General features: G+C 45.5%; 44 protein-coding genes and 3 pseudogenes. 26 read left to right on the top strand and 21 right to left on the bottom strand.

What is annotated here, in order from left to right; genetic code table 11:
- The 3 genes and pseudogenes from ACRN9H_RS16955 to ACRN9H_RS16945 form a co-directional block, all read left to right on the top strand.
- A pseudogene (locus ACRN9H_RS16955) lies at positions 1–87 on the top strand (IS5/IS1182 family transposase); the annotation flags it as partial.
- A 96-nt stretch (positions 88–183) separates the two neighbouring features.
- The gene (locus ACRN9H_RS16950; protein WP_432315320.1) at positions 184–936 is read left to right on the top strand and encodes a DUF5677 domain-containing protein; all 753 of its coding nucleotides are present in this window, start codon (positions 184–186) and stop codon (positions 934–936) included.
- 823 nt (positions 937–1759) lie between these two features.
- Positions 1760–2086 (top strand): cysteine-rich CWC family protein, encoded by a 327-nt coding sequence (locus tag ACRN9H_RS16945; protein ID WP_432315318.1) that lies wholly within the window; start codon positions 1760–1762, stop codon positions 2084–2086.
- Between the two features lie 16 nt (positions 2087–2102).
- On the opposite strand, the gene ACRN9H_RS16940 is transcribed toward ACRN9H_RS16945, so the two are convergent.
- Both ACRN9H_RS16940 and ACRN9H_RS16935 read right to left on the bottom strand, forming a co-directional pair.
- Positions 2103–3215 carry an energy transducer TonB gene (locus ACRN9H_RS16940; protein ID WP_432315316.1) on the bottom strand — a complete coding sequence of 371 codons (1113 nt, stop codon included), beginning with the start codon at positions 3213–3215 and terminating at the stop codon, positions 2103–2105.
- 206 nt (positions 3216–3421) lie between these two features.
- Positions 3422–4228 carry a hydratase gene (locus ACRN9H_RS16935; RefSeq protein ID WP_432315314.1) on the bottom strand — a complete coding sequence of 269 codons (807 nt, stop codon included), beginning with the start codon at positions 4226–4228 and terminating at the stop codon, positions 3422–3424.
- A 343-nt stretch (positions 4229–4571) separates the two neighbouring features.
- Between ACRN9H_RS16935 and ACRN9H_RS16930 the strand changes: the two genes are divergently transcribed.
- Together ACRN9H_RS16930 and ACRN9H_RS16925 are read left to right on the top strand one after the other, a co-directional pair.
- Positions 4572–5546, top strand: a complete 975-nt coding sequence (locus tag ACRN9H_RS16930) for a DMT family transporter (protein ID WP_432315312.1) — start codon at positions 4572–4574, stop codon at positions 5544–5546.
- Positions 5547–5575: 29 nt separating this feature from the next.
- Positions 5576–6190 carry an HAD family hydrolase gene (locus ACRN9H_RS16925; protein ID WP_432315310.1) on the top strand — a complete coding sequence of 205 codons (615 nt, stop codon included), beginning with the start codon at positions 5576–5578 and terminating at the stop codon, positions 6188–6190.
- Between the two features lie 176 nt (positions 6191–6366).
- On the opposite strand, the gene ACRN9H_RS16920 is transcribed toward ACRN9H_RS16925, so the two are convergent.
- The 4 genes from ACRN9H_RS16920 to uvrA form a co-directional block, all read right to left on the bottom strand.
- Entirely contained in the window at positions 6367–6741 is a 375-nt protein-coding gene (locus tag ACRN9H_RS16920; RefSeq protein ID WP_220774711.1) for a DUF6677 family protein, read from the bottom strand.
- 136 nt (positions 6742–6877) lie between these two features.
- On the bottom strand, positions 6878–8842 hold the full coding sequence (locus ACRN9H_RS16915) for a DEAD/DEAH box helicase (protein ID WP_432315328.1): 1965 nt from the start codon (positions 8840–8842) through the stop codon (positions 6878–6880).
- Between the two features lie 194 nt (positions 8843–9036).
- Positions 9037–10068, bottom strand: coding sequence for a M28 family peptidase (locus tag ACRN9H_RS16910; RefSeq protein ID WP_432315326.1), 1032 nt, complete (start codon positions 10066–10068; stop codon positions 9037–9039).
- Between the two features lie 344 nt (positions 10069–10412).
- Complete coding sequence (gene uvrA / locus ACRN9H_RS16905; RefSeq protein ID WP_432315308.1) at positions 10413–13295, bottom strand: excinuclease ABC subunit UvrA; 2883 nt, start codon at positions 13293–13295, stop codon at positions 10413–10415.
- A gap of 426 nt (positions 13296–13721) precedes the next feature.
- On the opposite strand from uvrA, the gene ACRN9H_RS16900 reads away from it, so the two are divergent.
- Both ACRN9H_RS16900 and ssb read left to right on the top strand, forming a co-directional pair.
- A complete protein-coding gene (locus ACRN9H_RS16900; RefSeq protein ID WP_432315306.1) occupies positions 13722–15089 on the top strand; it encodes an MFS transporter in 1368 nt (455 codons plus the stop codon).
- 108 nt (positions 15090–15197) lie between these two features.
- Positions 15198–15908, top strand: a complete 711-nt coding sequence (ssb, locus tag ACRN9H_RS16895; protein WP_432315305.1) for a single-stranded DNA-binding protein — start codon at positions 15198–15200, stop codon at positions 15906–15908.
- Positions 15909–16079: 171 nt separating this feature from the next.
- Here ssb and ACRN9H_RS16890 read toward each other — a convergent pair whose 3' ends face one another.
- The 6 genes from ACRN9H_RS16890 to aspA all read right to left on the bottom strand — a co-directional run bounded on the left by ACRN9H_RS16890 (position 16080) and on the right by aspA (position 23971).
- On the bottom strand, positions 16080–17135 hold the full coding sequence (locus tag ACRN9H_RS16890; protein WP_432315303.1) for a porin: 1056 nt from the start codon (positions 17133–17135) through the stop codon (positions 16080–16082).
- Positions 17136–17361: 226 nt separating this feature from the next.
- Complete coding sequence (locus tag ACRN9H_RS16885) at positions 17362–18087, bottom strand: fumarate reductase iron-sulfur subunit (RefSeq protein WP_076499102.1); 726 nt, start codon at positions 18085–18087, stop codon at positions 17362–17364.
- Positions 18084–20093 carry a fumarate reductase flavoprotein subunit gene (locus ACRN9H_RS16880; protein ID WP_432315301.1) on the bottom strand — a complete coding sequence of 670 codons (2010 nt, stop codon included), beginning with the start codon at positions 20091–20093 and terminating at the stop codon, positions 18084–18086. The genes ACRN9H_RS16885 and ACRN9H_RS16880 overlap by 4 nt, the downstream gene beginning before the upstream one ends.
- 154 nt (positions 20094–20247) lie before the next feature.
- A complete protein-coding gene (locus tag ACRN9H_RS16875) occupies positions 20248–20973 on the bottom strand; it encodes a fumarate reductase cytochrome b subunit (RefSeq protein WP_432315299.1) in 726 nt (241 codons plus the stop codon).
- 137 nt (positions 20974–21110) lie between these two features.
- Positions 21111–22412, bottom strand: a complete 1302-nt coding sequence (locus ACRN9H_RS16870; RefSeq protein WP_432315297.1) for an anaerobic C4-dicarboxylate transporter — start codon at positions 22410–22412, stop codon at positions 21111–21113.
- 116 nt (positions 22413–22528) lie between these two features.
- Positions 22529–23971 carry an aspartate ammonia-lyase gene (gene aspA, locus ACRN9H_RS16865; protein ID WP_432315296.1) on the bottom strand — a complete coding sequence of 481 codons (1443 nt, stop codon included), beginning with the start codon at positions 23969–23971 and terminating at the stop codon, positions 22529–22531.
- 562 nt (positions 23972–24533) lie between these two features.
- Between aspA and ansB the strand changes: the two genes are divergently transcribed.
- Positions 24534–25592: an L-asparaginase 2 gene (ansB, locus tag ACRN9H_RS16860; RefSeq protein ID WP_432315294.1), complete on the top strand. Its 1059-nt coding sequence runs from the start codon at positions 24534–24536 to the stop codon at positions 25590–25592.
- A gap of 185 nt (positions 25593–25777) precedes the next feature.
- Here ansB and ACRN9H_RS16855 read toward each other — a convergent pair whose 3' ends face one another.
- On the bottom strand, positions 25778–27223 hold the full coding sequence (locus tag ACRN9H_RS16855; protein WP_432315292.1) for a LysM peptidoglycan-binding domain-containing protein: 1446 nt from the start codon (positions 27221–27223) through the stop codon (positions 25778–25780).
- Positions 27224–27409: 186 nt separating this feature from the next.
- Here ACRN9H_RS16855 and ACRN9H_RS16850 point away from each other — a divergent pair, with 186 nt between their 5' ends.
- From ACRN9H_RS16850 to ACRN9H_RS16825, 6 genes and pseudogenes are all read left to right on the top strand, one after another.
- The gene (locus ACRN9H_RS16850; RefSeq protein WP_432315290.1) at positions 27410–28735 is read left to right on the top strand and encodes a protein kinase; all 1326 of its coding nucleotides are present in this window, start codon (positions 27410–27412) and stop codon (positions 28733–28735) included.
- A gap of 115 nt (positions 28736–28850) precedes the next feature.
- Positions 28851–29000, top strand: coding sequence for a hypothetical protein (locus ACRN9H_RS16845; protein ID WP_432315288.1), 150 nt, complete (start codon positions 28851–28853; stop codon positions 28998–29000).
- 24 nt (positions 29001–29024) lie between these two features.
- On the top strand, positions 29025–30296 hold the full coding sequence (locus ACRN9H_RS16840) for an efflux RND transporter periplasmic adaptor subunit (RefSeq protein ID WP_432315286.1): 1272 nt from the start codon (positions 29025–29027) through the stop codon (positions 30294–30296).
- Positions 30296–33366: pseudogene (locus ACRN9H_RS16835) on the top strand (efflux RND transporter permease subunit). The gene ACRN9H_RS16840 and the pseudogene ACRN9H_RS16835 overlap by 1 nt, the downstream one beginning before the upstream one ends.
- A gap of 338 nt (positions 33367–33704) precedes the next feature.
- Positions 33705–34706: an NAD(P)H-quinone oxidoreductase gene (locus ACRN9H_RS16830; protein ID WP_432315284.1), complete on the top strand. Its 1002-nt coding sequence runs from the start codon at positions 33705–33707 to the stop codon at positions 34704–34706.
- Between the two features lie 327 nt (positions 34707–35033).
- Positions 35034–35438 carry a hypothetical protein gene (locus ACRN9H_RS16825; RefSeq protein WP_432315282.1) on the top strand — a complete coding sequence of 135 codons (405 nt, stop codon included), beginning with the start codon at positions 35034–35036 and terminating at the stop codon, positions 35436–35438.
- 269 nt (positions 35439–35707) lie between these two features.
- Here the strand turns inward: ACRN9H_RS16825 and galK are convergent, their stop codons facing one another.
- The 4 genes from galK to cutA all read right to left on the bottom strand — a co-directional run bounded on the left by galK (position 35708) and on the right by cutA (position 41193).
- Positions 35708–36853, bottom strand: a complete 1146-nt coding sequence (galK, locus tag ACRN9H_RS16820; RefSeq protein WP_432315280.1) for a galactokinase — start codon at positions 36851–36853, stop codon at positions 35708–35710.
- Between the two features lie 298 nt (positions 36854–37151).
- The gene (locus ACRN9H_RS16815; protein ID WP_432315278.1) at positions 37152–38816 is read right to left on the bottom strand and encodes a cation:proton antiporter; all 1665 of its coding nucleotides are present in this window, start codon (positions 38814–38816) and stop codon (positions 37152–37154) included.
- Between the two features lie 197 nt (positions 38817–39013).
- A complete protein-coding gene (locus ACRN9H_RS16810) occupies positions 39014–40873 on the bottom strand; it encodes a protein-disulfide reductase DsbD (protein WP_432315277.1) in 1860 nt (619 codons plus the stop codon).
- Entirely contained in the window at positions 40870–41193 is a 324-nt protein-coding gene (cutA, locus tag ACRN9H_RS16805) for a divalent-cation tolerance protein CutA (RefSeq protein ID WP_113940010.1), read from the bottom strand. The genes ACRN9H_RS16810 and cutA overlap by 4 nt, the downstream gene beginning before the upstream one ends.
- A 225-nt stretch (positions 41194–41418) precedes the next feature.
- Here cutA and ACRN9H_RS16800 point away from each other — a divergent pair, with 225 nt between their 5' ends.
- Together ACRN9H_RS16800 and ACRN9H_RS16795 are read left to right on the top strand one after the other, a co-directional pair.
- Positions 41419–42018 carry an FxsA family protein gene (locus ACRN9H_RS16800; RefSeq protein ID WP_432315275.1) on the top strand — a complete coding sequence of 200 codons (600 nt, stop codon included), beginning with the start codon at positions 41419–41421 and terminating at the stop codon, positions 42016–42018.
- Between the two features lie 491 nt (positions 42019–42509).
- Positions 42510–43499, top strand: coding sequence for a LysR family transcriptional regulator (locus ACRN9H_RS16795; RefSeq protein ID WP_432315324.1), 990 nt, complete (start codon positions 42510–42512; stop codon positions 43497–43499).
- 1 nt (position 43500) lies between these two features.
- Here the strand turns inward: ACRN9H_RS16795 and ACRN9H_RS16790 are convergent, their stop codons facing one another.
- Positions 43501–44868, bottom strand: a complete 1368-nt coding sequence (locus ACRN9H_RS16790) for an MATE family efflux transporter (protein WP_432315273.1) — start codon at positions 44866–44868, stop codon at positions 43501–43503.
- A gap of 225 nt (positions 44869–45093) precedes the next feature.
- On the opposite strand from ACRN9H_RS16790, the gene ACRN9H_RS16785 reads away from it, so the two are divergent.
- From ACRN9H_RS16785 to ACRN9H_RS16755, 7 genes are all read left to right on the top strand, one after another.
- Entirely contained in the window at positions 45094–45384 is a 291-nt protein-coding gene (locus ACRN9H_RS16785) for a co-chaperone GroES (protein ID WP_006086113.1), read from the top strand.
- 57 nt (positions 45385–45441) lie between these two features.
- Positions 45442–47079, top strand: a complete 1638-nt coding sequence (groL, locus tag ACRN9H_RS16780; RefSeq protein WP_432315272.1) for a chaperonin GroEL — start codon at positions 45442–45444, stop codon at positions 47077–47079.
- An 884-nt stretch (positions 47080–47963) separates the two neighbouring features.
- On the top strand, positions 47964–49049 hold the full coding sequence (locus ACRN9H_RS16775) for an AAA family ATPase (RefSeq protein ID WP_311990339.1): 1086 nt from the start codon (positions 47964–47966) through the stop codon (positions 49047–49049).
- Positions 49010–49711, top strand: coding sequence for a DUF4276 family protein (locus ACRN9H_RS16770; protein WP_432315270.1), 702 nt, complete (start codon positions 49010–49012; stop codon positions 49709–49711). Before ACRN9H_RS16775 ends, ACRN9H_RS16770 begins: the two co-directional genes overlap by 40 nt.
- 389 nt (positions 49712–50100) lie before the next feature.
- The gene (hipB, locus tag ACRN9H_RS16765) at positions 50101–50337 is read left to right on the top strand and encodes a type II toxin-antitoxin system antitoxin HipB (RefSeq protein WP_105253052.1); all 237 of its coding nucleotides are present in this window, start codon (positions 50101–50103) and stop codon (positions 50335–50337) included.
- Positions 50338–50340: 3 nt separating this feature from the next.
- Positions 50341–51642, top strand: coding sequence for a HipA domain-containing protein (locus ACRN9H_RS16760; RefSeq protein ID WP_432315269.1), 1302 nt, complete (start codon positions 50341–50343; stop codon positions 51640–51642).
- 517 nt (positions 51643–52159) lie between these two features.
- Entirely contained in the window at positions 52160–52546 is a 387-nt protein-coding gene (locus ACRN9H_RS16755) for a carboxymuconolactone decarboxylase family protein (protein ID WP_219253638.1), read from the top strand.
- A gap of 127 nt (positions 52547–52673) precedes the next feature.
- On the opposite strand, the gene ACRN9H_RS16750 is transcribed toward ACRN9H_RS16755, so the two are convergent.
- Entirely contained in the window at positions 52674–52925 is a 252-nt protein-coding gene (locus ACRN9H_RS16750; protein ID WP_286992106.1) for a DUF2999 family protein, read from the bottom strand.
- Between the two features lie 295 nt (positions 52926–53220).
- Here ACRN9H_RS16750 and ACRN9H_RS16745 point away from each other — a divergent pair, with 295 nt between their 5' ends.
- From ACRN9H_RS16745 to ACRN9H_RS16735, 3 genes are all read left to right on the top strand, one after another.
- Positions 53221–54735 carry an ATP-binding cassette domain-containing protein gene (locus tag ACRN9H_RS16745; RefSeq protein WP_432315322.1) on the top strand — a complete coding sequence of 505 codons (1515 nt, stop codon included), beginning with the start codon at positions 53221–53223 and terminating at the stop codon, positions 54733–54735.
- 486 nt (positions 54736–55221) lie between these two features.
- Entirely contained in the window at positions 55222–55518 is a 297-nt protein-coding gene (locus ACRN9H_RS16740) for a DUF134 domain-containing protein (protein WP_012088215.1), read from the top strand.
- Entirely contained in the window at positions 55515–56030 is a 516-nt protein-coding gene (locus ACRN9H_RS16735; protein WP_432315268.1) for a NifB/NifX family molybdenum-iron cluster-binding protein, read from the top strand. The genes ACRN9H_RS16740 and ACRN9H_RS16735 overlap by 4 nt, the downstream gene beginning before the upstream one ends.
- Positions 56031–56049: 19 nt before the next feature.
- On the opposite strand, the gene ACRN9H_RS16730 is transcribed toward ACRN9H_RS16735, so the two are convergent.
- Complete coding sequence (locus ACRN9H_RS16730; protein ID WP_432315267.1) at positions 56050–56394, bottom strand: thioredoxin family protein; 345 nt, start codon at positions 56392–56394, stop codon at positions 56050–56052.
- Between the two features lie 51 nt (positions 56395–56445).
- A pseudogene (locus tag ACRN9H_RS16725) lies at positions 56446–56895 on the bottom strand (excalibur calcium-binding domain-containing protein); the annotation flags it as partial.
- Between the last annotated feature and the right edge of the window lie 109 nt (positions 56896–57004).

Raw genomic sequence — 57004 nt, 5'->3', positions numbered from 1 at the left:
TCAACAAGATATGACAAGCTAGCAAGAAATTACGCCAGTATGGTGTCACTGGCGTTTATGTTAATGTGGCTGCCGATGTATTGCTGAGCAACATTTGTACAGCAAAGATCAACAGACCCTAGTCATTATATTGGTGAGCACTTTGATCACTGCAAGCCCATTCTTGATAAAGACTTTCCAAATATGCATCCCATGATTAGGTTTGTAAGTACCCAATTGTATTTATCTTGTCACTTTAGCTCAGAGAGTTCGCTTATTTTGTTACAGCATGGTCAAGAGTGGGATGCTGAAATTATTAATCGTTCAATAATTGAAGGTGTTACTAAGTACATTTATATGTTGAATGGCTCTGAAGAGGAAGTACTAAAGAAAGTTAATGAATATTGGGCGATCCTTCCTAGTTACTCTGCTATCAAACGAAGTGACCGTGCGAGTTCTTTGTTGGCAGAAGTCGAGCCACAAGAAATGCATAATTGGTTATCAATTCAAGAACTAACACTTGAACCAGAACAAGTGGACAGTATTCGAGGTGATACAAATAAACAGCAACGGAAACAGCTAGAACAAAAGTGGTCGTTTAGCCACATTATACAAGAGTTTAGTGAGTCTAATGATAAGAGGCTTAACCCTTTGATCCATCTAGGTTATAACTACGGGATGAGTAGTCATCTTATCCATAAAGATGGTGACGGTGTTGGTATGGTGTGGGAGCGATGTGTCCGAAATACAGAAGAACAAGCATGGGTTAAATCTGCGCATATTGCTCGCTCTATTTCTGATCTCTGCACTTTTGCAGAAATGCGCTCACTATTTCTATTTCAGTTTTGTGGCGAGAAACCAGCTTTTTCCGAAACATTAAGACAAAACTATGAGCCACTTTTTGCAGGCTTAAAGGGTGCACTACAAGAGTTTAATTCCAAAGAATATAAAACTTAACAAGTGTTTAAGGCTGATTCGCAACGCTCGGTATTTTTGGTTTGAATCGGCTCTAGTGTTTACGGCACAATGGTTTAGCTTTGGTGGTAACGTTGCTCACTATTTAACGCGGCGTTAAAACGATAAAGTACTTAGCTACCTAAGAAACACTATCTATTCAACTTTCGGATTAAAAATAAAACGCACCCAGCATGTATGCATCGATGAACACACTTGCTATAACGCAGTAATGTAGCTCACAGAGCCAAATGAATATACCCAAATATCATTCGAGTTAGGTATTACTTGATGAATACAACCAATTGCAAGATCGTACAGGCATAGATCTTTGGGGATTAATCGCTGGCACTGTGGCGACAGAAGTTCACCATCCCCTGTGAAGTTGCCGCGGGGCGTTGGAATAAATTGCGTGAGTCCGGTCATGGATGACCGGCTAGCTTTCGCAGGTGCAGGGACGCATCCTTCGGAAGCGATAACAATTTATCCATAAGACCAAGGCCAGTCTCTAATGCATGTAACTTCGCTAGGGGCGGCAAGGGAGATCCAAGAGGGAATTGCTGTTGATCCCCTCTTGGTCGGGTGTGGGTTGAAGACCCACGACTTTGATTTATCTCGGCCGTGAGGCCGCAATAAATATAGCATTGTGCTAAACAGCACCAATATTAGCCTGAAGGGTGAAGCCCCACGACTTTTAAACTAAAGCATTCAAACGTAGTTTGGAAAGTTTTAAAATTTCACTTTGGTGCCAATCAACTAAGTTTGAGTTGCAAAAATCTATTATGATCTCAGCGCTATAACAACTTATCTTGCAATAAGGATTACCGTGTCTCAGCCATCGGAACAACCTAAGTTAGAAGCCGCACAAATTTGCCCTCTGTGCAAAGGCGCAAATCAATGTGCGGTGATTTTGGGTAAGGGCATTGAAGATTGTTGGTGCGCGCAGCAGGTGTTCCCACCTTTGGCCGCCTTGCAAGAGCAAGCTTTAGATGAGCATCAGGTATTAAGGTTACAACTAGCGTCTACCGATGCATGTATTTGCCAAGTCTGCTTAAGCCTGCTTAAGCAAGGGGAAAATCCGCGTTTATTTAGGACGCAAGATGAGCAAAGCCCATCGAGAGTGCTCGATGGGCTAGGCTATGAGCTAACGTAACGGGCTACTTAGATAGTTACTTATCAATCTTGTATTCGATCCGAACCATAGTTTGTGCGGTGACTGGTTTACCATCTTCAAACTTAGGGGCGTATCGCCATTTATCGATCATTTTCAATGTTTCTTTTTCGAATAGCGCACCCCCTTCAGAGTTAGTGATCTCGGGATTTTTAACAAATCCCATCTCATCGATAGTGAGATTTAGCTCTACCCAGCCACTTTTTTTTCGTTGGGCATAGGACATTGGATAGTCTGGTACGGTACGGAAAATAGGCCGTTGTTCCTGTGCGTCGGCCCATGGGCGCATTTTCCCGATAGCAATACAATGGGCCGTGGATTGCTCGCGTTTATTCTGACGCTCGTAAAGCTCGACTAAATAAGCATGGGCACTTAAGGCATAGGGATGACTAAAGTTAAGTGCATCGAACTGTTTAACCACTTCGAGCAATAAAGGTTCGGCTTTATTGTCATGTTTGTCTGCAAACTCAACTGCACCAACAATATAGGTGGCCTTAACTCTTTCTAATGCATTTTCTGGTAAAATTTCTTTATAAATATCATAAGCATCGAAGGCATAGCTTCTTACGTCTCGAGTGTAGAGTTCGGTTTTAGATAAGCGACTGAATGCGGTCATTTTCACATCGGCTAGAATTTTTTTATTATCAGACTTTTCTGCAACCGCTATAGCATCAAGGAAATAGTCTTTCGCTACTTTAGCTTTGGCGGCTGTTTGCGCTACGCCAAGTAAGGGGTCGATAAGCTCAAGTGCTTGCTTACCATAATGGATTTTATAGTTAGCAAGCGCGAGTTTATATAATTCATTAGCTTTGGCTGTTTGCTGAAAATGGGGTTCTATAAATGGGTTTGGGGCGACTTGATTTTCTATCGCACTGGCCCAGTTTATGGCGAGATTGGCTAAGTCGACACTGTCTTTGGCATACTGAACTTCGCCGAGTTGGTAGGCTGTTTTAGCACTCGCTTCAATGTTCGCAGCATCGCCTTTTTCCACCGCGGCTTGATAGGCGCTATAGGCTTTAGCAAAGCTATTTTCTGAGGCGTGTAAGCTAAAAGAGGTGCCTAAAGTGAGGGCAAGAAAGTAAGCAATGGGCAGCATTTTTCCATGCGACATTTTATATATCCTTATTATTGATGAATCTAGATGATACATAGGTGTATATTTTGAGGCAAGTTAGTTTGATTTTTGTTAACGGATGGCGTGTGGCGAGAAAAGGTTGATTTGACAAATAGGCGAACTGAGTGAGGCGTAAGCTCGCCTATTTGTCTTTTAATAGGCTATTTAATCAGTAGCGCCGCAGAGAGTATTCTGAGTACAGGTTATTTAGCGATAAATGTGACAGCAAACTGCCCAAGCGCACCGTATTCAAAATGGCAGACTTGTGCCAATGGCAAGTCAAGTACACCCGCGTAAGATCCGGTGATCACATATTGGCCTTGAGTTAAGCCAATACCTTGGGTTGATAAAAAATTAACCAGCCAGTACAGCCCTGCTTTAGCGGAACCATTGGGATGAATGGCCGATTTTTGCAGTGTTTCGCCTTCTTTAATGTTAACGCTGAGCTCAAAACGATTCGTATCTACACCCTCTAGTGCGTTAAGCACTGGGCCTAACCATAATCCTTGATTAACTAAGCCATCGGCTAGGGCATCAAAATAGGTAGCTTCACTGGGCGTGTGGTAGCGGCTTTTTATCAACTCAAGCGCCAAGCGACTATTGCCGAGTGCTGAGTCGATTTCAGCTTCGGTATAAGGCGTCGCTCTTGGTGGCAAATTGCGAGCTATCTCAAAAGCCAGCTCGGGTTCGACGCGAGCCAGTTGTTGATTCGATGCATACAGTGGACAAGTGGCTGATTGTTGATACACATCATTTTGATAGATAGGCGCAACGACAGTTTTTTCAGCCGTGGGTAGTAGGCATTTCCACGCCGCGATAGGATTATTGTCGGTTGTGTTAAATATTTCTGCCACGGCTTGTTGAATAGCGAAGGCCTGCTCGAAGTTTGTTGGCCTCAGTTCTGGGTTAAGTAAATCTCCGTTTGTGCCAGCAGCACGGCGCATGGCGAGTTCTTTTGCCGCGGGCTTGATACACATTTGTACTTGCTCGAGAGTGACGGTAGATAACATTAACTTTCCTATTTAAAGAGTTAGCCTATAAATATGTGGCGTAAAAGAGGGCGGCCGATAAGCCATTTTAATCGGCCAAATATACTCGGTTAATGCTATCACTGGAAATAACAATGTTCGCCTACGCTGAAAATCAATTGCCGAAGAATTAAACATGCGAGCTAAAGCTCCAATAACCTTAAGCGATTGAAACTCACATCGCTCATATTACTCACATCACATCACATCAGTGTCAGTTAAAGTATCCAACTCAGCACTTATATTTCCATAATTAGAGGCTAGATATTAGCTTAACTCAGTGCCAGAATGGCAGCCCATTTTGCGGTCTCTATTGGACTCATCCGTGAATCTCAACCTTAACGCGCCACAGGCAAATAATCATGCTCAACTCGGGCTTATTTTCATCTCAGTTGCCGTGTTATTTTGGGGCATGCTGCCGATAGCCTTAAAACTGTCGGGTGCTTTTATCGATCCGGTAACACTGACTTGGTTCCGTTTTCTGGTTGCGCTATTAGTCAGCATATTGATTCAATGGAGTGCGGGTAGTCTTAAGCAATTTGCCGCGCTCGATGTCAAAGTCTGGTTAAGGTTGGTGCTGGCGGGCATGTTTTTGATGCTCAATTATGTTTCTTTTGTTTACTCCCTCGATTACCTCGCGCCCGGTGCCGCCCAGCTGAATTTCCAGACGTCGCCTTTCTTCTTAGCTTTTGGTGGTGTGCTATTTTTCAAGGAACGACTAAATGCGGTGCAACTCAGCTGTTTTGCGACCTTAGCTTTAGGTATGCTGATGTTTTTCCATCCTAATTTAAATTTTTCAGCCACGAACAATTATCAAATTTGGATTGGAGTGATGATTATTCAGTTCTCAGCGTTGTCTTGGACCAGCTATGCCTTATTGCAAAAGTCATTATTAAATCGATTATCACCTGCCAACGTGCTTTTAGTGATCTATGCCTTAGGTATTTTCGTAATGGCTCCCTTTAGCGACTTTAGTCAGTTTGCCGATATGGATAGCTTCGAGTGGCAGATTGCACTGTTTTGCGCTGCCAATACTTTAATTGCCTATGGCTGTTTTGGACAGTCAATGAAGTATTGGCCGACAGCGCAGGTGAGCGCGATGTTAGCCTTAACGCCAGTGTTTAGTTTTAGTGCGACAGCTATCGTGGTCGCGATGGGCTGGTGGCCAGAAGTTTTTCATGCCGATGAATTAGATAGTTTATCGCTGCTGGGGATTGGCGTAATCATAGTGTCGGTGATGGTGGTGCAATTGCTGCCTATGTACCGTAATCGTCAGGCGAAGCGTTTGCAGGCTGTCTAACGCATACATTTTATCTATGGGAAAGGTCTGTGATTACACGACTCAGTGATGTAAAACTTAAAAATATCCGTGGCGTCATCTTCGATCTTGACGGTACTTTGGCGCATTCAAATCCTGATTTTGCCGGGCTGCGTCGCGAGCTCGGCATTCATTCTGGTACGGATATTTTGGCCCATGTTAATAGTCTCAGTGAAGGCGAAGTCCGAAATAAAGCATTTGAGATAGTCCATGAGTATGAAAGGCAAAGCTCACTCAATGCCAGTTGGATTGATGGTGCTAAGGAGCTTATCGAATACTTACGGGCTAAGTCGCTGCCCTTGGCGATTTTGACGCGCAATATGCCAGAAGCGGCGCAAATCACTATCAATAAGCTCGGCATTGATATCTCATTGGTGTTAACCCGCGATGATGCGCAGCCAAAGCCGCACCCTGAAGGTATTGAGCTTATTTGCCAGCAGTGGCAATTAGCCCCCGCAGATATTTTATATGTGGGTGATTATCTATTTGATCTGCAAACCGCCCAAAATGCAGGTAGCCGCTGCGCCCTTTATTGCCCCGAAACCATTCCAGATTATGCCCTGGATGCTGACATGCTGGTGGCTTGTTACCATAGTTTTATTGAAGCGTGGGCCATAGGTGATTAGCCAATCGACACCATTGCACCTAATGAGCCGCGCTTATCGTCATAAAGGTTTGTTATTAAAAGTTTGGCTATTAAAGTACGGTGTGTAAAAGGTGAAGGGCTTTTATTAAAAGTAAGTAAAGTCTGTCTGTTATTTCTCGATGGGATTTGAGCCGCGCGTGATTTGTGGCAAATACCTTACCGCAGCGCGTTGTTAGCGGTAAGTGCATCTTGCTTATCTTGCTTTAGTCCCAAGCGCACGCTATCTAATATGGCAATCAGCCAGCAGAGGATAAACCCGTACATCAGCTTATCTGCACCATCACGGATGGTTGCGGTGGTTTGCTTGGTCACTTCGGCCGCAATTACGCCTATATCTAATGGCAACACGCCAGTTTGAATATCAAGCGAGATAACTTGTGCGACTTGCATTACTTGTTGCAGCAACAGACCGAGGCTCAGTATTGCCAGTACAAAAAACACTAGGGCTCGGCGTTTATGTTGCAGGTAAAAATGACCGCTGCCGGGAGCCACTAAGGCGGATAATAAGCCGGCGGTAAGGGCTTTTTTCATGGTGGATGATTGTTCAAGTCGTTAAGCTGTAAGGCAATTAGACACTAAGCATGAGGTTCGGTAAAGAAATTTAAACCAATAAAAAAGGAGCCTAGGCTCCTTTTTTAGTCTCTAGCTTAGCTAGATAATCGTTAGATTAATCTTCACGTGGTTTACGTGGCTTACGCTCACCGGCAGGTTTGTCTGCACGAGGTTTACGGTCAGCAAATGGCTTATCACCAGTAGACGCAGCGCGAGGCTTACGGTCACCCGCTGGGCGGTCGCCAGTTGGGCGCTCACCCGCTGGGCGGTCGCCAGTTGGGCGCTCACCCGTTGGACGGTCGCCACGAGGCTTACGGTCACCGGCGGGGCGGTCTGAACGAGCACTACGGCCAGAATCAACAAATACTTGATCGCCAGCTTCGCGGATGTTCAATGGCTTGCCACAAACACGCACTTTGCGTAAGTGCTGTAACACGTCTTTTGGCATGCCATCTGGCAGGTCAACAGTGGTCACTGCATCGTAAAGTTGGATTGCGCCAATGTAACGGCTGTCGATGTTCGCTTCGTTTGCGATAGCGCCAACGATGTTACCAACACCAACACCATTCTCACGACCTACGTCGATAACGTAACGGCACATTTTTAAATCTGGGTTGTCTTTTAGTGCTTCAGCGCTGCCTAGGCTCGCTGGCATTGGACGCGGTTCGCGACTTCTGCGCTCACCACCACGGTCACTTCCGCGGTCGCCACGATCACTGCTGCTACGTTCAGGGCGCTCACTACGTTCATCACGAGCACGTTCTTGAATCGCTGGCAATTGCAGCGGACGCTCTTGCTGAACTTGCTGTAATAATGCTGCGGCTAGAAGATCGGTATCGACTTCTAACTGTTGGCATAATTGGGCAACAGCTTCTTTCATGAAATCTAAATCGCCGCTGATTGTTTCAGCCAGTTGCTCACCTAAGCGAGATAGACGACGCTCTGCAACACTCTCAGGGCTTGGAATTTTCATCGGTGAAATACGGCTGTTAGTTGAGCGCTCGATAGTGCGCAGCATGCGCATTTCACGGCTAGTCACAAACAGGATCGCCATACCAGTACGGCCAGCACGGCCAGTACGGCCAATACGGTGTACATAAGCTTCAGCATCATACGGAATATCGTAGTTGACAACGTGACCGATACGCTCAACGTCAAGACCACGGGCCGCAACGTCAGTCGCGATCAGGATGTCTAATTTGCCACGTTTCAGTTGATCAACTGCGCGCTCACGGGCTTGCTGGTTCATGTCACCATGTAAAGGTGATGAAGCATAACCACGAGCTTCTAACTTTTCAGCTAACTCAACACATGAGTTACGAGTACGGACGAATATGATAACACCTTCAGTGTTTTCAACTTCTAATACACGTACTAACGCTTCAAGTTTGTTGTGTTGTGATACTTGTACAAAACGCTGCTCGATTGACTCAACCGTTGTTTGGCTTGATTCAATACGAACATGTACTGGATTGCGCAAGTATTGGTTAGCAACACGCTTAATTTGCTCTGGCATAGTGGCAGAGAATAGCGCTAACTGGCGCTCGCTTGGCGTGTGCTCAAGGATCCACTCGATATCATCGATGAAGCCCATTTTTAACATTTCATCGGCTTCATCGAGCACTAAGGCTTGTAATGAATCGAGTTTCAAAGTGCCGCGACGCATATGGTCCATAACACGACCTGGCGTACCAACAATAACCTGTGGGCCACGTTTTAGGGCATTCAACTGTTGTTGCATGCTTTGACCGCCGTAAATTGGCAGTACGTGGAAATTCTTCATGAATTTGGCATAGCTACTGAAAGCTTCAGCAACCTGAACCGCTAATTCGCGCGTTGGCGCTAATACTAGAATTTGCGGTGTAGTTTGGCTGGTGACTTTATTTAACAGGGGTAAAGCGAAGGCACCAGTTTTACCTGTACCTGTTTGCGCTTGACCTAAAATATCTTTGCCAGCCATAAGAGGGTCGATACTGGCTGATTGGATTGGCGTCGGTTTTTCATAACCTAGCTCGTCAAGAGCACGCAACAAATTCTCGGATAGGCCGAGTTCACGGAAAGTTCTTTCATCGGATGACATTGGGTTGTAGCCTTGTGGATGCGCGCGCAAAATGGCGCTAAAGTTGCACAGACAGAAAATCAACCCCGTGTCGATTTCCCGCGAAGGACGGATTATAGCAGCATAGCGCACACTTTACCAACCTGAGTCACACTATTTACGCTGTTTCCTGCATTTTTTTCGCTAAAACTGAGCAAGAAACGCGCCACTTCCCATTAATTCTTTAAATATTCAACATTTAATTGAACTAGTTCAAATGCAGATTCAGTCACCGCTGCCAAAAAAGTGATGTCGATTGTCGCCACGGTATCCTCAGGCGTGTGATATTGCGGATGGATTGGCAGCCCTAAATATAACCAAGGGATATTCGCTTTATTGAACGGATAATGATCCGACGCTTGCAACCAATTAGTATTTTGTATGCTGCGGCCAATGGGCTTGGGGTGACTCAGTTTAATGCATAATCGGTTTTGCTCACTCAAGAGCGGTTTGAATTGGTTGAACTGATTGAAGTTTTGACTACCTTCGAGATAAATGGCATAGGGTTTACTCGGGTGACTTACCATGTCGAGATTAAGCATTAATTCAAATGTTGCCTCGGGTAGGCGAGTTTTGAGTTGCTCGACCAAGGCAGTGCTGCCATAGAGTCCGGGTTCTTCAGCATCCGTCGCGACAAACATCAAATTGACGTTAGGCAAAGTATGGGCTGGCAAGCCAAGTTGCTGTTGCCAGCGAGCGGCAATGGCTAACATTGTCGCGACACCCGAAGCGTTATCATCGGCGCCGTGGTAAATATGACTACCGCTCATGCCTAAATGATCATAATGAGCAACAACAATACGCCACCTATTGGTCGGCGTTTGCGCCATGGCGATAGCGACCACATTGGCGCCGCTATTTTGGGTAAAAAGAGTGTGATACTCAAACGGCACGATAAAGTCCTTTCCCCAAGGCTGTAAACCTAATGTTTGAAATGTCTGCTTTATATAGTCACGACTTTTAGCCGCGCCTTGGGTTTGAGTTTTTCTGCCCTCGAATTCTGCGGAACTGAGTTTTGTGACTGTCGCTTGCAGCTCACTAGGGTTGGCCCATGTCAGTTTAAGCTCGCTGGGCGCACAGGTTTCCAAAGAATTCGCGCAACCATTGAGATTTGCACTAACCAAGCAGACAAGTGTGAACATACTAAGGCCTCGCAACAGACGGCCTAAAATACGTACGTTCTTGAGATTAGCCAGCCGTTGGTGAATGCGATGGTAATTGAATAAAGGCGATATGCTTATATTGCAGGCGTGATAAAGGCTCAGCAAAATACGGCGAGTTACAGGCCATTGAGTGCTATCGCGCATGGATGATGCTTGTCCTTATGGATGAAACCGTCATCTGAAGATGGCTTTCATCTTTGCCTAAAGCTGAGTTTAATTCAACCTGTGTTAAATGTAGCGAAAGGCTAAGCGTATTTGAATGTAGCTTGGAGGGCATGAGATTAAGTGATTTGAGCTAATCGTTAACAACAATCCGCAAAACGTGGGACAAAAAAAGCGCAGTCGCCTAGGCGACTGCGCTTTTTTATTTTGATACAAACAGCTGGCTTTTAAGCCTTAGCTTTATTGGCCTTTGCCATGTCAATATCTCGCTTTAACAGTGGCTTTAAAAAGCGTGCCGTGTGGGAGGTTGGATGCTCGGCGACTTCTTCTGGTGTGCCTGTGGCTAAAATCATACCGCCACCACCGCCGCCTTCTGGGCCTAAGTCGATAATCCAGTCCGCCGTTTTGATCACGTCCAGATTATGCTCAATCACCACAATGGTGTTGCCGTGGGATTTAAGACGATGCAGTACGTCGAGCAGCAGTTGGATATCGGCAAAGTGTAAGCCTGTGGTCGGTTCATCCAAGATATACAAGGTTTGGCCCGTGTCACGCTTAGATAACTCTTTGGCAAGTTTCACCCTTTGGGCTTCGCCGCCCGACAGTGTGGTCGCACTTTGACCAAGGCGCACGTAGGACAAACCCACATCCATCAAGGTTTGCAGCTTACGGGCTATCGCGGGTACGGCATCGAAGAACTGACGTGCATCTTCCACTGTCATTTGCAATACTTCGTGAATATTCTTGCCTTTATAGCGTACTTCTAAGGTTTCACGGTTATAGCGCTTACCTTTACAGGAATCGCAGGGCACATACACGTCTGGTAAGAAGTGCATTTCGACCTTGATTAAACCGTCGCCTTGGCACGCTTCGCAGCGGCCACCTTTAACGTTAAAGGAGAAGCGGCCAACTTGATAACCTCGGGTGCGCGACTCTTGAGTGCCGGTAAATATTTCACGAATAGGAGTGAAAATACCCGTATAAGTGGCGGGGTTTGATCGCGGTGTGCGGCCAATTGGGCTTTGGTCAATATCGACCACTTTGTCACACAGCTCCATGCCTTCAATACGATCATAGGGGGACGGTTCATCCACCGTTGCGCCGTTAAGCATCCTATGGGCAATTTTAAAGAAAGTGTCGTTGATTAAAGTCGATTTACCCGAGCCAGACACGCCCGTCACGCAAGTGAACAAGCCAATCGGAATGGTTAAATCAACATTACGCAGGTTGTTACCGCGTGCGCCAAATAACTCAATAACTTGAGTTTTGTCGAACGGAATACGCGGCGTATCGATATGAATGCAGAGTTTACCGGAAATATATTGTCCAGTGACTGACTCTTCACAGGCGATGATCTTTTCAATCGGGCCGTCGCAAATCACTTCGCCGCCGTGCACGCCAGCACCGGGGCCGATATCAATGACGTGATCCGCCATGCGGATCGCATCTTCATCGTGCTCAACCACAATCACAGTGTTGCCTAAATCCCGCAGGTGTATGAGGGTTTGTAGCAGGCGTTCATTATCCCGTTGATGCAAGCCGATTGAAGGTTCGTCGAGCACGTACATCACGCCAACGAGTCCGGCGCCTATTTGGCTGGCGAGTCGAATACGTTGGGCTTCACCACCCGAGAGGGTTTCCGCCGAGCGTGATAGGCTCAAATAATTGAGGCCGACGTTAACGAGGAAACCTAAGCGATCGCGGATTTCCTTTAAAATCTTTTCAGCGATTTGCGCCTTTTGGCCGCTAAACTCGACTTTCTCGAAGTAATCTAAGGCTTCGCCAATCGACCAAGTGGTGAGTTGCGGCAGGTTAATATCGCCTAAAAACACGTTACGAGCTTCTTCACGCAGGCGCGAGCCACCACAGCTTTGACAGGCTTTGGTGTTGATAAACTTGGCTAATTCGTCACGTACCGAGTTACTTTCAGTTTCACGATAACGCCTGTCCATATTATTTAAAATGCCTTCGAAGGGGTGATTACGCACCACCACATCGCCGCGATCGTTGATGTACTTAAAGGCAATGCTGTCTTTGCCTGAACCGTACAGAACGATTTTACGGATTTTTTCGCTGAGCTGCTCGTAGGGCACTTCGACGTCAAACTTATAGTGTTCGGCGAGTGAACTAAGCATTTGGAAATAATAGAAGTTACGTCTATCCCAACCACGAATTGCGCCGCCAGCCAATGAAAGCTCGGTATTGCTGATCACGCGCTCAGGATCGAAAAACTGTTGTACGCCTAAACCATCACAGGTTTGGCATGCTCCGGCTGGATTGTTAAAGGAGAAAATTCTTGGCTCTAATTCCGCCATCGAATAACCGCAGTGCGGACAGGCAAAGTTAGCTGAGAATATCAGTTCTTCACCTTTTGGTTTACCCGAACCTGTGTCGTCATCCATGGTGGCCACGGTTGCGATACCGCCAGAGAGTTCGAGTGCGGTTTCAAAGGATTCGGCCAAACGTTGCTTGATATCATCACGTACTTTAAAACGGTCGACGACCACTTCAATGGTATGTTTTACGTGTAAATCTAAGGTTGGTGGATCGGTTAAATCACACACTTCACCGTCGATACGTGCACGGATATAACCCTGTGCGGATAAACCTTCAAGTAATTTAACGTGCTCACCTTTACGGGCGTTGACCACAGGCGCGAGCAGCATCAAGCGGCTATCTTGGGGCATTTCGAGCACTTTATCGACCATTTGGCTGACGGTTTGCGCCGCCAACGGTTGATTGTGCGTCGGGCAACGCGGCTCGCCTACACGGGCGAACATCAAGCGTAGGTAATCGTAAATTTCGGTTATGGTGCCCACTGTCGAACGTGGGTTATGGGAAGTGGACTTTTGTTCGATGGATATCGCAGGGCTTAAGCCTTCGATATGATCAACATCGGGTTTTTCCATTAAACTTAAAAATTGGCGAGCATAGGCAGACAGAGACTCGACGTAACGTCTTTGGCCCTCGGCATATAAAGTATCAAAAGCAAGGGAGGACTTACCGGATCCCGATAAGCCCGTGATGACAATCAGTTTATCCCTAGGGATAGTCAGGTTGATATTCTTGAGATTGTGGGTGCGTGCGCCGCGTATTTCAATCTTATCCATCTATCGCTCTAATGCCATATGCTTAAAAAAAATGAGCACAAGTATCGCACAGATCGGCGGCTGAGTTTAGTTGATTCTGTGATCTGCACCAATCCTAGGCTGGCAGTGGTTTTTAGTCCGCTGACTTAAGTGGCTGTGAGCGATTGAGTGGATTAATTAAGATTAATGCCGTTGTTGCGCACTGACTCACAGGACAAATGTGAACACTATGTTAGACTCACTTATCTGTGCCTGAGTATTAAATTGGGCAGAAAAATAAAGGCGTTAACCCGAGTACTGCCAGGATTACGGATAATATAGGTCTGTGATTATCGGGATAAAAGCTAACGATATCGGTAGTGGTTTAGGCCACTATTTCCTTTTGAGTAAATCCTTTTGGGTGTGGTAACATGCGCCCCTTAAAAGACTTCAATCCAGGGCAAAATCATGGGTAACAACGGACTTTCGAGTACGGAAAAAAAAGTCGCGTTTTCTTTAGCCAGTGTATTTGGTTTGCGCATGATGGGCTTGTTTATGATCATGCCTGTCTTTGCACTTTATGGTCAGCACCTCGAGGGCTTCTCGCCTCTGTGGGTGGGTATTGCTATTGGCGCCTATGGCTTAACCCAAGCCGCGCTACAAATCCCCATGGGGATTTTATCTGACAAATATGGTCGTAAGCCGATTATTTTGGCGGGCTTAGTGGTGTTTGCTATTGGTAGTTTGATTGCTGCTAATGCTGAGACGATTTATGGTGTGGTGTTTGGCCGCGCAGTGCAGGGTATGGGTGCGATTGCGGCTGCTGTATTAGCCTTGGCCGCAGATTTAACCCGCGACGAACAGCGTACTAAGGTGATGGCGATTATTGGTATGTGTATCGGCGCCTCCTTTGCGCTGTCTTTACTGGTCGGGCCGATTGTTGCGCAACATGTGGGTTTATCGGGTCTGTTTTACCTCACGGCCATCCTCGCAGTGTTGGGCATGTTGATTGTGCAGCTTTTAGTACCGAGTCCGATTACCCATGCGCCTAAGGGCGACACGTTAGCCACGCCTGCCAGACTCAAGCGTATGTTGACCGATCCCCAGCTGTTTAGGCTCGATGCGGGGATTTTTATTCTGCATTTAGTGTTAACTGCGGTATTTGTGGCTTTGCCGCTGGATCTTGTTGATGCCGGTTTAGTGAAGGAAAAACACTGGATGCTATATTTCCCAGCTTTTGTGGGGGCGTTTTTCCTGATGGTGCCGTTAATCATTATCGGCGTTAAGCGTAAAAATACTAAGGCTATGTTCCAAATCGCCCTCGTGATCATGATAGTGGCATTACTGGCGATGGCCGCATTCTCTAGCAACCTTTGGGTATTAAGTTTTGCCGTGGTGCTCTTCTTTACCGGGTTTAACTATTTAGAAGCCTCACTGCCAAGTTTGATTGCCAAATTTTGCCCCGTCGGCGAAAAAGGTTCGGCCATGGGCGTGTATTCCACTAGTCAGTTTTTAGGGGCTTTTTGTGGTGGTATGCTCGGTGGCGGTGCTTTCCAATTAGTGGGCGCAGTCGGGGTATTTGTTGTTGCCGTGATCTTAATGTCTATCTGGTTATTTCTGACATTAGGCATGGAAAATCCTGTGCTGTTAAAGAGCTACACCTTAGAAGCCGAAGTCAAAGACAAGGCGCAGGCGCGGGATATGGCAGCGCAGTTATCAGCGCTGATGGGCGTGGTCGAAGCGATCGTCGTGCTCGATGAGAAAGTGGCCTACTTAAAGGTTGATGAGCATTTCGATTTAAGAGAAGCACGAGCTGTGTTAGGCTCTGCTCAATAATATCTGCTCTGCCGTGTAATATTTGGGGAAGCTGATTTTCCTCTATGGCGACATAGATAAACAACATACTGAATTAATAGATTATTTAAAGAATCGCAGGAGATTTCAATGGCCAGTCGTGGTGTTAACAAGGTAATTTTGGTTGGCAATTTGGGACAAGATCCAGAAGTGCGTTATATGCCAAACGGTAATGCAGTCGCAAACATCACAGTAGCGACCAGCGAATCGTGGAAAGACCAACAGGGTCAACAGCAAGAGCGTACTGAATGGCATCGTGTGGTTCTGTTCGGTAAATTAGCTGAAATTACAGGTGAATACCTGCGTAAAGGTTCTCAGGTTTACCTTGAAGGTAAATTGCAAACTCGTAAGTGGAAAGACCAAAGTGGTCAAGAGCGTTACAGTACTGAAGTGGTTATCGACCAAAGTGGTAGCATGCAAATGCTAGGTAGCCGTGGTCAAGGTGGCCAAGCACAAGGCGCGCCAATGGGCGGCGGCATGCCACAAAACGCAGGTTATCAGTCTGCACCACAACAAGCGGCACCAGCGCAAAATCAATATGCTCCAGCGCCTCAAGCTGCACCAGCTTACCAAGCGCCAGCTCAGCAACAATATGCCGCGCCAGCACCTACCCAGCAGCAAGGTTATGGTCAACCGCAGTCCCAACCACCACAGCAGGGTGGTTATGCGCCTAAGCCACAAGCCGCTCCAGCGCCAGCTTATCAAGCACCTGCAGCACCAGCACAGCGCCCAGCACCGCAACCTCAGCAAAACTTCACTCCAGATTTGGATGATGGTTGGGATGATGATATCCCGTTCTGACGAATACATAAGTCGTAAAGACGAGATAGTCTGAAATGAATAAAGCCACGCAAGTCGTGGCTTTATTGTTTCTAGCGTTAATGCTTTGGGTCTTTCTATTGTATAAGCAGACTGAGAGCGTTAAAGCATTCGTCTAGCTTATAGATTCAACCATTTGATTTAGGTAAAAGCTTAAAACTTATAATCGAAGTTATAACGCATGCCGATCATGATTTGGTCATTGGTTTCACGGTAGTCGTAATCAGTTTTTTGATATTCGACAAAGGTTCTGAACATAGGCGTTAAATGCCATTCAAGCGTAGTGTTGTAGGCATTATAGGTTTTAGAGGTCACATCGTTGCCACCATCATCATATTTAGATACGCCTAGCTTAACTTTATAGCTTTCATTGATTGCGTAGCTTGCTACGACGTCAAGTGTGGATCCATCGGCGTCATCTTTGTCTATATCTTGATAGGCTGCGGCGAGGTATAAAGAGTCAAAGCTCTTTGATAGGGTCACACCTACAGTATTTTCATCGGTGCCATCTTCTAACTCTTTGTTATAAAAAGCTGCAGCGATGTAGATAAAGTCAGTTTTGTAGCGAACACCAGCGTTGACAAAATCGCTACCATCACTGCCTTTATCGCCATCAAATTGTCCATCAGCCGAAAATAAGAAATCGCCGAATTGCTTACGATAGGTGACTAGATTATTCACTCTGAACGGGCTCGCACTGTCATAGGCGAGGGGGGTTCCTGAGCGGTTAAATATATCGACAGGATCAGAAATAATTTCTTGAGTAACGGCTTGCTTACCGATGGCGAACCGACCAAATAATCCTTCAATACCGACATACGCTAGACGTGCGTCGCCAAAATCACCGTCGTTTTTAATGTCGACTTTAAATTCGCCTTTAGCAAAGCCGGTTAGGCCATGACTGAGCTTTTGCTCTGCGGCAAAACCAATTCGTGAGCTGGCATCACCCACATCCCATACTTCGTCTGAACTTAAGTTGCTCACTCCGAATGTAGGGCGTAAAGAACCATAAAAATTAAACTGAGTGTCTGATGATGTTGGGGTCGAAGCTGTGCTCTCTTGGGTTTCTAGCGTCGCAAGTCTTTGTTGTATTTGTTGTAATTCAGCCCGTAACTCATCATTCGTCGCAGTATCATTGGCTTGAGCGGCGAATAGGGGGGCGGTAAAGCTTAGCATCATCATTGCTGCTGTTATTTTTGATAGCTTCATTTATATTTCCTTACATAACAACTACTAACGCTCTGTTAATGGTTTTGTTATCCATAAAGCAGTACTGCATAGTAGTAAGGATGCGCACGTTTGATTGTGCTGGGTTCGGGATCTTGTTGAAATGAAAGATCCCGCATGTCTTTACTGGTAAATAATTTTTGCCAGCCTAATTTTGGAAAATGCTCCCCCATCCCACCCAGTGGCGGGATCGATGAAGGCGTTCGCATTAGAGTATGGTTGCGGCCATTTTCCGGCGTAGGTAAGCAATTTGTTGCATGTGCGGCAAATCTTTGGGGCAATTATCTTGGCAGCCAAGCAATGTCATACAGCCAAACACGCCATCTTGATTACCGATAACATGGTAAAAATCATCCGCAGTACGAGCGTCTCTGCTATCCATTTCGAAGCGGGCAATTTTCATCATGCCAACCGCACCGACAAAGGTCTCGCGCATTTGTTTGGTGGCGCAGGCAGATACACAAACCCCGCATTCAACGCAGCGTTCTAGCTCATAAATGCGTGCAGCTTCTTCGGGAGCCATTGGATTTTCGAGACGATGCATGTCGTGATCATCGGCTTTAGGATGCAGCCATAGCTTTAATCGTTCGGCTAATTCACGCATAAATTTACCCGTGTTAACGGATAAGTCACCAATCAGCTCAAAGCCAGGTAATGGCATTAAAGTGATTTCACCATCGGGGTAATTTGCCGTTAGCGTGCGACAAGCAAGCGTAGGGAAACCATTGATCACCATGGCGCAACTGCCACAAATACCCGCGCGGCAAACAAAGTCGAATTGCAATGAGGGATCCTGTTGTTCACGCAGTTGATTGAGTGCAATAAACACTGTCATACCGGGTGTTTCAGTCAACTGATAACGTTCCATTTTCGGCTTGTCTTGGCCATCTTGTGGATCGTAACGGAAGATATTAAAGCTGATTTGACGGCTCATAATGGTTTGTTTCCTACCGGTTGAGATGGCATGGTTTTTAAAGTATCAGTGAGACGCTCATTGCGAGGTTGCAGATGGCTTGGCAACTCAAATGGCATCAATGCGTGCTGAAGCGTGTGTCTATCAGGGTTGTCGCCTAAGCTTGCGATCACTTCATTGATCTGTTGCACGCGCTTTTCCGTGTCTGGGTGAGGGATGGTGTTATCGTTACCATAGCCTCGGTATCCCGGTGGTAATTCCATTTTCATTACATCGAGTGCTTCGTAACGCAATACTGGCTCTAGTGACTCGGCGTCTGGCCAAGTTGCTAGCGTACGGTTAAGCCAATCTTTATCGTTGCGTTGTGGATAATCTTCCCGTGAATGGGCGCCGCGACTTTCTGTCCGAGCGGCAGCGCCGCAGGCAACAGTTAAGGCGACTCTTAACATACGGCTGACGCGCAGTGCTTCAACTAACTCTGGGTTTGAGTGACGTTTTTTACATTTGAGACCCAGATTCTTAGATCGTACGAGTAATGCTTTAAGCTCTTTGATGGATTTTTCTAATTCGGGTCCGTTACGGAAAATGCCGACGTAATTCATCATAATACGTTGCATTTCAATCTTGATTTCAAAAGGATTTTCTTTGCCGTCGCCATCAATAAGATGATCAATTTCTGCCTGTAATTTATCGATACATTTCTGCGTGAGGGCAGTATCGATTTCTAGGCTGTTTTGCTCACAAAAATCAGCAACATATTTACCAATAATCATGCCGCCAACGACTGTTTCAGCGACCGAGTTACCACCTAGGCGGTTAAAGCCGTGCATGTCCCAACAGGCCGCTTCGCCGACACTGAACAATCCTTTGAGCTGTGGGCTTTCGCCAGTGGCATTGGTGCGTACGCCGCCCATAGAATAATGCTGGGTAGGTCTTACTGGGATCCAATCTTTACAGGGGTCGATACCCAGAAAATACTCACAAATCTCTTTCACTTCGCGCAAGTTGGTTTCGATATGCTCGCGGCCTAACAGGGTGATATCTAGCCATAGATGCGGGCCGTAAGGGCTGTCAACGCCTTTACCTTTACGCATATGCTCTGTCATGCGGCGCGAGACCACATCACGGGAGGCAAGTTCTTTTTTCTCTGGTTCGTAATCTGGCATAAAGCGGTGACCGTCTTTATCACGCAAAATACCGCCATCACCACGACACCCTTCAGTGGTTAAAATACCCGCTGGCACGATGGCGGTAGGATGAAACTGCACCGCTTCCATATTACCTAAGGTGGCGACACCGGTATCGAGTGCTAATGCTTGGCCTATGCCTTCGCAGATAGTGGCGTTGGTGGATATTTCATAAATTTTGCCGTAACCACCGGTGGCGATTGTGGTGGATTTAGCCACGTAAGCACGCAGCTCGCCGGTGATTAAACAACGAGCGATAACGCCATGGCAGCGTTTACCATCATGGATTAGCGACAACGCTTCAATCCGCTCGTGTACTGGAATACCCATTGATATAGCTTGGTTATCGACCGCATACAGTAAAGAGTGGCCTGTGCCATCGGCGGTATAACAGGTACGCCATTTCTTGGTGCCGCCAAAGTCACGGGCATTAATTAGGCCGTGAGCTTCTTCAGCTTCATTGAGAGTGACTTTTTGCGCGTTCATGATGACTTCACGCGGGCCGGCAGAAATCCGCGACCAAGGCACGCCCCAGTTGGTGAGTTCGCGGATTGCTTTGGGTGCAACGTGGGTAAACATGCGCGCTACATCTTGGTCGCAGCCCCAGTCGGAGCCTTTAACTGTGTCTTGGAAATGCACATCTTCGTTATCGCCCATGCCTTTAACTGTGTTACCAAGGCTGGCTTGCATACCGCCTTGTGCTGCGGCGGAATGTGAACGTTTTGCGGGAATTAACGATAGCACTAAGGTATCGAGTCCGCGTTCTTTGGTGGCAATGGCGACTCTAAGGCCCGCGAGTCCGGCGCCAATCACTAATGAGTCTGTATAAATAAGTTTCAAATGAGCTCCTTATCTAATTATCTAGATAACATTCATAGATTTATCATTGCGCTCCTCGGTATAGATGCGCTGCAACTATGTATCGAGGAGGATCCGTATATTGTTTGTGTTGCTCTACAGGCTAGGTGCGCCGATAGCGCTAGCTTGTTTGTTATTAATTGGGAATAAACGGTTGCACCGGCAATACTAATTCCATACCAATATTGATATAGGTCACTAGGCTTAATGTGCCTAAACATAATAAATAGACGATCAATACATGGGCGATGGTGCGGATAAGTGGGCGGTTACTGCTCACACCCCATTTTAAGATCACTCGGTATAAGCCAACGATGCCGTGGAATAAAACGATAGGTAGAAACACCACGTATAAGAGCCAAGCGTTATCGTGGTAAACCCGTTCAGCCGAAAGGTGAGGGCCAATATCTGGGTTTAAAATCATGGTTGCAAGGTGGGCTGACACTAAGAAAAAGAGTAAAAACCCAGTAATCATCTGCCAGAACCATAATTGGGTATCTTTATGTTTGATACTCGACATGAAGCCACGCATTGCGCGCCATTGGCCTAGTTGTGTGGGAAAGCGACGTAATGCTGTGGCGGCATGTACTGCAACAATCACGAGCATAATGACTGAAATGATCTGGGTTACAATCGGGAAGCCATGATCAGTCGAGCTAAACATGCTGCCTTCTAAGAATTGCACCATGTGAAAGAAGGTTTCTTTCCCTAATAAAATGCTCGCCTCAAAATGCATATGAAATAAAAGAAAAATACCCAATATAAGCCCAGTCACACTTTGTAAGCAGTCTGCTTTAGCCGACCAAGCTTGCCCATACGGCCCACCATTAATGGCGGTAGGAACACGCGTTTTCGCTGACATTAATTCACTCCTTACTAGGTTTGTCATAGTGTGGATGCGTCTGCACTACACCAAACTACCCCTTGAAATACAGATTAAAATAAGAGGGCTAAGCCATTTTTAAGCATCACCCTCGGATAACGTTAGGGAATATGGCGCTATAACATCATGCCGCCAAATAGGAACGCTAATGCCACACTGGTAGCAATCGTCACGACGCCCGGAATAAGGAAAGGATGGTTAAATACCGCCTTACCAATTCGAGTTGAGCCGGTATCATCCATCTCAACCGCGGCGAGTAACGTAGGGTAAGTCGGCAATACGAACAAGGCACTTACTGCGGCAAAAGAGGCCACTGCAGTTAAAGGACTCACGCCAATCGCTAATGCTGCAGGCATCAGTGCTTTAGTCGTCGCGCCCTGTGAATAGAGCAACATAGAAGCAAAGAACAAGGTGACCGATAACAACCAAGGCTGACTTTGCAGTAAGTTACCAGCAAGGTCTTTGATTTCATTAATATGATTAGAAACAAAAGTATCACCCAACCAAGCCACACCTAATACACAAACACAGGCGGACATACCTGATTTAAAGGTGCCGGCATTGGAAATTTCGCTTGCGTCTAATTTACAAAAAATGGTGATAGCCGCAGCAGCTGTCAGCATCAACACCATAATGGCGGCATCGCGTGGCAGAACAGGGTTAACAATTAATCCTACTTTGTCTGAAATCGCAGTGGCATAAACCATCACAGCCGCAATCGCCATAAGGAAAATCATTACTGAACGCTTGGCACCTGGTTTAATGGTGATCTGGGTTTTACCGCGCTTTTTAACTAAACCCTTAGCTAAGCGATCTTGATAAATTGGATCGTCAGCAAGCTCTTTACCCATTAAATTAGCGACAACAGCCCCAACCATACAGGCAAGAAAAGTTGATGGAATACATACGGCTAACAGCACTAAGTAATCGACACCAAAGGGATCTAAGATGCCAGAGAAGAACACTACCGCTGCTGAAATGGGTGAGGCAGTAATAGCGACCTGTGAGGCGACTACGGCGATAGATAAAGGACGAGAAGGACGGATACCTTGTTCTTTTGCGACTTCGGCAATAACAGGTAAGGTGGAGAATGCGGTGTGGCCAGTACCCGCAAAGAGTGTCATGAAGTAAGTCACAACGGGGGCCAAAAAGGTGATTTGTTTTGGATGTTTACGTAATAATTTTTCAGCCAGTGACACTAAGTAATCCATCCCACCCGACACTTGCATAGCTGCAATGGCGGTGATTACTGACATAATGATGAGGATCACATCAATGGGGATATTACCCGGTTTGAGTCCTAGTCCTGCGGTCAGTATCAATACTCCAACACCACCCGCAAAGCCGACACCCATGCTACCCATCCTAGCACCTAGATAAATCGCCCCGAGCACAATTGCTATCTCTAATATAATCATAGTGTTAACTCTTTTTTGTTTTTAATTGCCATAGCCTAGTTCAGTGTCAATTGTGCATAGGCTTATTGTTGAATTATTGAGTTTGGGCTGGGGAGTCTTTCCCCAGCCCCACCTAGTTACACTTTGTTTTTGCTGGTATTTTTCTTCGGCTGATATTTAGGATGCATCAGGTTTTCAACTGAGAGGATGTCATCCAGTTCTTCAACTGTTAACAAGCCGCGCTCAAGTACCACTTCACGGACATTTTTACCCGTTTGGGCGCAAATCTTGCCGATGATGTCACCTTCATGGTGGCCGATGTACGGGTTAAGGTAGGTCACGATACCGATAGAATTGAGCACATGATTCATACAGATTTCTGGGTTGGCGGTGATGCCTTCAACGCATTTTTCGCGCAGGGCGATACAGGCATTACCCATTAAACTGAGTGACTCAAACATCGCTTGGCCAATCACAGGCTCCATCACGTTTAGCTGTAACTGACCCGCTTCGGCGGCCATAGTAATGGTGATGTCGTTGCCGACAATCTTGAAGGCAACCTGATTCACCACCTCTGGAATCACAGGGTTAACCTTGGCAGGCATGATGGATGAACCCGCTTGTAGTTCAGGAAGATTAATTTCTTTAAGGCCCGTGCGTGGACCTGATGACAGTAGGCGTAGGTCATTACAAATTTTGGACATTTTAATCGCCATACGCTTAATCGCACTGTGCAACATAACGTAGGCACCGCAATCTGACGTGGCCTCGATTAAATCTTCCGCTGGCACATAGGCGCGACCAGTAATTTCTGCCAGATGTTTAATGGCCAGTGAGGAATAACCCTCTGGCGTATTAAGACCCGTACCAATGGCAGTAGCACCTAAGTTCACTTCTAACAATAATTCTTGGCAACGCGTGATAGATTTAATTTCTTCTCGTAACGTGACCGCAAAGGCATGAAACTCTTGGCCTAATGTCATAGGCACCGCATCTTGTAGCTGGGTACGGCCCATCTTTAAGATCGTTTTAAACTCTGTGGCTTTAGTTTCGAAAGCAGCGATAAGGTCAGTTAATGTATCTAGCAGGATATCGGTGCTGTTGATGACCGCAATACGGAAACCCGTTGGATAGGCGTCGTTGGTCGATTGACACTTGTTGACGTGATCATTTGGGTTGATGACATCGTAACGGCCTTTTTCTAGACCCATGATCTCCAGTGCAACGTTGGCTAATACCTCATTGGTATTCATGTTGACTGAAGTGCCAGCTCCGCCTTGATAGACATCGACCGGAAATTGATCAACAAATCGGCCCGTTGTCAGTATCAGATCGCACGCTTCAATTATTTTGTCAGCGATCTCAGGACTTATTGCGCCTAATTCGCTATTTGCCATGGCAGCCGCTTTTTTAGTTAGCATCATGCCACGAACTAATTCAGGTACATCGGAAATTTTTTGATTACTCAGCTTAAAGTTTTCGATGGCACGTAATGTATGTATGCCGTAATAAAATGCATTGGAAACTTCTTTAGTACCCAATAGATCTTCTTCGATCCGTACGCTATTAGTATCTTTCATTTCGATCCTATCCAATCCAGTTAATAGTAAGATATATCTTCGAGTATTAAATTTTAGATGTGTATATCAGTATGCTTAACACATTAAAAATAATACCGAAAACATGAAGGAGAATCGTCTCCTTGACTATCGATACAAATCTTAACTCTTTAAATGAAGAATAATTAGGATGGCGATCACTTAACTCGTTGAAATAGAGTATTTGTTTTGTTTGTTAGAGAGGCATCTCAATTCGATGATCTAGTGTGAGCTATTACTTTTTGATGCTAATTAGATAAATAATTGTTATTTAGTTAACAAGTTTAAAAGGTGTATATATTAAAGCGAATTAGACGCTAAATTAACTATTTTGAATTTAAGTTATTATGAACGCGTATAACCATTCCGTCTTATCATTCGTCTTAATTAAACTTATTTAAATGAGTGGATGACGTTCTGTTTAAAATAATTAAATTTATTAATACCATCTTGTATTTTTTATTATTGGTGAGGATTGTCACTGTAAGGTATAAATAATGGTGCACACTATGGCTGAGTTTACTACTAATAAAAGGATATAAGCATGAATGTTTCGATGCGTAAGATTTTACTTTCCATCAGCTTAGGGTTATTTCTCTCCTCTGCGGCGCAGGCACTGCCACAGGTACGTATTATTGCCACGGGAGGCACTATTGCGGGAGTAGGCCAATCGGCGACAGGATCTAATTATCAGGCGGGAGAAGTGGGTGTTAATAGTTTAATTGTGGCCGTACCTGAAATAAAGCAACTTGCGGATATTCAAGGTGAGCAACTGGTTAAAATCGGTTCGCAGGACATGAATGATAAGGTGTGGCTTGCGCTTGCTAAGCGGATCAATATTTTACTGGCTGACAAAGATGTTGATGGCATAGTCATTACCCACGGCACCGATACTTTAGAAGAAACCGCTTATTTTTTAAATCTCACCGTGAAAAGTGACAAGCCGGTAGTGCTGGTTGGCGCAATGCGTCCATCAACTGCTATGAGTGCCGATGGTCCGATGAATTTGTATAATGCCGTTGCGACTGCTGCTAACCTCGAATCGAAAGGTCGAGGTGTATTAGTGGTGATGAACGATATAGTGCTTAACGCTCGCGATGTCACTAAGACCAATACCACAGGAGTGCACACCTTTGCTGCGCCTAACTTTGGCCCGCTTGGCGTTATCCATAACAGCAAGATTGAATACATGGGTAAAACTGAGCGCCAACATACAACTCAAACGCCTTTTGATGTTAGTAAACTTGATAAATTACCACAGGTTGGCATCGTTTATAACTATGCCAACGCCAGTGATTTACCCGCCAAAGCTATGGTAGAAGCAGGTTTTGACGGTATCGTTAGCGCGGGCGTGGGTAACGGAAATATGTACCAATCAATATTTGATACGCTAGCAAAAGCAAGCCAAAAAGGCGTGCTAATCGTACGCTCTAGCCGTGTACCCACAGGAGCCACCACGCTGGATGCTGAGATAGATGATGCTAAATATGGTTTTGTGGCATCGGGTAATCTTAATCCGCAAAAATCTAGAATTTTATTGATGTTGTCTTTAACGCAAAGCAAAGATCCACAGCAGATCCAACGCTGGTTTCAGCAGTTTTAACCTGTAATGTCGCAGTCGTGGCTAATGTTCAAGTACTCGGGCTGTCGTTAATCAATAAGCGCTTCGATGATTCGAGGCGCTTTTTATTCCGTTATTATTCTAAATAAAAAATGCCGTTCACTTAAGTGAGCGGCATTTTAGCATCTCTAGCTGGCGGTTTTATTTTTGATAACTGCTACTTAAGTTTATTCTGTGACTTTTAACTCTTGGCCAGGCTTAATGATGCTCTTGGCATTAAGCTGGTTCCACTTCATTAAATCTGCCAGTTTAACCTTATTTTTACGGGCAATTTTATCCAACGAATCGCCGGATTTTACCTTGTAGGTTGTCGCTTTTGCCGCAGTTTTATCGGCTGGCTTGGTGGGGGTTTTAGCCTTGGTTGATGATTTGCTTCTGACTTTTGTATCGACCTTGGCTTTATTGCTGCTAACTTTAACCGCTTCAGGTTGATTATCATTTGTCGCCATCGGCGTTAATAGCGTGAGCTCTTGACCAATTTTGAGGCGGTCAGAGGTCAGATTATTCGCTTGTTTTAATGCTTTTACTGACATATCAAATTTAGCCGCAATAGAGCCTAGGCTATCGCCAGATTTGACTATGTAGCTTTGGCTGTCATAGCGTTTTTGAGCGTAGAGTTTATCGTGATTCTCTTGATACTGGCCTATGTTTTCCAGTGGTAGGGCGATTTGGTATTTACCTTTACTGGGGATCACTCCTTGACGAAAACCTGGGTTATAGGTTTTAAATTTTGCTTTGCTCAGTCCTGCAGCATCGGCTATCTGACCAATATCCAAACCATTGGGAGCGGGAACACGATCTAAAAAGGGGCGATTATCAATCGCTGGTATTTTTAGGCCGTAATGATTGGGGGCGCGAATAATTTGAATAAATGCCAGCCACTTAGGCACTGTTTGTACGCGTTTAGCTGGAATGCCCAGTGACCAAAAATCTGTAGGTTTGCCCTTGGCTTTGTTTTTGTCTATAGCGGCTTTAATTACCAGTTCGCCGGTGTTGTAGGCGGCAACTGCGTTAATCCAGTCTTTATCTAGGGTGTCGTATAAGTGCTGTAAATAGTCGAGTACGGCATCAGTAGATGCGAGTGCATCTTTACGGCCGTCGTAGGCAGAATTAATGGTTAAGCCAAAATTACGCCCAGTGGCGGGGATCATTTGCCACAGTCCGGCCGGGCCATTGGCTTGAGCCAGAGGATTGTAACCACTCTCAACTATGGGTAATAGTGCCAACTCTAATGGCATGTTGCGCGCTTCGAGTTGACTCACAATGTAATATAAAAAAGGTTCGGCGCGTGTGCCAACCTGAGTCATAAATTTTTGTTTATCATCAAAAAAGTTACGTTGCTTACGCACTTCGGCATCGTCATGCACGTCAATCGTATTTGCATGTTGAATTTTTGCCCACACATCGCTGTATTGCTCAACGACTGGCGGTGGTGGTGTTTTGGCCGCGTGTGGTGTTGCGTTGCTCAGTTCTGACTGAACATTGTCTGTTGAGGTATTGAATTCTGTTGCTGATGGGCTTGCCGATGTTGCAGTGCAACCTGTTAGTAGGGCCATCAGCATGGTCAACATGAGCACTGTGAAAGAGTGCGTTTGGCGAAATGGTGTCCGCATAATAGTCCTGTAATTGAGTAGCCTAGCATTCCATATTGAGGCACATGCTAATCTGTTTTCACGTTTCTGGATAGATCCACACGGTTTTGACGCCAACCCAAGACCCGTTTGGGTGCTGATATTTCGTTTAGATTTACCAGTGGATACGCTACCATAGCCGCGTTTTTTCATTGATTTGGGTAATACATGCAGACGTTAGCGCAATTAAGGGCAGGGCAGTTACAGGGGATTACTCGTTTACAATTGACTGAGAACTTAACCGAGTTTCCTCGGGAGATTTTTGACTTAGCCGATACGCTTGAAATTCTCGATTTGTCGAATAACCAACTGAGTACATTACCCGATGATTTACACCGTTTATCGCGCTTAAAGATCATTTTCGCTTCTAATAATCGCTTTGAGCATTTGCCTGAGGCATTGGGACGCTGTGCAAATTTAGAGATGATTGGCTTTAAGGCGAATCAAATCACCACAGTTGCAGCAATAGCATTACCATTACAAACTCGTTGGTTGATTTTAACGGATAACCAGATTGAGGCGCTGCCTGCCGCTATGGGTCATCTCCATCGTTTACAAAAGCTAGCTTTAGCGGGCAACCGATTAACGACTCTGCCGGAGTCGATGAAGCATTGCCGTAACTTAGAATTAGTGCGCCTATCTGCTAATCAACTGCAAGCACTGCCCACTTGGTTACTCAGTCTGCCTAAGCTCACTTGGATCGCCTTTGCGGGTAATCCGTTTAGCCATACATTGGTAGACCCCCATCGCGATGTGATGACTGTGGCTAATGTGACGTTGGCTGATATTAAGTTAGCAGAACAGCTTGGCGAAGGTGCGTCAGGGGTGATTTATCGCGGTGATTGGTTAAATCAGGCCATGATAACCGCAACTGGTACGGCACAAATTGCAGTCAAACTTTTTAAGGGTGAAGTGACTAGCGATGGTTACCCTGCCGATGAGCTTGATTGCTGCCTTACAACGGGCGATCACCCAAGTTTGATTAAGGTTGTGGCACACATTAGCCAAAAAGACCAGTTAGGCTTAGTTATGGAGCTCATCCCGCCTGGATTTAGTAACTTAGGTTTACCTCCCAGCCTGCTGACCTGTACCCGTGATACCTTTAAAGTCGGCACTCAATTTAGCGTGGATGACGTCGTAAAAGTCGCCTATCAATTAGCAGATGCAATGGCGCACATGCACGCAAAGCAGGTGAGTCACGGCGATGTGTATGCCCATAACATTATGGTTAATCGGCAGATGCAGTTGTTATTTGGTGATTTTGGTGCGGCGTCGAACCTACGTAATCTATCGACAGAAGCGCGTTTAGCGATACAGGCCATTGAGGTTCGTGCGCTAGGTTGCTTGATTGAGGACCTCATAACCTATGTGGATACGCAAATACACCCAGAGACATGTGCCAAGCTTAGTGCGATTAAAACACTATGCATGCTGGAAGATGCCCACCAACGTCCATGCTTTATTGATATTAAACAAATGCTTGACCACTGTTAATTAACTGACCAATACAACATTTGTTTTTATTTTGTTTTTCTTGTGGTCTTTTTGTGTGGATTACGCTTTAACTGTTGGTTGCGTAGTTAACTTGTTGTTTTTATTTGGATGTGTGATGGCTGTTTTACTGGCACTCACTCGGATTATGCCTATAGGCTGTATACCCAAACAATCTCAAAATGTAGAAATAGACACTTTAGGTGATTTGGGTAAATCTTGGGTTCAATCCGGTGAGCTGTTATCGGATAGGATGTCCGTTGAATAGTCAAAACGATAGGTTTCATCAACTATGCTTACACAACAAGCGACTAAACAAGTGCGTACTGCTTGCGATATTTCGTTAACACCCCATTCCCATCAGGATTTAAAGTCCGCCTTATTCGCTCCTGTAATATTGTTCATAGCGAGTCTACTAGCCTTAAACTCCTTAACGGCTGTGGCAGCTGACAAGGTTGATATTATCCCAGTTACCGTAGAGGCGGTAAAAGAAACCGCCTTTGACGATACCGTGAAAGAAGTTGGTAAAATCAATGCCATCGATTCAGCCGTACTGAACTTTAGTGCCAGCGAAAAAATTAGCGCGATTCACTTTAACCATGGCGATAAGGTTAAAAAAGGGCAAATCATTGCCGAGCTGGATAACGTTAAAGCTAAGGCTGATTTAGATAAGGCCAAGAGCACGTTAGCCTTAGCTAAAACTAAGCTCGAACGTATTGAAGATTTGTTGATTAAAGAGCCGTTTGCACTTGCCAAGCAAGATGTGGATGAGCTGAGGGAAAATGTCAATTTGGCCGATGCCGATTTTAGGCAAAAGCAGGCAGTAATGAACGATTACCTGATCAAGGCTCCCTTTGATGGCCAGTTAACCCGCTTTAGCCAGTCTATTGGCAGCCAAATTGGCGCAGCTACTGCATTAGTCACCCTGTATAGCCTACATCCCGTCGAAGTCCGTTATGCCATTAGCCAGCATGATTTTGGTAAGGCGAAAAAAGGCCAAGAGGTTGATGTCACCGTGGAAGCCTACGGGGATAAAATTTTTACAGGAATGGTGAATTATGTGGCGCCCGCCGTCGACATTAATTCGGGCCGAGTAGATATTCACGCCACCCTCGAAAACCCCGAATTTAAACTTGCCCCCGGTATGTTCGCCAATATCAAACAGTACTATAGCCGCGGTATCAAACGTTTATTAGTGCCACAAAACTCTATTATTGCTAATAATGCCGAGCGCTTTGTCTGGTTGGTGCGTGGCGATAGCGCAGTAAAGCAAATGGTTAAACTCGCGCAAAATACTAACGATGGCTATGCAGTGGTTATCGAAGGTTTAGCCGTAGGCGATTTGGTAGTGAAGACGGGCATGCAAAATCTTAAGTCCGATAGCCAGATCAAAGTCGTGCAGGATAAGAACCTTAAAGATAGCGAGCCTGCGTCAAAGGCTGAATCTACATCTAAACCAAAAGATGAGCCAATACCAGAATCAAAAGCTGACTCACATGCTGATTCACACCTTAAGTCAGCGGTAGTTACCAGCGCTAACTCGGTGAGTGAGGAGGTTGAATAATGCGTTTACCCGAAGTCTGTATCCGCCATCCTATCTTCGCCTCGGTTCTCAGCATCATGGCGGTATTACTGGGATTAATCGCCTTTCAAAAACTCGATATTCAATATTTTCCTGAGCATACTACCCACTCTGCCTCTGTTAATGCCTCGATTGCAGGGGCGAGCGCCGATTTTATGTCGAGCAATGTGGCCGATAAGCTCATTGCGGCGGCTTCGGGTATTGATAAGGTCGATACTATGTCGACCGACTGTAGCGAAGGGCGCTGCTCGTTAACGATTAAATTCAATGACGATACCAGTGATATTGAATACACCAACTTAATGAATAAGTTACGTAGCAGCGTTGAAGGGATCAACGATTTCCCCCAGAGCATGATAGATAAGCCCACAGTTACCGACGATACCTCGGCAACAGATGCTGCGAGTAATATCATCACTTTTGTCAACGCAGGCGGCATGGAAAAGCAGGCTATGTATGACTACATTAGCCAACAGTTAGTACCGCAACTTAAGCAAGTTCAAGGTGTTGGTGCTGTATGGGGGCCGTATGGTGGTTCACAAAAGGCGGTGAGAGTTTGGCTTAATCCTGAGCAAATGAAGGCGTTAAACATTAAGGCCGCCGATGTGGTGGGCACATTAGGTTCTTATAACGCCAGTTTTACCTCGGGGGCAATTAAGGGTAAGTCGCGAGATTTCTCGATTAACCCATTGAATCAAGTTGAAACACTGGATGATGTGAAAGATCTGGTGATCAAAGTCAGCGAGGGCAAGATCATCCGCGTGGTCGATGTTGCCGATGTGGTCATGGGTGAAGAAAGTCTGTCGCCGAGTATGTTGTCTATCGGTGGGCACAGTGCGATGTCACTACAGATTTTGCCTTTGAGTAATGCAAACCCAGTGACAGTGGCGGTGAACATTAAGGCTGAAATTGCGCGCATGCAGCAGCATTACCCCAAGGGTTAGAAATGACCTTGGCCTACAATCAGGCCGACTTTATTGAAGCCTCTATCGATGAAGGGTTTTCTGCGCTGATTGAGGCAGTCATCTTAGTCTCCTTGATTGTGGTGTTATTTCTAGGCAGCCTGCGCGCAGCATCAATTCCAATCATTACCATTCCCGTGTGTGTGATTGGGGTGTTTGCCGTAATGTCGGCCCTCGGTTTTAGCATCAATGTGTTGACCATTTTGGCGATTATTTTGGCCATCGGCCTGGTGGTGGACGACGCTATTGTGGTGGTCGAGAACTGTTATCGCCACATCGAAAACGGTGAAACGCCTTTTAATGCAGCGATTAAAGGCTGTCAGGAAATCATCTTCCCGATCATTGCCATGACCTTAACGCTCGCAGCCGTGTATCTGCCGATAGGATTAATGTCGGGGTTAACCGCTGATTTGTTTAGGCAATTCTCCTTCACCTTGGCCGCCGCCGTGATGATCTCTTGCGTGGTCGCGCTGACATTATCACCTATGATGAGCGCCTATCTTATTAATACCACTGAGCAGCAGCCGAAATGGTTTAGCCGAGTCGAGCATGTGCTGCAGCAGTTAAACGATTTGTATATCAAAGAGCTGGATAAGTGGTTTACCCGTAAGCGTTTAATGCTCGGTGCGGCTGTAGTACTTATCGGCCTTGCGGGCATCGCCTACTGGCAGTTGCCGAAAATACTCTTGCCTGCGGAAGATTCTGGTTTTATCGATGTGGCATCTAATGGCCCTACAGGCGTGGGACGTCAGTATCACCTTAATCACAATGCTGAGCTTAATGGCGTGATGGATGGTCATCCTGCCGTTGGCGCTAACTTGTCCTATATCGAGGGCGAACCTGTGAACCATGTACTGCTTAAACCTTGGGGCGAGCGTAGTGAAGGTATCGATGATGTTATTAATGACTTGATGACTAAATCAAAGGCAAGTGTTTCTGCCTATAACATGTCCTTTAGCATTCGCTCAGCCAATAACCTCAACATTGCCAATAATCTACGTTTAGAGCTGACGACCTTAGATCGTAACAAAGATGAACTTAACGCCACTGCCGCCAAAGTGCAAAAACTACTCGAGGACTATTCTGGAGTGACTAACGTGGATAACTCTGTGCTGCGTGATCAGCTGCGCTACGATTTATCTATCGATCGCAACGCGATTATTCTTTCGGGCGTGAGTTATGGCGACGTGACAAATGCGCTTTCGACCTTCCTTGGCTCGGTAAAGGCGGCGGATTTACATGCCACAGATGGCTTTACCTATCCAATACAAGTGCAAGTTAACTTAGACAAACTCAGTGATTTCAGTGTGTTGAATAAGCTTTATGTCACCTCCGAATCAGGACAAGCCTTACCTTTATCGCAATTCGTGTCGATTAAGCAAACAACGGCAGAATCTAACATTAAGACCTTTATGGGTCTTGATAGCGCTGAGCTGACGGCAGATATTATGCCCGGTTATTCTACCGACGAAATTAAAACCTACTTAGACGAGCAATTGCCATTGTTACTCAATGATGCCCAAGGTTTTAAATACAATGGGGTGGTGAAGGACTTAATGGATTCACAAGCGGGCACTCAGTCGTTATTTTTGTTAGCACTGGTGTTTATCTATCTGATTTTGGCCGCGCAGTTTGAAAGCTTTGTCGATCCCTTAATCATCTTACTGACGGTACCCTTGTGTATTGTTGGCGCATTGCTGACCTTAACCCTGTTCGGCCAGAGCATGAACATCTACTCTCAAATTGGCCTACTTACCTTAGTGGGGCTGGTGACAAAACACGGCATTTTGCTGGTAGAGTTTGCAAATAAACAACAGGCCCAAGGCTTGAATGCGATTGAAGCGGCGCTCAGTAGTGCTAAATCTCGTTTAAGACCGATTTTAATGACCTCGTTAACGATGATTTTAAGTGCAATACCTTTAGCGTTGGCTTCAGGTCCTGGCTCCTTAGGTTTAACCAATATCGGTTTAGTCTTGGTCGGTGGATTACTGGCAGGTACTTTTTTCTCGCTATTTGTGGTGCCAGTGGCTTATGTCGCTATGGCTGAGCTTAAAGAAAAAGATGTGCTCGCTAAATTACGTCTAACTTAAATTACGCCTAGCACTCAATAGTACGCGGCTAAACCTAAAGGGCTTTACTCTGGCCTAACTCTGGTTTAGCCGCACAAAAAGAGATGTAAAGCGTGATGTTGGCGGGGTGAAAATTGACATTACGCTATTGATGCTATTCATTTAGTTTGCCGTATTGATTGCCACGCAAGTAGGCATGAAAATTTATCAATAATAGGAATAATAGTGGCTATTTGGTTTGGAATCACGCTAGCTTAAGCGCATTAAGATTTATATCTATCATATCGATGATGAGATCGTGACGGTTAACACATCGCAATCGGCTATTAAGCAAAGGTGCTATTTTTAAAGGAGCTTGTATGTCAGTTTTACTCCGCGATTACACCCATATTTATGTTGAACAACCCGGTAGCCCTGAGGTGATGCAGCTATCGCGCTCGCCTTTGCCTGTGCCTGCCGCAGGGCAAGTCTTGATCCGCGTACATGCTGCTGGGGTGAATGGGCCCGATATAAAACAAAGAGTGGGCGCTTATCCACCTCCACCAGGGGCATCACCTATTATTGGACTTGAAGTCGCAGGGGATATTTGTGCTCTTGGAGAAGGTGTCAATCAATGGCAAATTAACGATAAAGTATGCGCTCTAGTGCCGGGCGGCGGTTATGGCGAGTATGTGCTTACCTATGCCGCCCACTGTTTACCTATTCCAACGGGCTTTAGCTATGTGCAAGCGGCTGCACTGCCCGAAACCTTTTTCACCGTATGGGGCAACCTATTTATACGTGCAGGACTAAAAGCGGGTGAAACTGTGCTGATCCACGGCGGCTCAGGCGGTATCGGTAGTACGGCAATTCAGCTCGCCAGTGCATTAGGCGCTAAGGTTATCGCCACCACAGGACATGATGAAAAGCGTGATTACTGTTTAAGTTTGGGCGCTGAGGATGTCATCAACTATCGTACTCAGAACTTTGTCGAACCTGTGATGGCGCTCACCCAAGATAAAGGCGTTAACGTGGTATTTGATATCGCCGGTGGCGATTTTATTAACCTCGATTTACAAGCCTTAGCGATGGACGGGCGTATGGTGTCGGTGGCAATGCAGCGTGGCCCTAAGGCTGAGGTAGATATTTTTCGGTTAATGGCAAAACGGATCATGTGGACAGGCTCAACGCTAAGACCACAAAGTGTAGAGGCTAAAGCTACCATCGCCGCCGAATTATTTGAAAAAGTATGGCCATTATTAAATGCCCATAAAATAGTGCCGCATATTTTTGCGACCTTTCCATTGGGGGAGGCGGCTAAAGCACATGCTTTGATGGAGTCAGGCCAGCACCGTGGAAAGATCGTTTTAACCTTAGTGTGATAATAAAACAAACATGACAGTCGATGATGACTTGTAGATTATTGTGCGCTTTGATGATTTTATGACAAGAATAAAACTTGCCGTGACGTTTTTTTCGGCTAAAGTCGTTGAGGACAAGTCTTTTTCAGCACTTTGATTGAAATTAATACCAAATAAGTGAAAATTTCATGGTTTGAGGCATTGATTCTCGGCAATTTTCTGTAAAAATACCCACTTGAAAACGTCAGATATTTTTCGGCGCTATTAGTGGTTCAAAGCAAGTGATGTTTAGCTTATTCAACCTAAAAAACTCATAGTGTATGTGTTGATTTAAGGGTATTGGCATATATGTATAACACAGCAAAGAAACAGATTTGGTATGGTGAGCTGAGAACATCGAAAGGCAACGTGATTGTCGTCCATGATAACCAGTTGCCAGAAGCCTCTCCCGGCCGTATCTACTTATACAACACTGATCGTAATGCGATTATTGAGTATGTAGAAGATATCGTTAAAGGGAATCTCTATGACTTGGATGATGCAGCGTTAAAAGCGGCTGAGACTAAGTTTAGTGGTGCATGGAAGGCGGCGAGAGCCGAATTCATGATTAAGCATCAAGCCCGTATTGACCTCAACAACGTCAAGGAAACTGCGCCTGTACGTAAGGCTAAACCTGAAGTTGAACCAGAAATTGAACCCGATGCCGTTGGCGTTGATTTTGATGATGATTGGAGCGACAGTTTTGATGATTAACACTGAGTCAGCGGCCTAAAAAACTCAGTGAGTGTAAGGAGTAAAATAGTGCTTATTTTATTCCTTACCATTCTATCTACTCAGGTTCCTATTTACTCAGGTTCTATTTGCTCACAGCTATATTGCTTACCGTTAAAGCCCGCACTGACGACCTTTATCCGCTTATCATGATGCGTCAACGTCGAATTGATAATGGGCGTAATGGTTTATTCATCTTTTCATCACTTGCCACTAGAGCCATTATTAAATGGTTCTTGTTATACAATAACTTAATTATCTATTCGTCCCGCGCCGGCACTGGCAGAACATAAATAGACAGTGGCATCTATACCGGTTTTATCTAAAAATTCGCCTTCAACCGCCGCAACAACCGCATCGGTCAGGTCATGGTCGACTAAGGCCACCACGCAACCATCGGTCATGCGTATGCCACCACGCTCGCCAATCACTTGGCTGACAATCTCAACTAGTACATCAAATTCGGGGAGCGTAATTTCAAAATCATCACGCAGTGAAGCATGGGACTCTGCCATTAAGTGACTTAATTTTTTGATGTTATTTTGCTCTAATGCACGCGCTGCACTCTGCGTGCGGAGGTTTTCTGTGATGACATGCTTGGCACGGCGATATAACACTTCATCTATGTCAGCCTTTGCACTTTCTAATCGACGCAAGTCGAGGTGACGTAGCGCATCTAAACCAAAGTATGCGGCTGCTTGTGCGCATTCATCACGGCGCTGTTGATTGGTGGCAGCTAAACGCTGCTTCTCAATATGAGCATCAATTATGATAAGACTTAAGTTTTCAGGAATGGGTATGGCTTCGCTATCAAGATCTAAACAATCGATTAGCAGCGCATGGTCTTGCTCGCCCATAGCACTGCACATTTGATCCATAATGCCACAGGCAGAGTCTATGTATCTGTGCTCGCCGCGCTGTGCAAGTTGTGCCACTGCCATTGGAGATAAATGCAGTTGGCTGGTATCACTGATAGCAGTACCAAAGGCAACCACCAGCGCGCCCGATGAGGATAAACCTGCCGCGAGTGGTACATCGCCCACAATCGCTAAATCTAACCCTTTAGCTAATAAGCCCGTTTGCGCCATTGCCGCCGTTAAACCCTTGAGATAATTAACCCAACCGTCCTGCGGATCCATGTCATTTTCGTGGCCGAAATTCCATTCTTTAATTTGCCCCGGAAATGCATCGGCAACGGCACGAAATTTAGTGTCATCACGGCGCTTAACGGCAATAACCGTATGAAAGTTAATGGCGGCAGGGAGTACAAAACCGTCGTTATAATCAGTGTATTCACCGATCAGATTGACCCGTCCAGGGGCTTGGTATAAATCATCGGGTTTAGTACCAAAGGTTTGGACAAATAACTTAGTGGCGCGCTGCGCAGGGTTTGACATGCTGTAAAAAATTCCAAAAAGCTGAGCTAATTTCGTTTTTGTCTTCGATTTATATCATGACTGAGTCGGCTATGTAACTGCGATTTTGTGATGAAAAAACGATAGCTAATCATGAAAAAGTCGATACTGGTGGTGAACGTGTCGTCAATAGAGTGACGATTTTATATAGCGCATTGATTTATAATGATTTGTAATTTATTGGCTGGCTGGCTGCCGTGCAAGATTGCAAAGATGTTAATTGCAAGTTTGTACGGCAAACCATTGAGTTATTTTAATTCAATAAAACACTCGCTAGCACTTAACTGTGAGTCACAGTATTAATTTTAGGATCAGTGACTTGCACAATATCTTCAGCCAAAGGTCGCTGCGGCGCATTTTTCTCCGAGTTCTTCAGTAGCTCAGTAATGACATGGTCGACAAAACCGGCACCCGCGGCTTCGTATAAGTTATAAACGCTGTGCACACCTAATTCTCTGAGCGCAGTGGCGTCATCACTGTATTGCACTATCGCACTGATTTTACCTTGATAATCGAGTTTTTTTAGTTGCTCAACCGCAAACATATTGCCCGTATGGTGGGGCATAGCTAACAGGACTAATTCAAGATTCGGTGCATTATCCAGTTTTTCCCAAAAGTCGGTATCCGCCGCATCACCGCGTACAACATTACGGCCTAGGGAACGATGTAAATCAACTAAATCTTGCTTATGTTCAATACCGAGGATTTCGCCGTCAAATTGTGCTCTGAGTTCATCATAGGCACCGCTACCAATACGGCCCATACCTAAGATTAAGAAACGTGGATTACCAATAGCGATCGGCCTGTCTTCTGGGTGTAGCGGACGTTTTTCAAGTCTAATTAAGCGTCGCTGGAACCGTTGATAGATATCACCGACAGTGGCATTGAGCGGCGCCGCGAGTAAGAAGCTAAAACTTAATGCTACGGCAATAATCACCAGCCACTCAGGCGGGAGCCAACCTTTATGGGTCGCAACCGCGGCAACAATTAAACCGAATTCACTGAAGTTACCTAAGTTAAACGAGCCTAACATAGAGGTACGTGAGCGTAGTTTAAAGCGGGTAAGAAGATAGACAAACATTAAAATCTTAAGCGGTATCAACAACACTAATAGCGCTGCGAGGACGACATCCAATACCGTTGGTAATCCGTTAAGCCCTATGGTTAAAAAGAAGGCCACAAGAAATAGCTCTTTAAAGTAGAACAGTGATTTGGCTAGCTCGGAGGACTTTCTATGGCCTGCAAGCAAAATACCAATGATCAGTGCGCCAAGATCGGGTTTTAAGCCAACGGATTCAAATAACCAAGCACCTACCACAAGCGCCATGACTAGACCAAATAATACTAAAAGTTCACCGTGGCCAACACGGTCGAAGATTTTGTAGATAAGCGGTCTAGCAAACGGAAGTAACAATAGTGCAAAGGCCCATACTGAAGGGACATCGCCCTTAGAAATGGTTAAAAACAAGACTGCAAATATATCCTGCATAATCAAGATGCCAATGGCAACGCGGCCATAGAGTGACTGCACGTCGCCCTTATCTTCTAGCACTTTGACCGCAAACACTGTGCTGGAAAAGCTTAACGCGAAAGCAATTAACGTCAGTTGCCCTAAGGTTAGACTGGTCAGTTGGCTTAACCCCACTAGACCTAATAGTTTAAGAATCGGCACAAAAATCAATATTGAGAGCATTAAATGTATGCTCGACCCCGCCCATACTTCGGCTTTAAATAGGCTGCGGATATCAAGTTTTAAGCCGATGGCAAATAAGAGGAGTGTGACACCAAGATTGGCGAGCTCTTGCAATAATGGCAGGCTTTCTTTATCTATCCCGAGTACAAATAGTACAAACCCCGCCACTAAGTAGCCGATAAGGGGGGGGAGTCCTATTCGGCTAACCAGCATGCCGCAGATAAGTGTGATGATGAGGATGCCTGGTTCCATAATGCTCCAATCTAAAAAGTCTAAAATTCTTAGTGATTGTATAAGAAATCTATGACACTTGAACAAAAAAACGGACTTTTAATGAAAAAAGTCCGTTCTTTATTGGTGTTGCGGTAAATCCTCTGTCGGTTAAAACGAGTGCGAGCGACATTGCTCACGAGTTTTATACCTCAGCGATGGCATTTAATCAGTCGTGGTTATTTCACCAGATGATCCAAATGGGCGGCAAAATCTTTGGGGCCCATAAAACCAGTCACGCGTAAATCTTCCCTTTGCTCACCTTGTTCGTTAAATATCAATAAAGTTGGCAGGCCAAGTACATGGTATTTTTCGAGTAAGGCCACATCGACCTTGTCACTCTTAGTCACATCGGCTTGCAGCAGCACGATTTTATTCATGCGGGCTAACACGTCGGCATCCTTAAAGGTGATGGCTTCGAACTCTTTACAGGCAACACACCAATCGGCGTACAGATCGAGCATCACAGGCTTGCCTTGGGCGGCAGCGGCGGCGATTTCTTGCTCAAGATCTTCAATCGACTTAATGCGTTTAAAGCCATGGGCTTCTTCGGTGGTTGCCGTTGTGCCTGCAGGATTGTGATTAAAGCCAAAGTGGCCCATCACAGCTTGGAATCCGTAGGAGAAACTCGCCAGTAGCATCAGAGTTAACAACACTGCACGGACCGTTTGTTTCCAATTAAAGGGGCTGAGTTTGTTTTGATGCATCAAGTAGCCGATGAAGCTCACGCCCCATAGTGACCAGAGCACATCGGATATTACGCCCGTCCAAATTCGGCCGAGCATTACGATAGACACAGCAATCAGCAAGAAGCCGAAGATAGTCTTGATGATGTCCATCCAAGCGCCGGCTCTGGGTAATAATTTACCGCCTGAGGTGCCGATAATAAGTAGTGGTAAGCCCATGCCCATACTCAGCACATACAGGGCTAAGAAGCCTTGGAGTAAGTCGCCGGTTTGCGCCACATAAACGAGCGCACCCGATAGCGGCGCGGTAGTACAAGGTGATGCGACAAGGCCTGAAATCACGCCCATAAAGAATACGCCAACTAAGTTGCCGCCTTTTTGATTATTCGAGACAGAGTTCATCTTCTGCTGCCAGCTTGATGGCAGTTTTAAATCGTACAGGCCAAACATAGATAAGCTGAGCACAAAAAACAAAATCGCGAGTACGACTAATACGGCAGGATGTTGTAATGCTGCTTGGTATTTAAGTCCCGCCGATGCCACCACTAAACCTAAAATAGAGTAAGTGATCGCCATACCTTGTACGTAAGCCATGGACAAGGTAAAGGCTTTTGCGGTTGAGAGTTTTTGCCCTTGGCCAACAATAATGCCCGACAAAATCGGGTACATAGGGAATACGCAAGGCGTTAATGCCAGACCGACACCTAGACCAAAGAAGATCACTAAGGTCCAAATCAGGCTGTCGTTTGACAGCATTTGGCTCAGGGTATCTTGCTGAGTAATGGGTTGGGTATTGGCTTTATCGGCCGTGCTTGGCTCAGCGCTGGCAGACTCAGTGCTTGCTGGTTCTGCTGCGGCGGTCGATTCGCTCGCTTCGGCACCTGCAATTAAGCCATCGTTGGCGGCTATCGCCTTTAAAACGACTTCATGTTTGGTCGGTGGATAACACAATTTACCTTCGGCACAACCCATAAAGGTCACTGTGAGCGTGGCATTTTCATCGGCCTGTTTTAACGCAACAGGAATATCGACATAGGTATAATAGACTTCTTGCTTACCAAAATACTCATCTTCATGGGGCTTTCCCTTTGGCAGAGCGACCGTGCCTAGCTCGGCACCATTGACGCTAAATTTAAGCTTGTCGCGGTACATGTAGTAACCGTCGGCAATCACCCAATTGAGTTTGACCTGATTACCTTCTTGCTTGAAATCGAAGGCAAATGCTTGATCGACAGGCATCAATTCAGGCTCACCCTTCATGAAGTCGAATTTGTTACCGAAAACCCCTTCACTGTGAGCTAAGGGCGTGAGGAGCAATAAAGAAGTGAAAATAAGGCTGAGTAGTTTTTTCATGGCTGAGTGTTGTCTTTTATCCAATCTAAGTAGGCTGGTAGCCCGTGGGTCACAGGCACGGCAATAATTTCGGGTACTTGATAAGGGTGAAGCCTAAGCACAAGTTGTTCTAACTCTGTATATCGACTTTGTAAACATTTAATCTGTAAGCTAAATTCTTGCTCTTCACAGATTTTTCCTTCCCAAGCATAAATTGAACGTATCGGGGCGGAAATCTGAACACAAGCGGCAATACGCGACTCAATTAAAGCTCGAGCCAACGTATTAGCTTGTACTTCATCGGGGCAGGTAGTGCTAACCACTAAATACTGATGCTGCATGGTGTTAGGTATCGTCTCTTAAGAATCTTAAAGTTCGCTTAAGCCAACTTCGTTAGGCTACTTTACGTGTTTTAATGGTCTCATACATTAGCGGGTTAACAAAAGGGTGAGCTAAATATCAGTGTTTTGCTCCCTTACTTCGTCCTAATGGTTATCCTGACTTGAATTAAGACCGGATAACCCCCATTTAGTTTACAGAGATAGTCAGATAAACCTGAGGTCGGTATGTTTTTCATTATTTTTTTACTCTTTGTGCTGATCCCAGTAATAGAGCTGTCGGTGCTGATCCGTGTGGGTGAAGTGCTTGGCACTTGGACTACCATAGGTTTAGTGCTGTTTACCGCCGTGCTCGGGGTCTCTTTGGTTCGCAGCCAAGGCTTAAACACCTTAATGCAAGTACAACAAAAACTCGCCCGCGGTGAAGCACCGGGGCAAGAAATCGTTGAAGGTATGATGTTAGCTATGGCGGGCATCTTGCTCGTGATTCCCGGTTTTGTGACCGACGCCATTGGCTTGTTATTCTTGACCCCACTCACCCGTCGTCCTATTGCGGCACTGTTGTTTAAACGTATGCAGCTCAGGGTTGTTGCTGGTTTACAAGGTGGCGTGCACGGTGGTTTTAATGCGGGACAAAGTCCCTTTGGCCCTAAACCGCAGGACCCATTTGGCCAAGCGCCATTTGATGATAGTGTGAAAAAAGACGGTAATGTGTTTGAGGGCGATTTTGAAGATAAGACCGAACATAACGTCGATGCTAGTGATATCAAACCGACTAGCCATCAAATCACGAATAAACCGATAGACACAGACCTTAACAATAAATGACCAACCAGCTCCTGTTATAGAGACTGGTCGGCCGCGCCGGGAAGCATTTTGGATAAAGCACTGAGTCGGTCTGTGGGGTAATGGTTAAATAACCCAGTTCGCATGTCCGACTCTAATACCAATCGTCTTAAATATTTGTTCATTCAGCGGGAGTTCAACGCGCTTTAGACAAGGCAAAGGCTTGAAAAGCATAGTGGTGCTCTATCAAAAGCCTTACACGCAGTATAAAGCGCTTTGCCATGCCGTTAAATCAGCCGCCCTTTGGGAGCCTCACAGGCATCCCACTCCCGTGTTGCATTGACTTAAAAGGGAATAACCATTTCTTCGTCAATGCGCCTCGGATTGAAATACCTGTGAGGCTCTGAACTGATTAGATATTTAATGTGATTGGTATAATAACAGTGCGCGAAGATACCAGCTAAAGTAGTTGCAATAAACGGGATACTTTGGGATTATCAGTCCCACATAATGAGATTGAACTTAAGGTCAAAATGAAGACAGAGGACTTAGCGTTATTCCACCGAATTGCTGAAACCGGTAGTTTGATTGAAGCGGCAGATTTACTTAACTTGCCAAAATCGACTGTGAGTCGGCGTTTGCAAGCCTTGGAAGATGAGCTGAACATTAAATTGTTCCACCGTCAGAGCCGCTCTATGACGCTTACTTCTGCAGGTAGCCATTTTTACCAGCGTTCGCAAAACATTCTGGCCCAGCTCGATGAAACCCTATTCGAAATGACCAATGACGATGCTGAGATCAGCGGGCATTTGCGTATTCAAATGTTCCCTATCCACAGCATGAAAATCTTGATGCAAGCCATTTTCCGCTTTATGGATATGCACCCAAAACTCACTTTAGAAGTCATCAGCAGTTCAGAATCCGTCGATATGGTGAAACATAATCTCGATGTGGCCTTTGTGGTCGAGCCTGCGTTGGATACCTTAGATTTAGTGGTGCGGTCAATTTTTACCACTGACTTACGTTTTTACGCCAGTCCAAAATATTTAGCGGCACATGGCACACCTAAAACACCGAAAGAGATTGAAGCGCATAATGTGTCTTTATTTCGTTTATCTAATGGCAAAATCTTTAATGAGTTATTTATCGGTTCTGAACAAGAGGTGAGAGTCAGAGGCAATTTCTGCTCGAACAGTATTGAAGTGGCGGTTGAGTTTGCGTTGCAAGGGCGCGGTATCGTGTATGCACCTGCTGAAGTCGTTGCCGAATATGTACAAAGCGGTGAGTTAGTGACCTTATTACCTGAAATCCAACCCCACCAAGGCGAGTGCTTCTTAGCTTATCCATCAAGACGTTACGTGAGTTTAGCCAGTCGGCGCTTTATCGACTATATCATGCAAGAGTTAGTGCCAAACGGGGTGCCGACTAATATGAGTGAGCAAGGCCCACGTCGATCCTGTAAAGCCTCTACGGGAGCGTTTTCAGACGACGTGTTGCGCTTTCCCGTTAAAAAATCAAGCTAGTTTAACCCTCGCTAATGGCGTTGGCGGTCGTGACCTTTGTCGGTTCACAGATCCGCTGCGCCAGCCAATAACAGGCAAGTCCCATCAAAATATTGGTCACAGGTAGCGCGAGCAGCAGGCCTTTAACGTCACCTATATACGATCCCAAGGCTGCTAGTGGCAGCATAAGTAGTACTAAGCGGCACAGGTTGATGACTAATGAACTCATAGGTCTGTGATACGCATTGAGCGAGGTTGCGACAATAATTACTATGCCCAAAGGTCCGTAGGCGCAGGGCAGCACTAAGATATAAAAACTCAGCCATTCGATAACCTGCGGATCGGTACTGAATAAATGTGCGATAGGCTCGGCTAAAAAGATCAGTGGAATATAAAGTAAGGTTTGGAAAATAAAGATAAATTTTATCGATAACAACAGGGCTTCTTTCGCTCTGTGTGGCTGTCCTGCCCCTAAGTTTTGTGCAATAAAGGGCATTAAACTCGACGACAGTGCCATTACCACTATTAATAGCACTGACTCTAACCGAGTACCGGCACCAAAGGCCGCCACGGCACTGTGATCGATATGCGCCAACATGGCCATAATAATGGCATTGGCTAGTGGATTGATTAAATTCATCAAGGCGGCGGGCTGGGCTATATGGGCTAATTTGCTCCAGTTCGCGCGCATTCTGTCTATGTCAAAGGCGGCCCATTCGAGCATTTTGCGCCTAACAATCAACAAATATCCCGATAAAGATAAGGCAATCAACCAAGCGAACAGGGTTGCAATCGCGGCGCCTTGGATTTCTAAACGTGGAAATGGCCCAATACCAAAAATCAATAATGGATCGAGGATAAGATTAATGAGCGCCGCCAGTGCCATGATCATCGCCGGCGAGCGGGTGTCGCCAGTGGAACGTAAGCCTTGATTGCCTACCATCAACAATACCAGCAGCGGTGCGCTGACATACCAAAAAATCATATAGTCGTGGATCAGCGGCAAGCTGTCATCGTTTGCCCCGAGTAAGCGAAACAGTGGCGTAATAAAAATGCTACCTAGGGCGGCTAAACTGGCGATCAAGACAAAGGTGAGCAATAAGGCATCATGCAAGAACACTTTGGCCTTGTGGGCATTACCCGAACCGATCAGTCGGCCTAAATTAGTCGATACCCCAGCGCCAATACCAATGGCGATGCTCGAGATCACTAAGGTCACCGGGAAGGTAAAACTGATGGCAGCTAAGGCTTCGGTGCCCAATTGGCTGATAAAAAAAGTGTCAGCGAGGCTGAAACCTAGAATGGTCATAATGCCAATTAAGTTGGGGAGGCTCATGTTGAGCAGTACACGACCAATTGGCGCGGTGAGCAGCCCGTGTCTGTCTTTCATGGGAAAAATAGTGCCTTGTTAGCGAGCGGAGGCGAGATTCTAGCAGGATTGTGCTCACTTGAAAAAACTGACATCAAAAAATTGAAGTTTTTTTTGTTAATGCCCTTGGATCTGGATAGCATCAGCCCCATATCTCACACAAGAAAGAAGCAGGCTAACGTATCTGTTTTTTTAATCACAAATCGGCTCGTTTGTAGGGCATCAAATCATTAGGAGAGTTCATAGATGAATATTCGTCCATTACATGACCGCGTAATCGTTAAGCGTTTAGAAGTTGAATCAACATCAGCGGGTGGCATAGTACTGACTGGTAGCGCCGCTGAAAAATCAACTCGCGGTGAAATCCTCGCTGTGGGCAATGGCCGTATTTTAGAAAATGGCACAGTTAAACCACTAGATGTCAAAGTGGGCGACGTGGTGATCTTCAACGAAGGTTACGGCGTGAAGAAAGAAAAAATTGACGGTCAAGAAGTCTTGATCCTGTCAGAAGCTGACCTGATGGCAGTAGTGGGTTAATCCTCAGCATCAATTCGACATTCCAATTAATCATTAAAAATTTAAAGGATAATCAAGATGGCAGCTAAAGAAGTTGTATTTGGTAACGACGCACGCTTAAGAATGTTGGCTGGCGTAAATATTCTAGCAAACGCAGTTAAAGTGACTTTAGGCCCTAAAGGTCGTCACGTGGTATTAGATAAGAGCTTTGGCTCACCACTGATCACTAAAGACGGCGTATCTGTTGCCAAAGAAATCGAATTAGAAGATAAATTCGAAAACATGGGCGCGCAAATGGTGAAAGAAGTTGCTTCTAAAGCCAACGACGCTGCCGGTGATGGTACTACGACTGCAACAGTACTGGCTCAAGCCATTGTTGTTGAAGGCTTAAAAGCCGTTGCAGCCGGTATGAACCCAATGGATCTAAAGCGCGGTATCGACAAAGCGGTTATTGCTGCTGTTGCTGAATTAAAAGCTTTATCACAACCTTGTGCAGATTCAAAAGCGATTGCGCAAGTTGCGACTATCTCTGCAAACTCAGACGAATCTATCGGCGAAATCATCGCCACTGCGATGGAAAAAGTCGGTAAAGAAGGCGTGATCACCGTTGAAGAAGGCCAAGCGCTGGAAAACGAATTAGAAGTCGTAGAAGGTATGCAGTTTGATCGTGGCTACCTGTCTCCTTACTTCATCAATAAGCCAGAAACTGGCAGCATTGAGCTAGACAGTCCGTACGTACTGTTAGTAGACAAAAAAATCTCTAACATTCGCGAACTGTTACCGATTCTTGAAGGTCTAGCAAAAACTGGTAAGCCATTGCTTATTATTGCTGAAGACGTTGAAGGTGAAGCATTAGCGACGTTAGTTGTGAACAACATGCGCGGTATCGTAAAAGTAGCCGCTGTTAAGGCTCCAGGCTTTGGCGATCGTCGTAAGGCAATGCTGCAAGACGTAGCAATCCTGACTGGCGGTACTGTTATTGCTGAAGAAATCGGCCTAGAGCTTGAAAAAGCGACTTTGGAAGATTTAGGTACAGCTAAGCGTGTTGTAATCACTAAAGATAACACTACCATCATCGATGGTAACGGCGAGCAAACACAAATTGCTGCTCGCGTAAGCCAAATCAAACAACAAATTGAAGAATCAACGTCAGACTACGACAAAGAAAAACTGCAAGAGCGTATGGCTAAATTAGCTGGCGGCGTAGCAGTCATCAAAGTTGGCGCAGCAACTGAAGTTGAAATGAAAGAGAAAAAAGCGCGCGTTGAAGATGCTCTGCATGCAACTCGTGCAGCAGTAGAAGAAGGCGTAGTACCTGGCGGCGGTGTTGCTCTGGTTCGCGTAGCTTCTAAAATTGCTGAACTTGAAGTATTAAACGAAGACCAAAAACACGGTGTGGTTATCGCACTGCGTGCAATGGAAGCGCCACTGCGCCAAATTGCGACTAACGCAGGTGAAGAAGCGTCAGTTGTTGCTAACACAGTGAAAAACGGTAGCGGTAACTTCGGTTACAACGCCGGTAACGATACCTACGGTGACATGTTAGAAATGGGTATTCTTGACCCAACTAAAGTGACCCGTTGTGCGTTGCAATTCGCTGCGTCAATCGCAGGTCTGATGATCACGACTGAAGCAATGGTTGCTGAAATTCCACAAAATGCTGGCCAAGATATGGGCGGTATGGGTGGGATGGGCGGAATGGGCGGCATGATGTGATCCTAGCTGGTTAAAATCATTTATAGCGGCGTTACTTTGTTACTCGTGTAGAAAAACACTACACGTCGCAACAAAAAGCCTTGCTCTAAAACGATTTTTCCTGCGCTAGATTAGCAAAAACATCTGCGGTCTTTAGCTTAATCGCTTAAACCTAAATTCTTGTAAGAGAAAAATGAAAACCCCGACTCAGGTAACTGAGTCGGGGTTTTGTTTTTGGCGCTGACTGCGCCAGAGAGTTGATGTTATCTCGGCTAATATAGATGCTGCGAATGGACTACAGCAGCGCTATAAGGTTCAGTATTTCCTAATTGCCTGCCGCAGGCTCTCGCACTGTTACACCAGTGACACGCCGTAGATACTTCCCTGTAGGCTCTACTAAAACATCCATGTTTTAGAAGGTCACTGGTGCAACAATGCTGTATTTGGTGCAACCATTGCACGAAGAGTTATGCCTGTCCTATCTTTCAATCAGTAACTTAACAACAATAGCGCGAAGAATACCGCAGGCAATAGCTGAGGTGATTTCAATGCTCCCAGCTCTCGATGAGAGTAAAACAGTATTTGTGGCTCATTACAAAACGCAGTTGCTGGCGAGATGTGATCGTTACCTTAGTTTTGCCGCCGAGGTCAGGGAAGTGTAGCTCTAGCTACATCTTATCACCCAGCGGTAATTTCGCAGGGGGGAGTGAAATACTATCACCTCGATTTTGTTTGTTAATCCATAGAGAGTTGGGCATATCCCTTTTTATTGAGGAGATAAAGAGAAAAGCGTAGAAAGTGGAGGTTGTGAGGTATAATCGCCAATCAATCGAAATGTGTTTAGCGAAGCCAAATTAACAAGCCATTCAGTTAATATAGTGCCGTTACCAGAAAAGAGGAAGCCAATGAGTAAGATAGACAAGTTAACCATCCAGGGGTTTAAGTCTATCCGTTTGCTGGATAAGCTACAGCTCAAGAACTTAAACGTACTTATCGGTGCAAATGGCGTCGGTAAGAGTAACTTTGTCAGTTACTTTAAAATGTTACATGAGTTGGTAGAAGGCCGTTTGCAGGTTTGGACGAGCAAACAAGGCGGTGCTGATCGCGTACTAACCTTTGGCTTAAAAGAAACGAGCAGCTTTTCTTCCACGCTACTTTTTGGACGTAATGGTTACCATGTAGTCTTAGAGCCGACGACAAATGAAGGTTTTACATTTGTTTCGGAGAAAGTTCATTTCAAAGGCGATAGTGTTATTACATCCCCAGATCTCGGTTCTGGTCATATGGAATCACTGTTGAAAGAACATACAAAGCCTATTTCAAAGTTTTGTTACAGTTCCATATCTTCTTGGAAGGTATTTCATTTTCACGACACTAGTGATACTGCGGCAGTTAAGCGAGCAGGAGCTGCTCACGACAACGAATATCTACGCCCAGATGCAGGCAACTTAGCTGCGTACTTGTTTAAGTTGCAGCGTGAAAACCCTGATGTATACGCTCAGATCTGTAAAACAGTTCGCTTAGCTGTACCCTTCTTTGATGACTTCGTGCTCAAGCCTGTTCCGCTTGCTTCTGGTGAAGAGCAAATACGCTTATTGTGGAAACAAGCCGATAGTGACTACCCTCTTTGGCCTAGTCAGCTTTCTGACGGCTCTATCCGTTTTATTTGTTTGGTCACTGCTTTATTACAACCTAACCCACCATCGACCATCATCATCGATGAGCCCGAACTAGGCTTACACCCTTATGCGATAACGCTATTAGGGGCATTGTTACGCAGCGCGTCAAAACGGATGCAAGTGATCGTATCTACGCAATCCGTTCCACTACTTAATGAATTTGAGTTGGATGATCTGATTGTTGTAGAGCGTGAAGAAGGCGCATCGATATTTAAACGCTTAGATGCCGACAAGTTCCGTACTTGGCTTGATGACTATTCGGTTGGGGAGCTATGGGAGAAAAACATCATTGGTGGGAGACCATCAAAATGACTATAGTGCATGTAATTTGTGAAGGACAAACAGAAGAAGCCTTTGTGAAAGAATTGCTGGTGGAACCATTCGCCCTTAAAGGTATTTACTTGATGCCAGGGCTTATTGGTCGCCCAGGCCATAAAGGAGGAAACTTCAAGTTTGAGCGGCTTGTCCCTGATATCGAAAAGCGTTTGCTGGCAGACCAACAGTGCTATTGCACTACCTTCTTTGATTTCTACGGATTACCAGAGAGCTTCCCTGGGAAGAATGCCGTCGATGCTAATGCACCTGTCGCCGTTAAGGCTCAAACACTACAAAACGCATTCACAGAAAAACTGACTGAGAGAATCGGTGCGAACGCTATGCGTCGGTTTATCCCTTACGTGCAGATGTACGAGTTTGAAGCTCTGCTCTTTAGCGATCCGATAAAGATGGCTCAAGGTATGGATAGAGTAGAACTGGAAACGGTCTTTACCGAGATCGCAAACAGCTTCGACTCACCAGAACATATCAACAACAGCCCGCAAACAGCACCAAGTAAGCGCATCGAAAACCATATTTTCGGCTATGAAAAACCACTTTTAGGAACTTTGGCAGCTTTAGACGTGGGTCTAGAAACCATGCGTGAAAAATGTCCTTTGTTTAATGCTTGGCTAACAAATATAGAAGCATTGGCTTAACCTCGGTTTAAGTTGATTTGTTACAGGGTTTAACGAGCCATCCATTGTTAAATTTGCAGAGTGTATGCTTGTAAAAAGGCATACCGAAAGCGAGGATGCTGGTCTGGAGCCTAAAAGCCTCAAACCAAAGTTCTTGTAAAAGAAAGCCCTGATACTGGAAACAGTGTCGGGGTTTTGTTTTTTGGTCTGGTGACTTGCGTAACGTTCTGGTGTACTTAGCGACACTTTTTGAGATTTAAGCACTGAAATGACCATGAAAGTGTAACATTGTATACTTTTTGATGGCTTGTCATTTTCAACAATCCAAAAGTGTAGTTCTGTACACTTTTATATTGAATGGGGCTGGTTTTAGGGCTAAGGTGTATGAAGTTACACTTTTGGAGATGATGATGGCATCACCGCTAAATCAACAATCCCTAGGCTTGTTAATTAAAGAACGAAGGAAAAGTGCTGCTCTTACCCAAGACGTGGCGGCCATGCTGTGCGGCGTAACCAAAAAAACGCTGATCCGAGTTGAAAAAGGTGAGGATGTTTATATCTCAACCGTATTCAAAATCCTTGATGGTCTGGGGATTGATATCGTTTCGGTTCAAACCAGCGACACCGAAACTAACGGCTGGTATTAACCCATGAGTACTTCTAAAAAGCTCACGTTAGAGATGCACCTCGGTGATTTAATTATCGGGGAGTTATCCTTTGATGCGACGACCGACACCTTTGCCGTACATTACACCGAAAAGTGGCAACAAAGTGGATTTCCACTATCCCCAACAATTCCCTTAGATGGCACAGGAAGTAGCAATCAAATATCAATGTTTTTGGTTAACTTATTGCCAGAAAACAAAGGATTAGATTATCTAATTGAATCGCTTGGCGTCTCCAAGGGAAATACCTTTGCCTTGATCCGTGCAATTGGTCTCGATACCGCAGGTGCAGTTGCTTTTGTTCCTAAAGGGACTTTGCTGCCTGAAACACAATTACGGCCAATTAAGGCTGAAGAAGTTATTCAGCGAATTGAAGATCCCACAATGTGGCCGATGGAAATTTGGGACGGCAAACCTCGACTGTCGGTAGCGGGTGTACAACCTAAATTAAACCTGTTTTATAACGGGAAAGAATTTGCATTTGCCGAAGGCGCGCTTTCATCTACCCATATTGTTAAATTCGAAAAATATCGCCATTTAGTGCTCAATGAATTTATGACGATGCGCCTAGCTAAGGCGATTGGAATGAATGTGGCTAATGTTGATATCGTTCATTTTGGAGATTACAAAGTACTCTGTGTTGAACGCTTTGACCGACGTTATATGCCAAATGAGCAAAGGGTATTAAGAAGGCATATTGTCGATAGCTGCCAAGCACTTGGTTTTAGTGTTAGTAAAAAATATGAACGTAATTTCGGTACGGGGCGTGACGTTAAAGATATTCGTGAAGGGGTAAGTTTTAATAGGCTCTTTAGTCTTGCTGTAAAGTGCCGTAATCCAGTGGCCGCTAAGCAGGATATGTTGCAGTGGGCGCTGTTCAATTTACTGACCGGCAATGCCGATGCACACGGTAAAAACTACTCATTTTTTATGACGCCAAGCGGAATGGAGCCAACTCCTTGGTACGATTTGGTCAGCGTGGCTATGTATGAGGATTTTGAACAACAGCTTGCGATGGCAATCGATGACGAATTTGATCCAAACAGCATTTACGCGTATCAATTGGCCGCATTTATTGATGGCTTAGGTTTACCAAGAAATCTATTAATCAGTAACTTAACGACAATAGCGCGAAGAATACCGCAGGCAATAGCTGAGGTGGATTCAATGCTCTCGGCACTCGATGAGAGTGAAACAGTATTTGTGGCTCATTACAATGCGCAGTTGCTGGCGAGATGTGATCGTTACCTTAGTTTTGCTGCCGATGTCAGGGATGTGGAAGTGTAGCTCTAGCTACATCTTATCAGCCAGCGGTAATTTCGTTGGAGGGTGTATGCTTGTAAAAAAGGCATGCAGATAACTGGATAGTTGGTTGGATTAAGCATTGGCATGTATGTGACTGTTGACGGCATGGCCGCTCTTTCATATCTGACCCATAGGGATATGGGAAATGTCACTATGATGTCTGGAACATCATTGACCATGTGATCGCGGCATTTGCACTTCCGTATGCAGCAGATGCCGTCGTCGAGCCCTCATGGATACTTCTTGTGAAATAAAAGGGGTGGCGTGTCACTGGAATGACAGTGCTTAAATCATCCGTTTGATTTACTTTGGCTGTTAAGCCGCAAACGAGCAGCAAAATAGTCTGCCAACCTTTGATAAGATCGAAAGCGAGGACTGACACATTTCTTTCTGAGCTATTTACAAGAAAAATATAGGTATCTTTGAGTATTCCAAGCTTTGGTGGCGTTTCAATAAGTCTAATCACATAGCTTAATCATATAAAAAGAGGGATGCATCGATGAACGATGAGCAATACGAGAAGGGGCTTGAGGTGCGTCGTGCTGTGATGGGCGATAGCTATGTGGATAAGGCGCTCAATAGTGCGACGGATTTTACCCAGCCGCTGCAAGATTTAGTTACGGCCAATTGCTGGGGTGAGGTTTGGGTACGTGATGCTATTTCAAGGCAAACGCGCAGTTTGATTACCATAGCGACGCTGGCGGCATTAAAGGCACCGACTGAGTTAAAGGGCCATGTGCGGGGTGCGTTAAACAATGGCTGCTCGGTTGAAGAGATCCAAGAAGTCTTACTGCATTGCACCGTTTACTGCGGTATGCCTGCGGGGATTGAAGCTTTTCGAGCGGCGAAAGAGGCGATTGAGGAGTGGCAGGCGCAAAACAGTTAGTTCACTTGGTATTGATCATTTTGAGCGTCAATGGCTTTGCGGTTTAGTGGTTTTAACATTCGCTAGGGGAGCTTAGTTACGCGGATTCCCCTAGCGCATGATGGCTACAAACTTGAACAGTCTGCGCTTATTTTTGCAGTTGGGCTTTTGCGGCTTCTACTTTTGAGAAATCCAAACCGAGTTCAAGCACGGCTTCTTTGATCAAGGCCGGTTTCTGCATCACTAGCCCCAGCAGTTGTTGTAATTTTTCGGCTGGGATACCTAATTGACCGAGCGTACCCATCGCCATTAATGGATTTTCGGTTAATGTTTGAAACAGTTCTTGGATTTTAGTGTCACTAACGTTGTGTTCTTTTAAGATGGCAATAATGGGATTCATTGCATTACCTTGTTGATATGAAAGTTAAACAGGTGCCGATTTTATCACAGTTCTGCCAGAGTGGTTGTCTCATACCACCTTGACCATTGCATTATGCTGCCCTTTATTTATGCCATTCAGCGCATTAGATTTTATTTTCAATAAGCTTTACTCTGATGACTTATCCCTTATTAATCTACTGATAAAAGCTTGAGCTATTTTCGTGCGAAGTGATTGTGTTACTTAACAGGATTGCTTTGTGCAATTACGTTATGCCGCTTTTATCATCCCCTTAAAAATAGAAGGAACTGTGGTTATGCTTGATGTTGTCGCGAACCAAGACAAAAGTATTGTGGTTAAACAGTTGCGATACGGGCGTGACAATGAGGTGCTAGTCGTCGATGAGTGGCAACTGCACCCTGCTGAACATTGGGCGATTTTTGCGACCGACAGCTATTGTGGTTCCTTGCTCGGGCGAATATTAACCGGTGACATTCTGCCCGATGAAGGGACGATTGCTGGCCTGCCGCAACGTATCGGCTGGGTGTCACTTGGGTTGCAACAAGCATTGCTGGAGCGCGAGTTAGAAAAAGACGAATTGGATTACGGTTCGAGTGTCGAATCCTTAGTGTTGGAATGCTGCCAAGATGCCGCACAACTCGCGCCACTATTACAAAAGGTTGGGCTTGAGCCGCTGCGCCTGCGCGGTTTTCGGCAATTATCCACGGGTGAAACGCGCAGAGTCATGCTGGCGCGTGCGCTGGCAATGTTACCGCAATTACTGATTTTAGATGACCCTTATGCAGGGCTCGATGTTGAACATCAGGCGAGTTTATCTGAGCTACTGAGTGAAGTGGCTGCGCATGCTCAGTTGCTGATCATCACCTCACGCCAAGAAGAATTACCGCCGTGTATCAGCCATGTGGCGCTGTTTAATGGCGAGATGCTCAAATCGGGACAGAGTGTGCACAAACTCAGCCCGTCGATGTCGATTGAGCAATGGCACAATCATCCTGTGATGGCGCAGCTGAATGCGTTATCGGCGCAGCGTAGCGATGAACTCTTGGCCTTGATGGAGCGGCAAAGGCACAACGCCGAGGCGTTTGATCCTCTGGTCGAGATTAAAAATGGCAGAGTGGAATACGTCAGTGGGCTGATTTTCAGCGGCGTGAATTGGCGCATCGAGGCGGGGCAACATTGGCAAGTTCGCGGCCCAAATGGCTGCGGTAAAAGCACTTTGCTGGGGCTGATTTTAGGCGACCATCCCCAATGCTATAGCAATGACATCACGCTCTTTGGCCGACCTCGCGGAAGCGGCGAGAGTATTTGGCAGATTAAACAACGGATTGGCATAGTATCGTCGGCGCTACACTTGCAATATCGCGTCAGTTGCTCGGCATTAGATGTGCTGCTTTCGGGCTTTTTTGACTCTATTGGCCTGTACCATAAACCCACTAAACCTCAGCTAGATTTGGCGAAGGAATGGTTGGCGATTCTGCACATGACAGGGTTGGCGAGCACAAGCTTTAAGAAGCTTGATTATGGTCAGCAGCGGTTACTGCTGATAGGTCGCGCCTTGATTAAACAGCCACTGTTGCTGATTTTAGATGAGCCGTATCAGGGCTTAGATTTTATCAATCGCACCTTAGTGATGCGGGCGCTGGAGATGATAGCTGAGCATCATCTGAGCCAATTGCTGTACGTGTCGCACCATAGGGAAGATGCCTTACCTGCGATTAAAAACTTTGTCGATTTTATCAAGCAAGATGACGGCTATTCGGTACAGGTGAACTACTGTGAGTCTGAGGATTTAACCCGTTTAAATCAGTAAATGCCACCTATCGCAACAGCTTAACGGCTGCTTATTTGTTTGCAGAGTTTGTCATTATCTCTCGGCACCCTAATGCAGGTTAAGATTAACCTTACTGGGCGCTAGCCATTGAGTGTGTTAGTCACGTCACACAGCAGTTCTGTTAATTAGTCATGCTTGATATAGGTAACTGTGAGCCGTCTTACAGTTTTGAATGTCGTTGGCGCGAATAATAGTTTCTGGCCTAGGCCAGAAACTCGTGACAGTTTTATGGTTCATCCACTGAACTTATTCATCAAGTCAGTTATCACGCTTGAGAATCCAGAACTATGGACTCCCTTAGCTAGATGAGCCGAGTGTCGTGCGCTGTAAACACGCTTGAGAATCCAGAACTATGGACTCCCTTAGCGAGATGAGCTTTAGTGTCGTGCGCTGTAAACAAGATGTGCACCAAGACCTAAAACACGATTTCAAGACATATAAGACGACTTAAAGATAAAAACATTTATGCCAAGACCCAAAAAATGCCGTCAATTATCGAGCTGTGTGCCCTGTAGCCTATTTAAGCCTAATGGGATCCCTGCAGTTAAATTAACCCATATTCAATTAGAGGCCGATGAGTTTGAGGCCCTCGAACTGGGTGACGTTAAAAGATTAAGCCAGATCGAAGCTGCGGCCTTGATGGGGATCTCTCGGCAAACCTTTGGATACCTTCTCGCCAATGCCCGTAAAAAGGTGGCGACGGCTATCACTCAAGGTCAAGCTTTGAGGCTGCCAACCCAAACAGACAAGGATTTATCATGATTATTGCCATGCCGATGAGCCGCGAACGCCTCGCCAGTCACTTTACGAAAGCCCTACAAATTGGCTTTTATAATGAACAGTTTCAGCTGATTAAGCTGGTCGATAACCCGGCAATTGAGGGTGACTGTAGTGCTAAAAAAGCCTTATTAAAGCTGATTATTCAACAAGGTGCCGACATTGTACTTGTGCAGAATATCGGTGAGCGCATGTTAGGAAAGTTGCTTGATGCGGGTATTAGTGTGAGCAAAGGTAGTGCCAGCCAAACAGTGGCGAATTTGCTTACACAAACAGCGGATCTTAATCTTAGATTGACGGATGCATCCCAAGGCCGCGCTTCACTCAAACATGCAGCCAAGGGCAGATGTTGTCATTCTACAGGTGACGGCTGTGGTTGCAGCGGAAAAGCTAAAGCAGCATCTGGCTCTACACGTCTTATAAGCACACCAGCAGTACAGGTTAAGCTCGATAAGTCAGTGCATTACGCTGGGTTTAGACCCTTGGTAAATAAATAATCTCAGTGTTTAATTTGAATTATTCCGCCACAGTTAAAGCGTAGGGGCGGGCAAGCGCCCCTCGAATATCCGCTAACGAAAACACCTTGGAAAACCGTCCAAAGGTTTTGCCATAAAACACACATTCCACTACAGGCAAGGCAAATACATTGCGGCTCGCCGCTATCTCACCTTGGGCTTGGCAATCAATATAGGCCATCCGCATCTGCGGGAACGCTTGCGCCAACATCTCAGCAATTCTCGGTTTGAGCGTTTGGCATACACCGCAGTTTGGCGCGCCAAATAACAACAGCACCGCTGCGTGCTCGGTTAACATGGACTCAAGCATCTCAGGTGAATCCATTTCAATGATATCAGTGTGCATGCGTTGCCATTTGGAAGTTGTTATGAGTATGAATTCATGGGTGTCGCATCGCTAACTGCACCACTGGCGCTCGCAGGGAATGCCATCATCGTCACCATCCATTTGAGTATTGGGGCAATTTTGGATATAGAAAGTCGCTTCAGCACAGGAACTCATGTGGCTGCAATGGGTTTTACCCGCTTCACATTGGAATCTTGGTGTTGCCGTTGCTTGTGTTCGCGCTTTAGTCTCATACATGGGCATTGGCTGAATGTCTTCATTCGTGAGGACAGGTACTTCATTGAATTCTTGGTATTGTTTAAAGCCAAAGATAACTATGGCCACGATTATTAGCAGCGGGATTATCGTATTAAAAGAGGATTTTCGTGGGCTATGGTAATGCGCTTTGTTTTTGTTATTGAAGTTTTCATTGCGTGATTGGATATGAGAGTGGGAGCGCGGTGTTGCACTCGCTGCAATAACAGCGACGCCTTCAATCGAGGCGGAGACTGTAACTAATTTTGTGTAACTGCTTATCAAAAAGTACTCTATAGAGAGTCAAGGATAGGCAGATTACTCATGAACAACAAAGATATTGAAGCTTTTGCTAAAGAAGCAGCTAAAAGCATTA

It is taken from the genome of Shewanella sp. MF08487, from assembly GCF_050848685.1.
GTDB lineage: Bacteria > Pseudomonadota > Gammaproteobacteria > Enterobacterales > Shewanellaceae > Shewanella > Shewanella glacialipiscicola.
The sequence above is the reverse complement of the archived record's forward strand: the minus strand, read 5'-3'. Positions and strand labels throughout refer to the sequence as shown.

What these genes read in the sequence shown, in the direction of transcription:
- ACRN9H_RS16830 (WP_432315284.1), top strand. Translation starts at nt 33,705, where the DNA reads ATGTCAGTTTTACTCCGCGATTACACCCATATTTATGTTGAACAACCC.
- ssb (WP_432315305.1), top strand. Translation starts at nt 15,198, where the DNA reads ATGGCCAGTCGTGGTGTTAACAAGGTAATTTTGGTTGGCAATTTGGGA.
- ACRN9H_RS16810 (WP_432315277.1), bottom strand. Translation starts at nt 40,873, where the DNA reads ATGAAAAAACTACTCAGCCTTATTTTCACTTCTTTATTGCTCCTCACG.
- ACRN9H_RS16870 (WP_432315297.1), bottom strand. Translation starts at nt 22,412, where the DNA reads ATGATTATATTAGAGATAGCAATTGTGCTCGGGGCGATTTATCTAGGT.
- ACRN9H_RS16735 (WP_432315268.1), top strand. Translation starts at nt 55,515, where the DNA reads ATGATTATTGCCATGCCGATGAGCCGCGAACGCCTCGCCAGTCACTTT.
- ansB (WP_432315294.1), top strand. Translation starts at nt 24,534, where the DNA reads ATGAATGTTTCGATGCGTAAGATTTTACTTTCCATCAGCTTAGGGTTA.
- ACRN9H_RS16760 (WP_432315269.1), top strand. Translation starts at nt 50,341, where the DNA reads ATGAGTACTTCTAAAAAGCTCACGTTAGAGATGCACCTCGGTGATTTA.
- ACRN9H_RS16850 (WP_432315290.1), top strand. Translation starts at nt 27,410, where the DNA reads ATGCAGACGTTAGCGCAATTAAGGGCAGGGCAGTTACAGGGGATTACT.
- aspA (WP_432315296.1), bottom strand. Translation starts at nt 23,971, where the DNA reads ATGAAAGATACTAATAGCGTACGGATCGAAGAAGATCTATTGGGTACT.
- ACRN9H_RS16920 (WP_220774711.1), bottom strand. Translation starts at nt 6,741, where the DNA reads ATGAAAAAAGCCCTTACCGCCGGCTTATTATCCGCCTTAGTGGCTCCC.
- ACRN9H_RS16785 (WP_006086113.1), top strand. Translation starts at nt 45,094, where the DNA reads ATGAATATTCGTCCATTACATGACCGCGTAATCGTTAAGCGTTTAGAA.
- ACRN9H_RS16915 (WP_432315328.1), bottom strand. Translation starts at nt 8,842, where the DNA reads ATGTCATCCGATGAAAGAACTTTCCGTGAACTCGGCCTATCCGAGAAT.
- ACRN9H_RS16815 (WP_432315278.1), bottom strand. Translation starts at nt 38,816, where the DNA reads ATGGAACCAGGCATCCTCATCATCACACTTATCTGCGGCATGCTGGTT.
- ACRN9H_RS16890 (WP_432315303.1), bottom strand. Translation starts at nt 17,135, where the DNA reads ATGAAGCTATCAAAAATAACAGCAGCAATGATGATGCTAAGCTTTACC.
- ACRN9H_RS16855 (WP_432315292.1), bottom strand. Translation starts at nt 27,223, where the DNA reads ATGCGGACACCATTTCGCCAAACGCACTCTTTCACAGTGCTCATGTTG.
- ACRN9H_RS16935 (WP_432315314.1), bottom strand. Translation starts at nt 4,228, where the DNA reads ATGTTATCTACCGTCACTCTCGAGCAAGTACAAATGTGTATCAAGCCC.
- galK (WP_432315280.1), bottom strand. Translation starts at nt 36,853, where the DNA reads ATGTCAAACCCTGCGCAGCGCGCCACTAAGTTATTTGTCCAAACCTTT.
- uvrA (WP_432315308.1), bottom strand. Translation starts at nt 13,295, where the DNA reads ATGGATAAGATTGAAATACGCGGCGCACGCACCCACAATCTCAAGAAT.
- ACRN9H_RS16775 (WP_311990339.1), top strand. Translation starts at nt 47,964, where the DNA reads ATGAGTAAGATAGACAAGTTAACCATCCAGGGGTTTAAGTCTATCCGT.
- ACRN9H_RS16750 (WP_286992106.1), bottom strand. Translation starts at nt 52,925, where the DNA reads ATGAATCCCATTATTGCCATCTTAAAAGAACACAACGTTAGTGACACT.
- groL (WP_432315272.1), top strand. Translation starts at nt 45,442, where the DNA reads ATGGCAGCTAAAGAAGTTGTATTTGGTAACGACGCACGCTTAAGAATG.
- ACRN9H_RS16790 (WP_432315273.1), bottom strand. Translation starts at nt 44,868, where the DNA reads ATGAAAGACAGACACGGGCTGCTCACCGCGCCAATTGGTCGTGTACTG.
- ACRN9H_RS16740 (WP_012088215.1), top strand. Translation starts at nt 55,222, where the DNA reads ATGCCAAGACCCAAAAAATGCCGTCAATTATCGAGCTGTGTGCCCTGT.
- ACRN9H_RS16900 (WP_432315306.1), top strand. Translation starts at nt 13,722, where the DNA reads ATGGGTAACAACGGACTTTCGAGTACGGAAAAAAAAGTCGCGTTTTCT.
- ACRN9H_RS16800 (WP_432315275.1), top strand. Translation starts at nt 41,419, where the DNA reads ATGTTTTTCATTATTTTTTTACTCTTTGTGCTGATCCCAGTAATAGAG.
- ACRN9H_RS16940 (WP_432315316.1), bottom strand. Translation starts at nt 3,215, where the DNA reads ATGTCGCATGGAAAAATGCTGCCCATTGCTTACTTTCTTGCCCTCACT.
- cutA (WP_113940010.1), bottom strand. Translation starts at nt 41,193, where the DNA reads ATGCAGCATCAGTATTTAGTGGTTAGCACTACCTGCCCCGATGAAGTA.
- ACRN9H_RS16755 (WP_219253638.1), top strand. Translation starts at nt 52,160, where the DNA reads ATGAACGATGAGCAATACGAGAAGGGGCTTGAGGTGCGTCGTGCTGTG.
- ACRN9H_RS16795 (WP_432315324.1), top strand. Translation starts at nt 42,510, where the DNA reads ATGAAGACAGAGGACTTAGCGTTATTCCACCGAATTGCTGAAACCGGT.
- ACRN9H_RS16770 (WP_432315270.1), top strand. Translation starts at nt 49,010, where the DNA reads ATGGGAGAAAAACATCATTGGTGGGAGACCATCAAAATGACTATAGTG.
- ACRN9H_RS16745 (WP_432315322.1), top strand. Translation starts at nt 53,221, where the DNA reads ATGCTTGATGTTGTCGCGAACCAAGACAAAAGTATTGTGGTTAAACAG.
- ACRN9H_RS16730 (WP_432315267.1), bottom strand. Translation starts at nt 56,394, where the DNA reads ATGCACACTGATATCATTGAAATGGATTCACCTGAGATGCTTGAGTCC.
- ACRN9H_RS16840 (WP_432315286.1), top strand. Translation starts at nt 29,025, where the DNA reads ATGCTTACACAACAAGCGACTAAACAAGTGCGTACTGCTTGCGATATT.
- ACRN9H_RS16875 (WP_432315299.1), bottom strand. Translation starts at nt 20,973, where the DNA reads ATGTCAGCGAAAACGCGTGTTCCTACCGCCATTAATGGTGGGCCGTAT.
- hipB (WP_105253052.1), top strand. Translation starts at nt 50,101, where the DNA reads ATGGCATCACCGCTAAATCAACAATCCCTAGGCTTGTTAATTAAAGAA.
- ACRN9H_RS16845 (WP_432315288.1), top strand. Translation starts at nt 28,851, where the DNA reads ATGGCTGTTTTACTGGCACTCACTCGGATTATGCCTATAGGCTGTATA.
- ACRN9H_RS16950 (WP_432315320.1), top strand. Translation starts at nt 184, where the DNA reads ATGCATCCCATGATTAGGTTTGTAAGTACCCAATTGTATTTATCTTGT.
- ACRN9H_RS16885 (WP_076499102.1), bottom strand. Translation starts at nt 18,087, where the DNA reads ATGAGCCGTCAAATCAGCTTTAATATCTTCCGTTACGATCCACAAGAT.
- ACRN9H_RS16825 (WP_432315282.1), top strand. Translation starts at nt 35,034, where the DNA reads ATGTATAACACAGCAAAGAAACAGATTTGGTATGGTGAGCTGAGAACA.